General features: G+C 68.5%; 28 protein-coding genes, 1 pseudogene and 1 riboswitch (2 of these 30 only partly in view). Of the genes and pseudogenes, 4 read left to right on the forward strand and 25 right to left on the reverse strand.

Features of this window, described 5'->3' with window-relative positions:
• From ACFSXZ_RS28115 to ACFSXZ_RS28240, 25 genes and pseudogenes are all read right to left on the reverse strand, one after another.
• Positions 1-1,132 carry the 5' portion of an ArnT family glycosyltransferase gene (locus ACFSXZ_RS28115; protein ID WP_378268229.1) on the reverse strand. 533 nt of this gene lie to the left of the window's left edge, so 1,132 of the gene's 1,665 nt are visible here — the first part of the coding sequence; it begins with the start codon at positions 1,130-1,132; its stop codon lies beyond the left edge, outside the window.
• A 54-nt stretch (positions 1,133-1,186) separates the two neighbouring features.
• The gene (locus tag ACFSXZ_RS28120) at positions 1,187-2,332 is read right to left on the reverse strand and encodes a glycosyltransferase (protein ID WP_378268230.1); all 1,146 of its coding nucleotides are present in this window, start codon (positions 2,330-2,332) and stop codon (positions 1,187-1,189) included.
• A gap of 52 nt (positions 2,333-2,384) precedes the next feature.
• The gene (locus ACFSXZ_RS28125; RefSeq protein ID WP_378268231.1) at positions 2,385-3,245 is read right to left on the reverse strand and encodes a PIG-L deacetylase family protein; all 861 of its coding nucleotides are present in this window, start codon (positions 3,243-3,245) and stop codon (positions 2,385-2,387) included.
• Positions 3,246-3,287: 42 nt separating this feature from the next.
• Positions 3,288-4,259: an acyltransferase domain-containing protein gene (locus ACFSXZ_RS28130; RefSeq protein ID WP_378268232.1), complete on the reverse strand. Its 972-nt coding sequence runs from the start codon at positions 4,257-4,259 to the stop codon at positions 3,288-3,290.
• Between the two features lie 27 nt (positions 4,260-4,286).
• Positions 4,287-5,105: a PIG-L deacetylase family protein gene (locus tag ACFSXZ_RS28135; RefSeq protein WP_378268233.1), complete on the reverse strand. Its 819-nt coding sequence runs from the start codon at positions 5,103-5,105 to the stop codon at positions 4,287-4,289.
• A gap of 65 nt (positions 5,106-5,170) precedes the next feature.
• Positions 5,171-6,397 (reverse strand): glycosyltransferase, encoded by a 1,227-nt coding sequence (locus ACFSXZ_RS28140; protein ID WP_378268234.1) that lies wholly within the window; start codon positions 6,395-6,397, stop codon positions 5,171-5,173.
• Positions 6,398-6,477: 80 nt separating this feature from the next.
• On the reverse strand, positions 6,478-7,956 hold the full coding sequence (locus ACFSXZ_RS28145) for a tryptophan 7-halogenase (protein WP_378268235.1): 1,479 nt from the start codon (positions 7,954-7,956) through the stop codon (positions 6,478-6,480).
• A 68-nt stretch (positions 7,957-8,024) separates the two neighbouring features.
• The gene (locus ACFSXZ_RS28150) at positions 8,025-9,251 is read right to left on the reverse strand and encodes a cytochrome P450 (protein ID WP_378268236.1); all 1,227 of its coding nucleotides are present in this window, start codon (positions 9,249-9,251) and stop codon (positions 8,025-8,027) included.
• A gap of 124 nt (positions 9,252-9,375) precedes the next feature.
• Positions 9,376-10,572: a cytochrome P450 gene (locus ACFSXZ_RS28155; RefSeq protein ID WP_378268237.1), complete on the reverse strand. Its 1,197-nt coding sequence runs from the start codon at positions 10,570-10,572 to the stop codon at positions 9,376-9,378.
• The gene (locus ACFSXZ_RS28160) at positions 10,562-11,716 is read right to left on the reverse strand and encodes a cytochrome P450 (protein ID WP_378268238.1); all 1,155 of its coding nucleotides are present in this window, start codon (positions 11,714-11,716) and stop codon (positions 10,562-10,564) included. The genes ACFSXZ_RS28155 and ACFSXZ_RS28160 overlap by 11 nt, the downstream gene beginning before the upstream one ends.
• A gap of 101 nt (positions 11,717-11,817) precedes the next feature.
• Positions 11,818-13,011 (reverse strand): cytochrome P450, encoded by a 1,194-nt coding sequence (locus ACFSXZ_RS28165; protein ID WP_378268395.1) that lies wholly within the window; start codon positions 13,009-13,011, stop codon positions 11,818-11,820.
• An 83-nt stretch (positions 13,012-13,094) separates the two neighbouring features.
• Positions 13,095-13,304 (reverse strand): MbtH family protein, encoded by a 210-nt coding sequence (locus ACFSXZ_RS28170; RefSeq protein WP_378268239.1) that lies wholly within the window; start codon positions 13,302-13,304, stop codon positions 13,095-13,097.
• Between the two features lie 38 nt (positions 13,305-13,342).
• The gene (locus ACFSXZ_RS28175; RefSeq protein WP_378268240.1) at positions 13,343-18,733 is read right to left on the reverse strand and encodes an amino acid adenylation domain-containing protein; all 5,391 of its coding nucleotides are present in this window, start codon (positions 18,731-18,733) and stop codon (positions 13,343-13,345) included.
• Positions 18,734-18,749: 16 nt separating this feature from the next.
• A complete protein-coding gene (locus ACFSXZ_RS28180; RefSeq protein ID WP_378268241.1) occupies positions 18,750-31,154 on the reverse strand; it encodes a non-ribosomal peptide synthetase in 12,405 nt (4,134 codons plus the stop codon).
• Between the two features lie 43 nt (positions 31,155-31,197).
• Positions 31,198-40,687 (reverse strand): annotated as a pseudogene (locus tag ACFSXZ_RS28190) (amino acid adenylation domain-containing protein).
• 32 nt (positions 40,688-40,719) lie between these two features.
• Positions 40,720-42,681 carry an ABC transporter ATP-binding protein gene (locus ACFSXZ_RS28195; protein ID WP_378268244.1) on the reverse strand — a complete coding sequence of 654 codons (1,962 nt, stop codon included), beginning with the start codon at positions 42,679-42,681 and terminating at the stop codon, positions 40,720-40,722.
• A gap of 140 nt (positions 42,682-42,821) precedes the next feature.
• The gene (locus ACFSXZ_RS28200; protein WP_378268396.1) at positions 42,822-43,703 is read right to left on the reverse strand and encodes a prephenate dehydrogenase; all 882 of its coding nucleotides are present in this window, start codon (positions 43,701-43,703) and stop codon (positions 42,822-42,824) included.
• A 258-nt stretch (positions 43,704-43,961) separates the two neighbouring features.
• The gene (locus ACFSXZ_RS28205; protein WP_378268245.1) at positions 43,962-44,927 is read right to left on the reverse strand and encodes a winged helix-turn-helix transcriptional regulator; all 966 of its coding nucleotides are present in this window, start codon (positions 44,925-44,927) and stop codon (positions 43,962-43,964) included.
• A gap of 1,056 nt (positions 44,928-45,983) precedes the next feature.
• On the reverse strand, positions 45,984-46,541 hold the full coding sequence (locus ACFSXZ_RS28210; protein WP_378268246.1) for a M15 family metallopeptidase: 558 nt from the start codon (positions 46,539-46,541) through the stop codon (positions 45,984-45,986).
• A 41-nt stretch (positions 46,542-46,582) separates the two neighbouring features.
• On the reverse strand, positions 46,583-47,029 hold the full coding sequence (locus ACFSXZ_RS28215; protein ID WP_378268247.1) for a GNAT family N-acetyltransferase: 447 nt from the start codon (positions 47,027-47,029) through the stop codon (positions 46,583-46,585).
• A gap of 27 nt (positions 47,030-47,056) precedes the next feature.
• On the reverse strand, positions 47,057-47,665 hold the full coding sequence (gene vanX / locus ACFSXZ_RS28220) for a D-Ala-D-Ala dipeptidase VanX (protein WP_378268248.1): 609 nt from the start codon (positions 47,663-47,665) through the stop codon (positions 47,057-47,059).
• A complete protein-coding gene (gene vanA, locus ACFSXZ_RS28225) occupies positions 47,655-48,701 on the reverse strand; it encodes a D-alanine--(R)-lactate ligase (RefSeq protein ID WP_378268249.1) in 1,047 nt (348 codons plus the stop codon). The genes vanX and vanA overlap by 11 nt, the downstream gene beginning before the upstream one ends.
• Positions 48,694-49,599 carry a D-isomer specific 2-hydroxyacid dehydrogenase family protein gene (locus tag ACFSXZ_RS28230; RefSeq protein ID WP_378268397.1) on the reverse strand — a complete coding sequence of 302 codons (906 nt, stop codon included), beginning with the start codon at positions 49,597-49,599 and terminating at the stop codon, positions 48,694-48,696. The genes vanA and ACFSXZ_RS28230 overlap by 8 nt, the downstream gene beginning before the upstream one ends.
• Positions 49,600-50,494: 895 nt before the next feature.
• A complete protein-coding gene (locus ACFSXZ_RS28235) occupies positions 50,495-52,513 on the reverse strand; it encodes a hypothetical protein (protein ID WP_378268250.1) in 2,019 nt (672 codons plus the stop codon).
• Between the two features lie 15 nt (positions 52,514-52,528).
• Positions 52,529-53,770: an ATP-grasp domain-containing protein gene (locus ACFSXZ_RS28240; protein WP_378268251.1), complete on the reverse strand. Its 1,242-nt coding sequence runs from the start codon at positions 53,768-53,770 to the stop codon at positions 52,529-52,531.
• 551 nt (positions 53,771-54,321) lie between these two features.
• Here ACFSXZ_RS28240 and ACFSXZ_RS28245 point away from each other — a divergent pair.
• The 4 genes from ACFSXZ_RS28245 to ACFSXZ_RS28260 all read left to right on the forward strand — a co-directional run.
• Positions 54,322-55,827 (forward strand): hypothetical protein, encoded by a 1,506-nt coding sequence (locus ACFSXZ_RS28245; RefSeq protein WP_378268252.1) that lies wholly within the window; start codon positions 54,322-54,324, stop codon positions 55,825-55,827.
• 53 nt (positions 55,828-55,880) lie between these two features.
• Positions 55,881-55,969: riboswitch (adenosylcobalamin (AdoCbl) riboswitch) on the forward strand.
• Between the two features lie 48 nt (positions 55,970-56,017).
• Positions 56,018-56,227, forward strand: coding sequence for a CbtB domain-containing protein (locus ACFSXZ_RS28250; protein ID WP_378268253.1), 210 nt, complete (start codon positions 56,018-56,020; stop codon positions 56,225-56,227).
• Between the two features lie 11 nt (positions 56,228-56,238).
• Positions 56,239-57,078 (forward strand): CbtA family protein, encoded by an 840-nt coding sequence (locus ACFSXZ_RS28255; protein WP_378268254.1) that lies wholly within the window; start codon positions 56,239-56,241, stop codon positions 57,076-57,078.
• Positions 57,075-57,671 carry the 5' portion of a (2Fe-2S)-binding protein gene (locus ACFSXZ_RS28260; RefSeq protein ID WP_378268255.1) on the forward strand. Its footprint extends 135 nt past the window's final position, so the window shows 597 of its 732 coding nt (coding positions 1-597); it begins with the start codon at positions 57,075-57,077; its stop codon lies off the right edge, out of view. The genes ACFSXZ_RS28255 and ACFSXZ_RS28260 overlap by 4 nt, the downstream gene beginning before the upstream one ends.

A 57,671-nucleotide genomic window follows, 5' to 3' on the forward strand; every position in this document is an offset into this window, starting at 1 on the left:
CGCACAGCAGGGCAAGCAAGGTCAACGGATAGAGCCAGCCGATCGCGATGCCGAGGCGCCCGGCGAGCAGCTGGTTCCACGCTCCGCCCTCTTTCGGGCCGGTCGCGGGGTCTCCGCCCGCTTTCGGCCCGGCGTCGGGCGCTTCGCCGGGCGGCCCGTCCGGGCCGTTGCCGCGTGCCCCACCCAGTTCGCCGGGCGTCAGATGCTGCCCTGGTCCGACCACCGCCCTGACCCGGCCGTTGTTGGGCACGGTGCCGGGCAGATTGATGCCCAGGCGTCCGAGACCGTTGTGTCCGAACACCATCGTGATGGCGCTGTTGTTCGTGGTGCCGTTGATGGCGGGCCGGGCACTGGCCGGGGTGAAGGTGTAGAGCGCGATCCACGACAGCGACACCACCACCATCACCACCCCGGCGACCCCGAGATGCTTCAGGCGGCGGCGAAGTCCCGTCGGCGCGGTGAGCAGGTAGCCGATCGCCAGGGCGGGCAGGATCATCCACGCCTGCAGCATCTTGGCCTGAAAGCCCAGGCCGACCCAGACACCCGCCCAAACCAGCGATCGCAGCCGCGCTTCCCTGGCGGCACGCTGATACGCGTCGGCCGCGAGCACCAGGCACATGACCAGCGCGCCGTCCTCCATGCTGTGCCCGAACATCGACGCGGCCACGGGGGTGAAGGCGAAGATGCCCGCGGCGAGAAGGCCGGGAACCACGCCCGCCCATCGCCGCACGACCCGGTACATGACCAGCACCGAGATCACGCCCTCGATCACTTGCGGCAGCGCCAGCGACCACGCGTGATAACCGAAGATACGGGCCGAGATGGCCTGCGGCACGAACGACCCGGCGAGCTTGTCGAGCGTGACCGTCGCGTTCGCGTCGACGGCCCCGTACAGCAGCGCTTTCCAGCTCTCGGACATGCCCTTGACGGCTTGCGAGTACAGCGGCGCGTAGTCCGCCCGCGGCAGATTCCAGGCATACAGCACCGTCGCCGCGGCCGCGATGCCCAGCAGCGCCGGCCTGGCCCACCTCGGCTGGCCGGCCGGCGAGCGCCAGACCGCCCAGCGGTCGGTCCTGCCTTCCGGCGCGGAACCCTCGGAGGGCAACGGCGGATGAGTGAGTGTTTCGGACACTCCGGTACCTCCGGGCGTAATAGGAAAACCACCGGTAATGCCGGTCAGGTCGCCTTATGCCGACCGCTTCTCCCGGCTGATCGAGCCCAGCAGCAGTTCGGCGGCGACGCTTGTCCCGTCGGTACGGATCGTTTCCGCCACGGTCATCGCCTTGGCGCGGGTTTCCGGGGCCAGGGCCGCGGTGAGCGCGGCCGACAGGGAGTCGAAGGTCGGGGTCCGGTCCTCGTGCACACCGATGCCCAACTCGGCCACCCGGCGGGCGAAATACGGCTGGTCCGCCTTCTGGGGTACCACCACCTGGGGAACACCGGCCCGCGTGGCCACCGTCGTCGTGCCCGCCCCGCCGTGGTGCACGACCGCGGCCACCCGGCCGAACAGCACCTGTTGGTTCACTTCGCCGACGGCCAGGCAGTCGTCGCCGTCATCGATCAACGCCAGGTCCGCCCAGCCGTGGGCGAGGATCACCCGGTGGCCCTCGGCGCGGATCGCTTCGATGGCCACCTTGGCGGCGTCGGCGGGCGCGGGCCCACTGCCGTAACTCACGTACACCGGTGGTGGACCGGCCTCGAGAAACGCCTCCAGCTCCGCGGACAGCGGTCGTTCGTCGGGCAGGATCCACGCACCGGTCTGCACGACGTCGAAATCCGTCCGCCCCAGCGGGGCCAGGGTCTCGTCCGCCGCGAGGAAGGGCCGATCACCGAAGCCGTAGTCGAAGACCTTCTCCACCGGCGGCAGGCCGAGTGCGGCCCGCCGGCTGTTCAGCGCGCCACCGAACAGCCTGAAGGCGCCCTCGTTGTGCTGGTCCCGCTCCGACGGCAGGTAGGTGGGGCAGTAGAAGGTGTAGTGGTAGGGGATGTCCCGCTTTTCGGCCACCGACCGCGCGGCGACCGCGCTGGTCTGCAGACCGGTCGCCACCACCGCGTCGCACCCCTCGGCAGCGACCTGGATCTTGTCGAACTGCTCGGCGATCATCGCGTCCGCGAGTTCGGGTGCCCCCGGCGCCAGTCCCTTTCCGCGTGCCCCTTTCCGCACCGCCGGACCGATCCGTACCAGCGGCACCTCGACCTCGGCCAGTCGTTCCACGTAGTCCGGCGGTGCGATCATCCGCACCTCGGCACCGAGTTCCCGCAACTTCAGCGCCAATGCCACCAGCGGCTCGACATCCCCGCGTGTTCCGTTCCCGGAAAACAACACCCGCATTTCGCACCCCCTCCTCCAGCGAACCTTTGGCCTCTCGGACTGTTCCGTAGCCTCACGGATTGATCGGGTCTCCGGCACGGACGACCGACCAGGTTCTTTCCCCGTACTCGTGCCCGGGCGAAGTTTTTCGAGAATACTCTTCGAGACGGGCGCACAAGTTCCGCTCAGGGCCGTCGAGCATGGCCAGTTGAGACGGATACTCCGCCACCGCCTGGAATTTCCGCGTCCGCACCTCGGTCCCCACGGGGTGGAATTTGGGAGAGCCGAGCCCGAAACCCTCCGGGAGCTCGACCGCCGAACCCTTCCGGAACAGCGCGTAGGGGAGATCTTCCCACAGCCGGATCGGAACGTTCTTGTCGCGCGCGGCGAACAGCGCGGCATTTCGCGCGGTCACATGGTCGCGATTACCGCCGACGGCGGCACACGTGACGACGAGCGTGGGATCGCACTCTTCGATCGCCGACTTGATATCTTCCTTAATCTCGGCGACAAGGTCAGGATCGATGCCCGTGCGCTGGTCGTCCTGTTTCGGCCCTGTCACTCGGTCGGTCAGCCACCGGCCATCCGGCGACTTGCGATAGATGGAGTCGAGGAACCGGCCATGCCGATAGTCCGCCCCGAGATGGCCGAGCGCGGCAGCGTCTTCTTTCCGTCGATGGAGCGGCGCGTCGTCATCCGGCGCGAGACCCCAGACTTCGTGCATCTGCTCCGCCAACGGCGAATACGGAGGCGACGCGGTACCGGCGAAGACCGTATAGACCGTCACCTTCACGCCATCCCGCGCCGCCTTGGCAACGCCGGCCCCGACCGAGAGGACAGCGTCGTCCAAATGCGGAGATATCGCCAACAGCCGGGCCGGCTCTCGATCCTGAAGCATGAAAATCACCTTAGGGACCTCATTGTTCTGCTCCAACAGGCGACGACTGGACAAACGTCAAAATGGCGGTCGGAACCGTTAGGGCAACGGGAGGCGGCCGACCCGGTTGTACCAGTGACGGCCCGCCTTCAAATGGGCGACCACCGCCCTCTCCAGCCGGGTACGCTGCGGAAGCTCGTCCAGCGGCTGGCCGTTGTAACGGAACACGAACTCCAGGATGGATCTGTCTCCGACCATGAAAGGCTCGGAGTCGATCAGTGTCCAGCCCCGCCTGAGCCGGATGATATGGGAATCCTCCTCGGTGAGGTATTCCTCCAGCTGCGGATCGAACATCCACGACATGCCGGTCGTCACCCGCGCGCCATGCTCGGGGAAGTACCGAGCGAAAAACGGACGGGCGCGACGGAACGAGTCGTCGAAGATCTCGGGTACCAGCCGTCCGCCCCGTTCGGGGATGTGCATGCCCAGTTCGGGCGAGCCGTCGCGCCCGATCCCCAGGTCGAATTGAAGGCGACCGAGCTGATAGACGATGCCGCTCAGGATCTGGGCGGTCCAGTACTGTTTGTTCATACCGCCCTCGCCGAACTTGCGGCGATGGACGTCGATCAGCTCCCCCAGCTGCGCCAGGGTCTCCCAGCTGATCGTGTCGGGAATTCCCCGGCTCGCGTGGAAGCGGCGCACCGCCGGAACCGTCGCGAGGAAGACATACACGTGGAAATAGCGCGCGAGGGCACCGATTTCGGACGGCAGCGACGGCGCATCGCGCCGATCCGCCTTCCAGTCACCCATGCGCTCGATGATCGCGTGGTGGGTGCGCTCGAGCAGCCACCACACGGCAGGGTCACGATCCGGTTCGGGAGCGGCCGCGACGATCTCCTCGATGTCGAGCTCCGACACCTCCAACCGCCGCAAGAGCTCGCGTGCCTCATCGCCCTGGGGCAGCCGCACCGGCTCACCAGGCGGGCCGAGCTCATCGAGTTCGGACAGCCACGTCGTGATTTCCTCCCCCTCGCCCAGCTTCAGGTCCCTGCGTACTACCTCGGCATCCATCGGCCCTCGCCTTCGACGACTCGGCGGTCAATCTTCGTCACGGGTGACCGGCCAGGTTTTTTCGCCGTATCCGCCCGGTGGTGACACTTGGCGAGCATGCTCGTCCAGTCCACCGAACAAGTCCTTTCCCGGCCCGTCGAACATGGAAAGCAGGGACGGATAGCTCCGCACGGCCCGAAATTTCCGCGTCCGCATCTCCGGTTCGACGGGGCTGGATTCGGGAGAGCCGAGACGGAAACCCCGCGGCAGTTCGATCGTACCCGATCGAAACAGCACGTAAGGAAGGTCTTCCCACAGCCGGATCGGAATGTTCTTCTCGTCCGCGGCGAACAGTGCGGCATCCCGGGCGGCCTTGTCGTCAGGATGACCACCGATGGCCGCGCTCGTGACGACGAGTGCCGGATCGAACTCGTCGATGATCGACCCGAGATCACCCCTGATCTCGGCGACAAGATCAGGATCACTGCTCGGCGCGTCCGGGTTCGTCGCCAGCTTTTGCTTGCCCTCCTTGTGGTCTGTCAACCACTGGCCGTCCGGCAACTTGCGATAGATGGAGTCGAGGAACCGGCCGTGCCGATAGTCCACCCCCAGGGGGGCGAGAGCGGCAACGTCTTCTTTCCGGCGACAGAGCTGCGCGTCCTCCTCCGGCGAGATTCCCCAGATTGTGTGCATTCGCTGTGCTGCCGGGGAGTAAGGGGGTGACGCGGTACCGGCGAATACCGAATAGACGGTCACCTTCGCGCCGTCCCGCACGGCCTGGGAAAGACTGGCCCCGATGGACAGGACCGCATCACCGAAATGCGGAGATATCGCCAGAAGCCGGTTCGCACCAGGTACTTTGGACATAGGGATCAGTTTGGTGACCGCCTTGCCGTGCGGCAACACTCGCCGGCTGGACAGACTCCGAGCGTTCACACCGAAACCGGCGGCGTTTCCTGGGTGACCGCGTCGCGCAGCAGTTTCGCGGCGACCGTCGCCCCGTCGGTGCGAATAGTGCCGGCCACCGCGCTCGCTCGCGCGCGGATTTCCGGGGCCAGTGCCGTGGCGAGCGCGGCCGACAAGGACTCGACGGTCGGGGTGGGCCCGTCATGCGCCACACCGACGCCCAACGCGGCCACCCGCCCGGCGAAGTACGGCTGGTCCGCTATCTGGGGAACCACGACCTGGGGGGCACCGGCCCGAGTGGCCACGGTCGTCGTACCCACGCCGCCGTGGTGGACGACAGCGGCCACCCGGCCGAACAAGGCCTGCTGGTTCACCTCGCCGACGACGAAACAGTCATCCCGGTCGTCGATCAGGGCCAGATCCGCCCAACCGCGGGAAAGGATCACCCGGCGGTCCAGGGCGCGGATCGACTCGATCGCCACCCTGGCGGCGTCGGCGGGTGCGCGCAAACTGCCGAAACCCACGTACACTGGCGGCGGGCCCGCCGCCAGGAACGCCTCCAACTCCACGGGAAGAGGCCGTTCATCGGGCAGAATCCACGCACCGGTCTGCACGACGTCGAGGTCCGTCGGCCGCAGCGGGGCCAGGACCGGATCCGCCGCCAGCAAAGGACGATCCGTGTAGCCGTAGCCGAAGATGTCCTCCACCGGCGGCAGGCCGATCGCGGCCCGCCGGCTGTTGAGCGGGTCCCCGAACCGCTGGTAGGCACTCCGGTTGTTCCGCTCCCACAGCACCCGGTTGTCGGTCACGTCCCGTGCGGGCGGCTCGCCCAGGGGCGGCGGGGGCGGGTAGTGCGGCGACGGCAGATAGATCGGGCAGTGACAGGCGTAGACGTAGGGGATGCCCCGTTTCTCGGCCACCGACCGCACGGCGACCGCGGCGGCCAGCAAGCCGGTCGCCACCACCGCGTCACACCCCTCGACAGCCGCTGGGACCTGTTCGAACTGCGTGGCGATCGCCTCGGCCGAGAGCCGGGGCGCGTCCTTGGGCGACGGCGCCTTCTTCCCGTGCCCCATCGCACGGGTCGACGGGCCGACCGGCACCAGCGGCACTCCGGCCTCGGCCAGCCGCTCCCCGGTGTCCGGCGGTGCGCACACCCGCACCTGGACATCGAGTGCTCGCAACCGCACCGCCAGGGCCACCAGCGGTTCGAGGTCCCCGCGTGATCCCGTCGTCGACAACAACACCCGCATTGCGCAAGCACCTTCTCCCCTGGGTCAACGGCCATCGGCGAACTACTGTGCCGATCGTTACCAATCCGCGTGCGCCCGCGTCACACCGGACGGTGCGGCAGCCACTTCATCCCGTCGGGCGAAGTCACCAGTCCGCCGGGGAACAGCGGCAGCTCGGGCTCGGCGTCCTCGCCGAGCACCGCCCGCATCTGTTCCTGGCCGCCCTCCTGCATCACCTGCCGGACCACCTGCGACTTGAACAGCGGCACCATGCTCGCGTCGTCGCCACCGGCCATCTGGTCGATGGCCGCGGCGAACTCGGCACTGCGCTCGGCGATCCGGCTCGACGCCGCCAGCGCCGCCTCACCCGAGGACAACCCGCCGATGAGGTCCACAAAGGACTCCAGCTCGGTGTCCTTCGTGTTGTTCGTGACCTTCTTGGCCTGCCAGAAGTACGACTCCTCGTTCACGTTCATCTCGTAGAACGCGACGAGGAACTCGTAGTACACCCCGTACTCGCGACGGTAGCGCGCCTCGAACTCGGTGAGGGCGGTCTTCTCGTCCAGATCGCCGTCCAGGACGCTGTTGATCGACCGCGCCGCCAGCACGCCGCTGTAGGTCGCCAGGTGCACTCCGGAGGAAAACACCGGGTCGACGAAACACGCGGCGTCACCGACCAGGATCATCCCCGGCCGCCAGAAGGTCGTCTGGTGGTACGAGTAGTCCTTGCGAACCCGCAGCTCCCCGTACTTGCCGGAGGTCACCCGGCGCGCGTGGCCGAGGTATTCCGAAATCAGCGGGCACTCGGCGATCAAGGTGTCGAGCGCCTTCTCCCGGTCGCCCTGGACCTTGTCCGCGTCCTCCCGGCGCACCACGGCGCCGACGCTGGTCAGCGTGTCACTCAGCGGGATGTACCAGAACCAGCCGCTGTCGAAGGCGACGCTCAGGATGTTCCCGGAATAGGGCGCGGGCAGCCGTTTACCACCCTCGAAGTAGCCGAACAGTGCCAGGCTGCGGAAGAACTCCGAATAGTTCCGGGAACCTCCGACATGGGAGTAAAGGCGGCTCTTGTTGCCCGACGCGTCGATCACGAACGTCGCGGAGACCTCGTGCTGGTTGCCGTCGTCGTCGGTGTAGCGCAGACCGGTGACGCGCTCGCCGTCTTCGACCACGCTGTTGACCGTGCACCCCTCCCGCACCACGACGCCCTTGCGCTTGGCGTTGTTCAGCAGGATCTCGTCGAACTTGGCCCGCTCGACCTGGTAGGCGAACGCCTTCGGCCCCGTGATCCGCGGGGAGACGGAAAAGGAGAACGTCCACGGTTCCGGGCGGGCACCCCACCGGAACGTGCCGCCACGCTTCACCGGGAAGTTCGCCGCCGCCAACTCCTCCGAGACCCCGAGAATCTTGCACACGCCGTGCACGGTGGACGGAAGCAGGGACTCACCGATCTGGTACCGGGGGAAGAACTCCTTCTCCAGCAACAGCACCCGATGCCCCTGCATGGCCACGAGAGTGGCCACGGTCGAACCGCCAGGCCCGCCACCAGCCACCACGACATCGAACTCTTCGACCGACATTCGCCACCATTCCTCTATCGAGTGCCAATTTGTTGCGACTGGTTCTCCGGCCGTAGCGCGCTCACGTACTACCAGGCGACCGGCAATTGATCAGGACAATCGATGAACGCGTTCCTGAGCTTTATTTCCTCGACGGGCACGGCCAGGCGCAGCCCGGGAAGCCTGCGCCACAGGGTCTGATACGCCATGCGCAGCAGCGTTCTCGCCACCGCCGCGCCTATGCAGTAATGGATACCGTGCCCGAACCCGACATGGGGGCCCGAATCCCGGTTCACGTCGAGGACGTTGGCATCCGGCGTCAGTGCTTCATCCCGGTTGGCCATGAGAATCGAGCACAGGACGTACTCCCCCGCCTTGATCAGATGACCATCGACGACCACGTCCCGGATGGCCATTCGGGGATTCGGCTGCTGCACGGGCGACAGATAGCGCAGCAGTTCGGCGACCACCCGGTCCGCCTCCTCCCGGCCGGCGAACAGCGACTCCCGCTGGCCGGGGTGATCGAGCAGCGCGAGCACCCCGAAACCGATCATCCCCGCGACGGTCTCGACACCGCCGAGGATCAGCGCCGTGAACACGCCCCTCAGCTCGGCGTCGGTGACCTCGTCTCCGTGTTCTCGCACGAGCATGCCGATGAACCCCTCGTCGGGGTCGTTCCGTTGCCGCGTGATGAGGCCGTCCAGGTACCGGTTGAAGGCCGCGCTGTCGGCCGCCCTGGCCTTGTAACCGCGGCTGAGGCTGACGTTCTGCCTGACCCGCCGGATGAATTCGCTCCGATCATCGCGCGGGATGCCGAGCAGTTCGCACAGGGCTCCCCCGCCGACCGGATCCGCGAACAGTGCCTGGACGTCCGCGGGCGGGCCCGCGGCCTCCAGCGCGTCGATGCGATCGTCGACGAGTTCCTGCATGGCGGGCTCCAGCCTGCGGATCCGCCGTGCGGTGAACTCGGGCGTCAGCATCCCGCGCAGGCGGGTGTGCTCGGGCGGATCGTAGACCGAAAGCTGCCCCACGAGATCCGGCGGAATGGGTTCGTCGCCGATCGATTCCGCCGAACTCCACCGAGGGCGCGTCGTGAAATTCTCGTGATCACCGAGGATCGTTCGCACGACGTCATAGCCCATGGCCTGCCAGACATAGTTCGTGCGGAGCTGGGTGGAGGCGTTCCCGACTATCCGGACCAGCGGGCCGTGTGCCCTGAGCGCGAACATGTCCGCATGCGGATCACAAAGCGTTCTCAGCATGTAGTTCGCCGTCGGCCGCACGAGCGGCGCACCCTCGTGGATATCCTGATCCATTCCCCTTCACTCTTTCCATTCGCCGCCGTTCGCTGTCGAAGAAAACGCGCGGGCAACCCAATCTTCGCCCGCGATCCGGAAATATGTCCAGCGTGCACAATGGACGAGGGAAATCGGCGGACGATCACCAGTCGACCATCAGGCGGGCCAAGCCGTACGCGGGGGTGGTCACCCGGAACAGGGTTTCCTGGCCGGGGTTCGCCAGCCTCAGCGCGGGAAAGCGCCGCCACAGTGCGGTGTAGACCACTCGAAGCGTGAGGCGGGCCAGAGCGGCGCCCAGGCAATGATGAATACCGTGCCCGAAAGCGACGTGCGGGACGGGCTCGCGCGTGACATCGAGGCGGTCCGCATCCGGCAGCAGGGCCGGGTCACGGTTGGCCATCGGCAGCGAACAGGTGACCGTCTCCCCCTCCTTGATCACCTGGTCCGCGATGGTGACGTCCTGCCTGGCGATCCGGGGTGTCGGGGCGTAGGTGACCGTCAGGTAGCGGATCAGCTCGTCGACCGCCCGGTCCGCCGACTGGTCGTCGCCCCGCACCGCGGCGATCTGGTCCGGGTGCCGCAGCAGCGCCAGCACGCCCAGCCCGATCATGCCGGAGATGTTGTCGTCGCCCGCCAGGATCACCTGCACGCAGGCGCCTCTCAGTTCCTCGTCGGTGACCGTGTCGCCGTGTTCGGCGACGACCGTCCCGATGAACCCTTCGCCAGGGTCCTTCCGTTCCCTGGCGATCATGGCCAACAGGTAGCGGGAAAACGCCTCACCGGCGGACGCTCGTCTCCTCGCGCTCAACGAGGCGTCGAGATGCCGGTGATACAGCCGCATGAATTTGACGCGGTCGTCGCGGGGCACGCCGATCAGTTGACACAGCACGGCCCCCGGCACCTCGTCGGCAACCAGGCCGACCAGATCCGCGGGGGATCCCGCCTGCTCCAGGGCATCGAGACGTTCGGACACGATCTGTTCGATGGAGTCCCGCAACCGCCGCATCTTGCGCAGGGTGAAGGCCGGGGTCAGCAACTGCCGGAGCCGGGTGTGTTCGGGAGGGTCGTAATCCATCAGGTTGCCGACCAGCTCACTCGGCCGGTAGATGCCCTGACCGCCGATCTCGTCCCGCCGGTCCCAGCGGCGCCGGGTGCTGAACCGCTGGTGGTCGCCGAGCACCTGCCGTACGACCCCGTACCCCGCGGCCAGCCAGGTGGTTTCCGCGTCCGCTCCGGATCCGATGGTGATCCTCGACAGGGTGCCGGCCGCGCGCAGTTCGTCCGCCGGATCGAAGCCCTGCCGCCGCACGTGGACCGGCGGCGAGTCGTCACCACTCAAGGGGAAGCTCCTCTACCGCGAAGGGTGCCGGCCTGCCGGGTTTGAAGCGCAGGTCCTCCTCGGGAACCGCCGGCCGGAGCGACGGAAACCGGCGGACCACGGCCGGCAGCGCCACTCGGAGCTGGAGCCTGGCCAGCGGTGCCCCGATGCAGTGGTGGATGCCGTGCCCGAACGCGATGTGGTCGGGATTGGACCGGGTGATGTCGAACCGGTCCCCCCGCGCTCGATTGACCGCGAGGATCGAACAGGTCAGGACATCACCGGCATGGATTTCGCGTCCGGCTATCCGCATATCGACAAGGGCGGTCCGGGGAGAGGGAGTCTCGACGATCGACGCGTAGCGGAGCACTTCCTCGGTCGCGCCGTTCGCGAGTTCCGGGCGCTCGCGGAGCACCGCCATCTGGGCGGGGTGGGTCACCAAGAGCAGCACCGCGATCGCCAACTGGGAGGCCATCTGCTCGACCGCCCCGATCATGATCCCCTCGGCGAGGCCTGCCAGTTCCTCGTCGGTGACCTCGTCACCGTGCTCGCGCACGATGCCACCGATCATTCCTTCGCCGGGATCGCGGCGGGCGCGCGTCGCCAGATTACGGGCGTAGTTGACGATGCCCAGCCCCGACAGGTTCCGCTGCCGGGGAATCCGGCTTTCCCGGCTGTCCCGGAACATTCGCGACAACTCGGCCTGATCGTCCCGAGGGACGCCGAGGAAGTCGCAGGCGATCAGCGCCGGGATGGGCCAGGCGGCGTTGCGGACGAAGTCGGCGGGCGACCCCATGCTCTCGAAGTCGTCCAGGCACTCCTCGACGATCTCTTCGACGCGAGGCCGCAGATTCTCGATCCGCCGGACGGTGTTCGCCCGGGTCACGGTCCCGCGCAACCGGGTGTGCTCGGGCGGATCGTAGGCCTGCAGAATTCCGGGCAGCCAGGCCCGTTCCGCCTCGTCGTCGACCGGGCGCATCGAACTGAACCGGCCGGCGTCGGCGAGGATTTCCCGGACCTCGTCGTATCCGGTGACCAGCCATTGCCTGCGGCCGTCCAGCCCGGGTTCGGTGTCGTATTCGTGCAACGGCCCAGTCTTTTGCAGTTCGGACAGCTCCGGCACCGGATCGAGCCCAAGCCGCTGGTGCGGCAACGCAACAACCATGATTCTCCTCGAGTTTCCGCCGAATCCGACCAAAAGTAGGCGGAGACGGTCCGCAACCGAACCGCTTGCAGAGCCCCGTTTCCGCCGTGGCCGTGGTCGGATCAGTAACGAACGGCAGGGCACCAGTCGAGCGGCAGGGCCTTCACGTCGAACGGCGGCGGCCCCAGTTTGATCTCGCGTTCCGGTTCGGCGAGCCGGAGCGTGGGAAAACGGTGCGCCAGGGCCGGAATCGCCGATCGGAACACCAGCTCGGCCAGGGGTCTGCCGAGGCAGTGATGAATGCCGTGGCCGAACGCGACATGCGGTGTCTTCTCCCGGGTGATGTCGAACCGGTCCTCCGGGCCCGGGAATTTCCGGCGGTTCACGCCCAGCAAAGAACACGTGACGGTGTCGCCCGCCTTGACCAGGAAATCACCGATGCGCACGTCCTCCAGCGCGATGCGTGGGGTGAGTTTCTCGTCGGTGGTGAGATACCGGACGACTTCCTCCAGCCAGTCCGGGACGGCGTCCGGCTTTTCCCGGAGCACAGCGAACTGCTCGGGCGCTTCGACCATCAGCCACGCGCCCGCCACGAGGAAACGGGCCACCTGATCACCGCCCGCGCCCATGACGAACGCGGCCAACCCGGTCAGCTCCGCGTCGGTGATCTCGTGCCCGTGTTCGCGCACCACCACACCGAGCATGTCGTCACCGGGATCGCGACGCGTGCGAGCCGCGATCTGGCCCATGTAGGTCATGAACTTGTTTCCGGCCGCCACGCGCCTGCTGCCCGTCCGCCGGGACCGGCTGGCCAGGAGATTGCGTGCCAGATCCGTCTGGTCATCGCGGGGAATGCCCAGGAAGTCGCAGGTCGCCGTGGTGGCGATGGACCAGCCGAAATGCGGTACGAAGTCCACCGGGCCACCGATGGACTCGATGGCGTCCAGGCTGTCCTCGACGACCTGCTCGACCTGCGGCCGGAACCTTTCCATCCGCCGGACGGTGAAGGCGGGCGACACCACCCGCCGGAGTCGCGTGTGCTCCGGCGGGTCGTACTGGGTGATGAAGCCGGGAAACGTTATGCCCGCCGCGGTGCCGCCGTAGAGCAACCGGGAACTGAACTTGTCCGAGCCGAGAACCTGCCGGACCTCGTCGAACCCGGTGGCGAGCCACGCGGTCCGTCCCCCGGGACCGTCCTCGGTGCCCAGTTCGGTCATCGGACCGGCGTCCATAAAGGACCGGAGCTTGGGCACCGGATCGAATCGGTCCCTCCAGTGAAGCTCCGTGGGCAGGGCGACATTGAGCTCCTCGAACACTTCCACCGCACAGTTCCTTTCAGACCATCACCCGAGCGCCGAGCCTGTCCAACCGTCCACATCGAGCGGCTGGACACCGTCGCTCACGCGCCGACTTCCTCGATGAGGCTTTTCGGCCGGAGATCCGTCCAGTTCTTCTCGACGTAGGCGAGACATTCCTGCCGGGTGGCCTCGCCGTGGACGCGAGTCCAGCCGGCGGGCACCTCCGCGAAGGAGGGCCAGAGCGAGTGCTGTCCCTCGTCGTTGACCAGCACGAAGAAGGAACCGTCTTCGTTGTCGAACGGATTGGTCATTGTTGTCTCCTTACGTGTTGCTGTGGCTGTCGCGAGTTTCACGGCCGGGGCCGGAGCTTTTCGGCGACGATGGCCCCGATCCGGGTCAGCGCCGCGGGTTGCAGCATTTCCATGTGGCCGGTGGGGATCTCGTGGGGCTCGACGGTCCCGGTGGTCAGGGGTTGCCAGCCGGCGATCGCGTCCGCCGTCGGCAGATGCGCGGGGCGGTCGACCGTGGCGACGAAAAGCAGAATGTCGCTGCCGAAGCGCTGGGAGGTGTGCATCGGCCCGATCCGGGCGAGGTTCCGCATGACCTCCTCCAAGCGCGGCCGGGCGCCTGCCTCCGCGGCTATTCCGGCGGCGAGCTCCAACTGTTGTTCCTGCTGCTTGTCGAAGTCCTGGGCTTCCTGACCGCTCCCGTTGCCGCGAGGGCGCGAGAACCGCCCTTTGTCGGTGGGATAGGCGTCGAGCAGGGCGAGCAGGCCGACCTCCTCTCCCTCGGCCTCGAGCAGCACGGCCATCGCCTGCGCGATCCTGCCGCCGAGCGACCAACCGAGGAGGTGGTACGGACCGGTCGGCCGCACGGTCCGGATTTGCTCGACGTAGTCGGCCGCCATCTCCTCGACGCTGGCCGCGAGCGGTTCCGCGCGGGCCAAGCCTCGTGCCTGCACCCCGTAGACCGGCTGGTTCGGTGGAAGGCTGCGCAGCAACGGCGCGTAGTTCCAGCTCAGGCCCCCGCTCGCGTGCACGCAGAACAGCGGTGGTCGGTTGCCGCCCGCTCGCAGCGGCAGGAGTACCTCGAAGTCGCCCGTGCCGGTCCTCACCGGAGTGCGTGATCGTCCCCGCTCGCCCCCCACGGTCAGTGCGCCGGAGGAGGACCAGCGGGCGCGCTCGGCGTCGTCCAGAACGACGTCCAGGCCGCTGACGCGCCGCTCGGGATCTTCCGCCACCTGCTCCAGCACCTGGACCAGCCGCTGGGCCAGTGTCTCGGCCGTGGCCCGGTCGAAGAGGTCGGCGGCATAGTGCAGAGTGCCCTCGATGCCGTCCTCGTGGTCATCCTCGTCGCGGCGCTCCGTCAGCTTGAACGAGAGATCCAGCTCGATGGCCTCGGATTCGACGCGGTCGACGCTGGTGCGCAGGGCGGGCAGTTCCATCGCGTCCCACGCGCCGATGTCCTCCTCGCGCACTTCCAGTCCCACTTGGAACACGGGGTGGCGGGAGAGCGAGCCCGGCAGGTCCAGCAGCTCGACGATCTTTTCGAAGGGCACGTCCAGGTGTTGGCGCGCAGTCCGTGCCGCTTCCTGTACCCGGGTGACGACCTCCAGGAAGGACGGGTCGCCGGAGAGGTCGGTACGCAGGGCAAGCGGCCGGGCGAACGGTCCGATCACGGGCTCCAGGTCGATCAGGTCGTCGTCCCGCGGCAGCGTCGTGCCGATCACCAGGTCCTCGCCGGCGCCGGATTTGGTCAGCAGCATGGCAAGCGCGGCATGCACCGCCTGCTGCGTGTGCGCGCCGACCGAATCCACTGCCTCGGTCAACCGGGCGTGCGGGCCGGCGTCCAGCCGCAACGCCACCGTGCCGGCCCGCCGTGACGGGACGGCCGGTCGCGGGCGGTCGAACGGGAGCACCGTCTCCCCGTCGATTCCGTCCAGGTTGTCCCGCCAGAACACGATCTGCTCGTTGATCAGGCCGTCCGGTTCGTGCTCGTCCTCGAGCAGCCGCCGTTCCCAGATCGCGTAGTCGGCGAACTGCAGGGCCAGGGGCGCCCGCTCCGGCGCCCGGCCCGCGCGCCGCGCGCCGTACGCGGCCGCCAGGTCACGGAAGAGCACATCGAGCGAGTCGTCATCGGCAAGGATCCGGTGCACCTTCAGGTGCAAGACGTGTTCCTTTTCCGAAAGTACGAACAGATCGCTCCGCCACGGCACCTCCCGGGTGAGGTCGAGGACCGACTCGCGCGCCTCGGCCAGCAGGCCGGGAAGGTCCTCCTCGGTGGCAGGCTTCGGCGTCAACTCGACCGCCAAGGTGTCGTGGATGTGCTGGCGCACGCTCTGCGCGTCTCCGGGGAAGGTGGTCCGGAGGATTTCGTGCCGGGTCGCGATGTCGCCGAGCGCCGCCTCCAGCGCCGGCACGTCCAACCGGCCGCGCAAACGCAACGCGACCGAGGCGTGGAGGCCGGCCGTCTCCTCTCCGGGCCGGGCCAACAGCCAGGCGCGGAGCTGCCGCGCGGTGAGCGGAACCCGGTCCGGCCGCGTGACGGGTTCCAGCGCGGGGCGTGACTTGGCGGCCAGCGCCCTGGCCACACCCGCGGGGGTGGCCGAGGAAAACAGTTGCCGGATGGGCAGATCGGCCCCGAGTTCCTCCCGGATCCGCGCGATGAGCCGCATGGCCAGCGCCGAACTCCCGCCCAGATCGTGAAAGGCGTCGTCGACACCCACCTGGTCGACACCGAGGATTTCGGCGAAAAGCGCGCACAACACCTTTTCGGTCTCGCTCTCCGGCGCCTTGTCCGACGCGCTTCCCGCGAGATCCGGGGCGGGCAGGGCCCGGCGATCCACCTTTCCGTTGGGCGTGACGGGTAGGCCGGGCAGAACGACAACCGCCACGGGAACCATGTATGCGGGCAGCACCAAGGCCATTTGCCGCCGGATTTCCTCCGGCCCCGCGTCACTGCCGTCGGAGACGACGTAGCCCACCAGACGCTTTTCGCCGGGCTGGTCCTCCCGCGCCATGACGACTGCTTCGACCACCCCGGGCTGCGCCGCCAGCACTGCCTCGACCTCACCGAGCTCCACCCGGTAGCCGCGGATCTTCACCTGGTCGTCGGCGCGCCCGAGGAAGACCACCTCGCCGTCGCGGGTCCAACGCGCCAGGTCTCCGGTGCGGTACATCCGCCCACCCGTCGCCCGACCACCACCCCTCACGGAGAGGCTTCGCGCCGCGGCGTCATTGCCCAGTCCGAACGGGCACGCCACGAACCGTTCGGCCGTCAGGCCCGGCTTGCCGAGGTAACCGCGAGCCAGCCCCGTGCCCGCGATGTACAACTCGCCGGCCACTCCCGGCGGGACCGGTCGCAGGAACGGGTCGAGAATGTAGATCGCACGGTTCGTCATGGGATGGCCGATCGGCAGCTCCCGGTCGATCACGTCACCGGGCTCGATCGGGAACCACGTCGCGCAGAGGGTGGTCTCGGTCGGCCCGTAGGTGTTCCGCACTCGCAGCCCGGGCTGGGCCCGCCGCAGATGCTCCACGGTGTGCGCGGGAACCACGTCACCGCCGGTCCCGATCTCGGCCAAGCCGGTGAAGCATTCCGGCGACGTTTCCGCCAGGGCACGGAAGGTACCGGCGGTGAGGTGGACGGCGGTCGCGCCGCGCTTCACCGCCTGCCGAACTCCGGCCGCGTCAAGGACTCCCGGTTCGGTGAGCAGGACGCGGCCACCCGTGACGAGCGGGACCCACATCGCATAGAGGGAAGGATCGAAGACGTGTGTCGCGTGCATCAACACGCCGTCGCCGGGACCGATCCGCCAGCCCGTGTCACCGGCCAGGCCCGCCACCGCCCCATGCGGGATGGCCACCCCCTTCGGGACACCGGTGGATCCCGACGTGTACATCACGTACGCCAGATCATCGGCGCTCAGCCGGTTCTCCGGTGCCGTGGCGGCGCAGGCGTCGACGGCCGCACGCGTCTCCGGCAGGTCGAGCACGATCGCGTTCTCCGGCACGACTCCGCTGGTGGCCCGGGTGCACAAAACGGTCGTGATCCCGGAGTCGGCGAGGATGAACGCGATCCGCTCGGCCGGGTACTCGACGTCCACCGGGACGTACGCCGCGCCGGCCTTCCAGATCGCCAGGAAGGCGATCAGCAGGTCCGGCGAGCGGTCCATGGCCACCCCGACGCGGTCGCCGCGGCCGACACCACGACCGGCGAGGTAGCCGGCCAGCCGGTTCGACGCCTGGTCGAGGGCGGCGTAGGTCAGGTCCGTGCCGCCGGCATCGGTGACCGCCACCGCGTCCGGCGCCGCGAGCACCCGCCGCTCGAACATGTCGACCACGGACTGCCCTGGCACCGGTCCCGCGGTCGCGTTCCAGCCCTCCACCACCCGGGCACGTTCGGCCTCGCTCACCAACGTCAGACGGCCGACGAGCACATCGGGCTCGGTGACCAGCCGCTCCAGCACGCGAGCCAGCGCGCCGGCCACCGATTCGGCGGCCGCGTGGTCGAACAGGCCCCGGTCGTAGTCGAGGATGAGCGGCATCCGCTCTCCGGGGCCGGTGATCAGGGTGAACGGGTAGTGCGAGGAGTTGCGCCCTCGTTTCACCGGGCGCAGTGCCAAGCCGCCGTCCCGCGCCTGGTCTAGTCCCGTGCGCGGGAAGTTCTCGTAGATGACGAGCGTGTCGAAGAACGCTCCCGGTCCGGCGACGGCCTGCACGTCCTGCAGACCGAGGTGCTGGTGAGCCATGAGCGCCGACTGGCCGCGCTGCACTTCGGCGAGCATCTCGACCACCCGCTGCCCGCCGTCGAGCCGGACCCGCACCGGAAGGGTGTTCATCAGCTGGCCGACCATCGACTCCACACCGGCCAACTCGGCGGGCCGTCCCGAGGCGGTCGCGCCGAACACCACGTCGGTCCGGCCGGCGAGTTGCGACAGCACGACGGCCCACGCACCCTGCACGACGGTGTTCAGGGTGAGGTCGTGGCCGCGCGCCCAACGGGCCAGACCGTCCGTCAGCTCCGGGGACAGTTCGACCACCACGGTGTCGATGTCGGGCACTCGGGCCGGGTCGGCGGGGGCGACCGTGGTGGGTGTGTCCAGCCCGGCGAGCTCCAGCCGCCATGCCGCCCGGGCCGCCTCCTTGTCCTGCCTGCCCAGCCAAGCGAGATAGTCCCGATAGGACACAGTGGCAGGCAGTCCGGACGCGTCTCCGCCCGCCGCGTAGATCGCGGAGAGCTCCCGGTGAATGATCGGCGCCGACCAGCCGTCCAACAGGACATGGTGCAGGGTGTGCACGAGCCGGTGGCGCTCCGGGCCGAGCCGGATCAGGTGCAGTTTCATCAGCGGCGCCACCTCGATCCGGAGGCGCTCGGCCAGTTCTTCCGCCGCCAGCCGGTCCACCTCGGTGTCGGCGATGTCCTCCGGCAGCCCGGAAAGGTCCGTCTCCCGCCACGGGAGTTCGGCGTCCCGCGCGATGACCTGCACCATCTGCGCTCCGCTGACATAACGGAAACAGGCCCGCAGCGCGGCATGCCGGTCCACGACCGCCTGCCACGATGCCTTCAACCGCACCGAATCCAGCGGTCCGTCGATGGCATAGACGGACTGCACGGTGTAGGTGTCCTGCCCGTCGTGGTCGAGGGCGGTGTGATAGAGCATTCCCTCCTGCAGCGGCGAAAGAGGCCAGACGTCTTCCACGCCGGAGCGCGGCTTTGCCCGGGTGTCGTCAACGGTCACGATCGCTCCTTAGAGGTCATTCGCCGGCCAGTCCGGCCTCGAGTTGGTCAAGCTGGTCAGGGGAAAGATCGACGAGCATGCCGCCCGCGGACTCCGGTGCCGCGGCGGTGTCCCCGCCCTCGGCCGCGAATTCCTTGACCAGCACCGCCAGCCGTTCCGGCGTCTTTTCGTCGAACACCTGCCACGGCGTCAGTTCCAGGCCTCTCCGGCGGGCCCGGGCCGACAGTTGCATCGAGAGGATCGAATCTCCGCCCAGCTCGAAGAAACTGTCGTCGGCGCCCACGCGATCCAGGCCGAGCACCTCCGCGAACAGTGCGCACAACCGCGCCTCCATGGCCGTGCGCGGATCCCGTTTCGAAGCCATCCCGGCGAAGTCGGGGGCCTGCAGCGCCCGCTGATCGAGCTTGCCGTTCGGGGTCAGGGGCATCCGGTCCAACGCCACGAAGGCCGCGGGCATCATGTATTCCGGCAGGCGTTCGGCCGCCAGTTCGCGCAGCGCGGACATCAGGGCGCCGCCCGGACCGGCCTCCGCGGCCGAGGGGACGACATAGGCCACCAGCCGCTTCTCGCCCGGCCCGTCCCTGCGGACGGCGACGGCTACCTGGGAAACCCCCGGATGCTCCGCCAGCACGGCCTCGATCTCGGCGGGCTCGACCCGGTAGCCGCGGACCTTGACCTGCGCGTCGACCCGGCCGACGAAGATCAACTGACCTTCCCGGGTCCAGCGGAACCGGTCGCCGGAGCGGTACATCCGGGCGCCCGGCGAGAACGGGTCGGCGACGAACCGTTCCGCCGTCAGGCCCGGGCGTCCGAGGTAGCCGCGGGCGAGTCCGGCCCCCGAGATGTAGAGCTCTCCCGCCACACCTGGCGGCACCGGTTGCAGGAAGGCGTCGAGCACGTAATGCCGCACGTTGCGGATCGGGCCGCCGAGCGGGACCACTTCGTGCCCCGGGGACAACGGGGAACTCATCGTCGAGCAGATGGTCGTCTCGGTCGGCCCGTAGGCGTTGATCATCCGACGGCCCGGCGACCAGCGGTCCACCAGTGCGGGTGGCAACACCTCGCCACCCGTCAGCACGGTGGCCAGGGTGTCCGGCAGGTCGTCTTCGACCGCCAGCACACTCGGCGACACGGTGAGATGCGTGATATCCCACCGGCGTATGGCGTCGCCCAGGGTCACCCGGGGCGGCATGCTCTCCACCGGAGGCAGCACCAGGGTTCCGCCCGCCAGCAGTGCCATGTAGAGCTCGGAGACGATGGCGTCGAATCCGATGGCGGACAACTGGAGGACCCGCGAGGAGGACGTCACGCCCATCCGTTCGATATGCGCCCGCGCCAGATTGCCCAGCCCGGAATGGGTGACCAGGACGCCCTTGGGCACCCCCGTCGACCCCGAGGTGTAGATCACGTACGCCGCATCGCCCAGCCCCACCGGCGGCAGCACCACACCCGGATCGGCGGTGGGCAGTTCGTCCAGCACCAGCACCGTGCCCGCGAACTCCTCCGGCACCACCGCCCGGGTCGCCGCCGTGCACACCAGCACCTCCGGCGCGGAACTCGTCAGCATCAACTCGATCCGCTCGGCCGGATACTCCGGATCGACCGGAACGAACGCCCCGCCGGCGAACAACACGCCGAGCAGGGTCACCGCCAGCTCCGCCGACCGCTCTACCAGCACTCCCACCCGGGTCTCCCGCCGCACACCCGAACCGGCGAGCAGCCGCGCCAGCGTCTCCACCTCGTCCAGCAGTTCACTGAACGACAGGCTCCGCGCCGCGTCCACCACCGCGACCGCATCCGGCGACCGCCGCACCTGCGCGCGGAGCAACACCGGCAACGACTCCGCTTCCAGCGGCGCGTCGGTGCGATTCCATTCCTCCACCACCAGGCGGCGCTCCGCCGCGCCGATCAGGCCGATCCGCCCCACCGGTATCCGCGGATCGGCGGTCACCTGAGCCAGTGCCCGGACGATCGCCGCGCGCATCTCCTCGACCTGGGCGCGATCGAACGCGTCCGGCCGGAAGACGATGTCGCCGCGAACGCCATCGCTTTCCGACGCGCGCAAGGAAAGCGGGTAGTGCCCGTAATGCCCGCTGTCGCTCAGGACTCCCGCCGGACGGACGGAGACCTTTTCGGGGTCGTCGGCCGAACGCGGCGGACGCGGGTAGTTCTCGAACAACACGAGCGTGTCGAACGCCGCGCCCTGACCGGCGAACTGGTTGATCTCGGCCAGCCCGATGTGCTGGTGCGCCATCGTCGCGACCTGACGTTCCTGGAGATCGGTCAGCATGTCGACGAACGGTTCGGCGCCGGCCAGCCGGGCACGGACCGGCAGCGTGTTGATGAACAGGCCGACCGCGGACTCGACGCCGGGGATCTCGGCCGGACGCCCGGCCACCGTGGTCCCGAAGACCACGTCGTTTCGTCCCGTCAGCCGGGCCAGGAGGAGCGCCCAGATCCCCTCGAAGAGGGTGTTCATCGTCACGCCGTGGTGGCGGGTGAACTCCACGACCTGCCGGCTCAGCTCGTCGTCGAGCTCGAACTTGACACGCTCGCGTTCGACGGGCGCGGTGATCGTCTCCGGCGGCACCACATGGGTTCCCTCGTCGAGCCCCGCCAGCTCGGTCCGCCACGCCTCCCGCGCGGCCTCCTTGTCCTGGCGAGCGAGCCAGGCGAGATAGTCCCGGTACGACGTCGGGGCCGGAAGGGCATGGCTGTCGCCGCCGGCTTCGTAGACCGCCATCGCGTCGGCGGAGAAGATCGGCAGGGACCATCCGTCGGCCGAAATGTGATGCGACATGATGATCAGCCGATGCCGGCGTTCGCCGAGACGCACCAGGTGCAGGCGCAGCAGTGGCGCCCGGGTCAGGTCGAACCGCTCGGCCTGTGACTCCGCCGCGAGGCGCTCGAATTCCGCCGGTACCTCGTCCTCGGGCAGCGCGGACAGATCGGTTTCCCGCCAGGGCAGCGTGGCCTCGCGGGCGATCGCCTGCACGGTCTCACCGGACTCGAGCTGATGAAAACTCGCCCGCAGGGCGGCATGCCGGTCGAGAAGGGCCTGCCAGGAGGCGCGGAAGCGGGCGACGTCGAGGGGTCCGTCGACGGCGAGGGCGAGCATCGCCGCATAGACTTCCGGGCCCCGTTGGTCGGCGGCATGGAAAAGCAGGCCCTCCTGGAGCGGAGACAGCGGCCAGATGTCGAGCAGGTTTCCTACGGCGGCCTCGACCTCTTCCACATCCCGCTGCGTCAGCGCGGTGAGGGGGAAGTCGGAGGGAGTGTGGCCTCCGGCGCCGTTACCGATCCGACCGAAAGTAGGCGGACACGGCCCGCAACCGACTTGCTCGTAGAGACCCGTTTCCGCCGTGGCTGCCGTCGGATTGGTAACGAACGGCACAGTGCCGACGTGGGCGGCGAGCCCGGTCAGCATGTCCAGCCATGCCCTCCCCAGCGACTCCGCTTCGGTGTCACCGAGAATCCGCCCTGCCCAGGTCACGGTCAGCGTGAACGCCGGTCCGTCCGCGGTGTCCAGCACGACCGCGTCGATCTCGACGACGTGCCGCAACGGCATGTCCCGCTCGGCCGCACCGCCGACGGTTCCCACCATCTGCCAGGGCTCCGCGTCGCGCTCGGGGCGGGACGAAAAGCGGCCGAGGTAGTTGAACCCGATCTCCGGCGCGGGAAGGGCCGCGAGGGCTTGCCCCGTCTCGGCGTTGAGATAACGCAGCATCCCGTAGCCGAGCCCGCCGACGGGCACGGCTCGCACGTTTTCCTTGACCTGCTTCAGCAGGCGACCGGCCGCGCCGCCACCGGCGATCGCTTCGGCGAGGTCGACCCCGGTCACCTCCAGCCGGAGCGGATGGAGGTCGGTGAACCAGCCGAGCGTCCGCGAGAGGTCCATGTCGTCGATGGGCTGACGGCCATGACCTTCGACATCCACCACGACGGCGGTGCCGCCGCGCCAGGCGGCGACCGCACCCGCCAGGGTGGCCAGCAACACTTCGTGGACACCGCAGTGGAAGGCCGAGGTCGCCTTCTCCACGAGCGCACCCGCTTGCTCCGGCGGCAAGGTCCAGGACCTGCGTCCCGCGGTGGACACGGTGTCACGCCGGGGATCCAGCTCGCCCAGCCGCGATCGCGCTCCGCCGAGGATCTCCGTCCATCTCGTCAGCTCAGTGGTCCGGACCATTGCCTGATCGGCCAGCGTCCGCGCCCATCGCCGGAAGGAGACGTCCACCGGATCGAGCGCCGGTTCCCGGCCCGCCACCGCCGCTTCACAAGCCGTCCGCAGATCCGGCAGCAGGATCTGCCACGACACCGCGTCGACCACGAGGTGATGCGCGGCCACGACGACCCGCCCCACCCGGCCGGGCCCCGCGTCGACCCACACCGCCTGGACCATCACGCCCGCGGCGGGATCCAGCCGCCGGGCGGCCTCTTCGGCGCGACGACCCGCGATCCGGTCCGGATCACCCGCGCCGGCCTCGACCCGCTCGACCATCGTCGCCGCGTCCACGGCCCCCCGTTCGGCGACGACCAGCCGGGGCTCTTCTCCCTCGGTCTCGACGATCCGGCTCCGCAACATGTCGTGTGTGCCGATCACCGCGTCCAATCCGGCCACCAGCGCGTCCACCGACAGGTCACCGGGCGCACCGATGATGACCCACTGCGCCAGGGCGCCCCGGGTCATCGCGCGAGGATCGCGTTCGATCAGTGCCCGGAGCACCGGCGTCAACGCGACCTCACCGACACCGTCGGCGAGGTCGGCCGGCGTCCGGGCGCCGCGCTCGGCGACCGCCGCGATGCCCGCCGGCGTCCGGTGTTCGAAGACCTGTTCCGCATCGAAAACGACGTCCTCGCGCCGCGCGCGGGCGGCCAGCCGCATGGAGAGGATCGAATCCCCGCCCAGTTCGAAGAAACTGTCGTCGGCGCCGACCCGGTCCAGCCCGAGGACCTCGGCGAACAGTTCGCACAGCACTCGCTCGGCCTCGGTGCGCGGCTCACGGCCCGCCGGCTTCCCGGTGAGCTCGGGAGCGGGCAGGGCCGGACGGTCGATCTTTCCGTTGACCGTCAACGGGAAACCGTCCAGCACGACCACCACTGCCGGCACCAGGTACTCCGGCAGCCGCGCCGCGAGGTGCTCGCGGACCGCGCCGGAATCCAGTCCCTGCCCCGATTCCGCGGTCACGTACGCGATCAGCCGCTTCTCGCCAGGGCCGTCCTCCCTCGCCACGACGACCGCCTGCGCGACCTGGGGAACTTCGGTCAGTGCCCCCTCGATCTCCGCGGGCTCGACCCGGTAGCCGCGGATCTTCACCTGGTCGTCGGCCCGTCCCGCGAACACCAGCTCGCCTTGGTCGCTCCAGCGCGCCAGGTCGCCGGTCCGGTACATCCTCGCCGCGGTGTCATCCGCCTTGTCCGGGGCGAAGGGGTTGGCGACGAATCGTTCCGAGGTCGGTCCGCCGGCGCCGAGGTAACCGTGCGCCAGACCGGCGCCCGCGAGGTAGAGCTCGCCGGTCACGTTCGGCGCCACCGGCTGGAGGAACGCGTCGAGCACATACGCCTGCCGTCCGGCCAGCGGCCTGCCGATCGGCAAGGTGTCGCCGGTTTGGGCCCACGGCTCGACGACGTGCCACGTGGCGCAGAGGGTGGTCTCGGTGGGACCGTAGAGCTGCCGGACGCGAACCTCCGGGCAGGCCCGGCGCAGCCGGGCGACGGAGGCGAGTGGTACCGCGTCCCCGCCGGTCAGGACTTCCCGCAGGCCGCGGAAGGAGTCCGGCGATTCCTCGGCCACGGCCCGGAAAGCACCGGCGGTCAGGTGGACGGTGGTCACCCCCCGGTCGATCACTTCCCGGAGCCGCCGCGCGTCGACCGTGCCCGGTTCCGCCACCATCACGCGGGCTCCGCTGACCAGCGGCACCCAGATCTCGACCAGGGACGCGTCGAACGCGTGCGAAGCGTGCAGCAGCACACAATCGCCGGCGCCCTGCCCCCAGCCCGGGTCGCTCGTCAGCGCCGCGACACTTCCGTGCGGCACCGCGACGCCCTTCGGCGTCCCGGTCGATCCCGACGTGTACATCACGTAGGCCACGTCGTGCGCTCCGACCACGAGCGGCGGCGCCTCGTGCCGTGATCCCTCGATCGCCGGCGCGTCCACGAGAACCGGCTCGATCCCGTCCGGCACCGTGTCACGGGTCGCTTCCACGCAGACCGCCACCGCTACACCGGCATCGGCCAGCATCCGTCCGATCCGTTCCTCGGGATGGTCCACGTTGACCGGGACCTGCGCGGCCCCCGCCTTCCAGGCCCCGAGAAGGGCGACGAACAGATCCGCGCCGCGTTCCATGACCACTCCGACGCGGTCACCGCGCCGCACGCCCGCCCCGGCCAGGCGCCCGGCCAGCCGGTCCGATTCCCGGTCGAGGTCGGCGTAGGACAAGGTGCGTGGCCCGTCCATGACCGCCACCGCGTCCGGGGTGGCGCAGGCCTGGCGCCGGAACAACTCCGGCACCGTCGACCCGTCGGCCGCTTCGCCGGTCGAGTTCCAGTCCTCCACCACCGACGCGCGCGTCGATTCGTTCGTCACGGCCAGACGGCCGACGAGAATCGAGGGATCCGCCACCATCCGTTCCACCACGCGGACGACCTGCCGGGCGACCTCGGTGGCCGTTCGCCGGTCGAACCGGTGGGAGCGGAAGGACACGTTGATCCGTAAGCGCTTTCCGGGAGAAACGCTCATGGCCAGCGGATAACCGGTACCCGTCCGCGTGAGGACCGAACTGATCGCGAGACCACCGTCGTCACCGAGACCGGTGGCGTCGTGCGGGTAGTTCACGACCATCACGATGGTGTCGAAGATCGCGCCCGTTCCCGCCACCTTCTGGATCGCCGGCAGTCCCAGGTACTGGTGTTCCGTCAACGCCGACTGGCACCTTTGCAGGTCCTGAAGCATCTCGAGCACCGGCAGGCCACCTTCGAGGCGAACGCGGGCGGGGACGGTGTTGATGAACATCCCCACCATCCGCTCCACCTCCGGCACCTCGGCCGGACGCCCCGACACCACCGACCCGAACACCACATCCGTCCGGCCCGCCAACCGCGCGAGCACCAACGCCCACGCGCCATGCACGATCGTGCTCAACGTCAAGCCGTGGCCACGCGCGAATCCGTCGAGGGTCCGGGTCGCCTCTTCGGACAACCATTCGGAATGCACCTCCGGCATGGCCATCGTCTTGCCCGCGTCGGCGTCCACGAGGGTCGGTTCGTCCGAGCCGGCGAGTTCGGACCGCCACGCCGAGCGGGTCGCTTCCTCGTCCTGACGGCCCAGCCAGGCCAGGTAATCCCGATAGGAGGGCGATGTCGACGAGATCTGCCCACCCGCGTAGCCGGCCGACATCTCACTCAGGACGATCGGCGTCGACCAGCCGTCCAGGAGAACATGGTGCGACGTCACCACCAACCGGTGCCTGTCCTCGCCGAGACGGATGAGCAACAGCCGGAGCAACGGCGGCTTGGCCACGTCGAAGCGTTCTGCCTGATCCTCCGCGAGAAGACGTTCGACCTCCGAGGCCGCGTCCACCTCGTCGAGCCGCGAAAGATTGGCCTCACGCCAAGGGATTTCGACCTCGCCGGCGACAACCTGCACTGTTTCGCCGGACCCCAGCTGGTGGAAGCTCGCCCGGAGCGATTCGTGCCGGGCGACCACCTGGTTCCATGACGCGCGCAACCGTTGCGCGTCGAGCGGGCCGTCGAGGTCCAGCACCCGCTGGCTCTGGTAGACATCGACCCCGGCTTCGTCCAGGGCCCGTTCGAACAGCATGCCTTCCTGGAGCGGCGACAGGGCCCAGATGTCGGTCAACCCCGGCACCGCGGCCTCCAGCTCCGCCACGTCCCGCCGCGTCAGCTCGACAAGAGCGAAGTCGGACGGGGTATGGCCACCCGCGCCAGGATCCCCGGCCAGTGCCGCGAGGCCGGTCAGCATGTCCAGCCAGGCCTCACCGAGCCGTTCCACCGTCTCGGGCGCGAGATCCCGGCCGTCGACGACGAGCCGCAGCCGAGGTCCGGCCGGAGTGTCCTGAACGTCGGCACCGACCTCCAGCACGTGGGATCCGATCAGGTCCAGACCACCGCCCAGTGACCCTTCGATCACCTCCCACGCGCTGTCTTCCGAGGCGGCACCGGACCGGCCGAGGTAGTTGAAGCCGATCCGCGCGGACGGCAACTCGGCCAGCCTGGCTCCGGTCTCGGGGTTGAGATAGCGCAACAGCCCATAACCGAGCCCATCGCCGGGAACGGCACGGACCTGGTCCTTCACGACCTTGAGCAGGTCCCCGGACGGCAGATCGGCATCGGAGACATCGAGGCGGACCGGGTGAACGCTGGTGAACCAGCCCACCGTGCGCACCAGATCCTCGCCGTCGGCGGCATGGCGGCCGTGGCCTTCCACATCCACGAGAACCGCGCCATCGCGCGCCACCGCGCCCGCGAGGCCCGCCAACAGGACTTCTTGGACCCCGCAGTGGAACGCGCCCGGCACCTGAGTCACCAGGCTGTGTGCTTCGGCTCCGGAAACTGTCCGGGACCACGAGTGAGACTGACCGCTTTGCTGTTCCGGGAACGGTTTCACGCCGTCCAGGACGGCGACCCAGTGATCGAGTTCGGCGACGGTCCGTTCGCTGGAAGCCTGCTCGGTCAGCCGCCGCGCCCACTGCCGGTACGACGTCGCCGCCGGTTCGAGGGCAGGGGTCCCGCCGGATTTCACCTCGTCGTAGGCCGATCGCAGGTCCGGCAACAGGATTCCCCACGAGACCGCGTCGACGACCAGGTGATGCGCCACGACCACCAAACGGCCCGGCCCGGCGTTTCCGGCGTCGACGCAGACGGCCCGCACCATGATGCCCGCCGCCGGGTCCAGCGCGTCCGCCGCCGTTCCGGCTTCGCGCTCGGCGACCTCATCGAGGTTCCCGGGCCCAGCCGCTACCCGCGTCACCAGGCCGGCCGCGTCCACCGCACCCTGTTCGGCCACCATCAGCCGTCCGTCGGAAGTCACCCGGGCCCGCAGAAGATCATGCACATCCAGCACCGCCCGCAGGGCCTTCACCAGCGCGTCCGGATCGAAGCCGGCCGGGGTCACGACGACTCGTGCCTGTGCGAAGCCTGGGCGCGTCACGGCATCCCCGAGGGCACGCATCACGGGCGTCCACGGGATTTCCCCCACGCCTGTGTCCATTGTGGAGCTTCGCGAGGTCGCGGTTCCGTGGGCCAGCGCCGCCAGGCGCTCCGGGGTCCGATGCTCGAACACCTGCCGAGGGGTCAGGGAGATGCCCTCGCGGCGCGCACGGGCGGCCACCCGCATCGACGAGATCGAATCCCCGCCCAGCTCGAAAAAGCTGTCCCCGACCCCGACCCCTGCCACACCGAGAACCTCGGTGAACACTCCACAAAGGATCCGCTCGGCCTCCGTGGCCGGCTCGCGGCCCACCGCGTCCGCGGCGAAATCCGGTTCGGGCAGGGCCTGCCGGTCCACCTTTCCGTTGACCGTCAACGGCAACTCGTCGAGCACCAGCACGGCGGCCGGAACCATGAATTCGGGCAGCGTCGCGGCGAGCCGTTCGCGCAGCCGCGCCGGGTCGGCTTCCCCGCCCGCTTCGGCGACCACATAACCGATCAGGCGCTCGTCCCGGGCGACCACCACGGCCTGGCCGACGCCGGGCAGCCCGGCGAGAACCACCTCGATCTCCCCGGGCTCCACTCGGTACCCGCGGATCTTCACCTGGTCGTCGGCCCGTCCGGCGAACACCAGCTCGCCCTTGCCGGTCCAGTACGCCAGATCCCCCGTCCGATACATCCTCCCACCCGTCACCCGACCACCACCCCCCACGGAGACGCTCCGCGCCGCGGCATCGCCCGTCGCCCGACCGTCACCCCCCACGGAGGCGCTCCGCGCCGCGGCGTCATCCGTCAACGGATCGGCGACGAAACGCTCGGCCGTCAACGCCGGACGACCCAGATAGCCCTGCGCCACACCGGCTCCGGCGACATACAACTCGCCCACGACTCCCGGCGGCACGGGCCGCAAGAACGCATCGAGGACGTACACCCGCCGTCCGGAAAGCGGTCGTCCGATCGGGAGCACCGCACCCGTCTCGTCGCCGGGTTCGAGCATCCACCACGTCGCACACAGCGTGGCCTCCGTCGGGCCGTAGAGATGCCGCACCCGCACGTCCGGGCACGCCCGCCGCACCCGCTTCACCGCGGCCAACGGCACCGCGTCCCCGCCGGTCAGCACCTCGCGCAGACCGGCGACCGACTCCGGGGACTCCTCGGCCAGCACCCGGAAGGTCCCGGCGGTCAGGTGGGCGGCCGTGACCCCGGAGCCCACATATCCGGCCAGCGCCTCGCTGTCCACCGAGCCGGGTCCCGCCAGCACCACCCGGGCACCCGAAACCAGCGGCACCCACATTTCGAACAGAGAGATGTCGAACGCGTGCGAGGCATGCATCAACACGGCGTCGTCGGGCCCCACTCCCCATCCCGGCTCCCCGACCAACGCCGCGACATTGCCGTGCGATACCGCGACCCCCTTCGGCGTGCCCGTCGACCCCGACGTGTACATCACGTAGGCGAGGTCATGGGTGGTCGCACCGACCGACAGACGAGCGCACTCCGCCACCGCTTGCCGCGTCGGCGGATCGTCGAGGACGACCGGATCGAGCCCGCCGTCCAGCACGGCATCCCGGTGCGCTTCCGCGCACACCACGGCCACCGGCTCCGCGTCCGCCAGCATGAACTTCACGCGTTCCGCCGGGTAGGCGGGATCCACCGGAACATAGGCCGCGCCCGTCTTCCACACCGCGAGCAACGTCGCGATCAGGTCGGGCGACCGTTCCATCACCACGGCCACCCGATCCCCGCGCCGAACCCCACGGCCGCTCAGGTAGCCGGCGAGCCTCTCCGAGTACTCCGCCAGTTCCCCGTAGGACATCACCCGATCGCCATCGAGGACCGCCACCCCGTCGCGGCGGCGCTCCACCTGACGGTCGAACAGATCAGGAGCCAGACAACTCGGCACCACGGGGGAGCCTGCGCTCCATTCGTTCACGACCAAAGCACGCTCGGCCGTAGTCGTCACATCGACGTCGGCCACCGTGAGGTCGCGTGCACCCGTCAACTGACGAAGAATCCCCGTGAATCGCTCGATGATGGCGAGCGCGGTGTTCCGGTCGAAAAGATCCGCCCGATAGTCGAGATTGAGCAGCATCGACTCGCCCGGGACGGCGACCAGCGTCAGCGGATAATGAGCGGCTTCCCTGCCCTGGTTGATGCGAATGCCGAAAGTCTCCGCGGAGTCCGGTTCGCCGAGCTCACGGGGAAAGTTCTGGAAGACCAGCAAAGTGTCGAAGATCGCGCCGGGGCCTGCCGCCTTCTTGATGTCCGCCAGCCCCGCGTACTGGTGAGGAATGAGCGCCGACTGCCGCTTCTGCGACTCCGCCAGCAGTTCGACGACCGGCATCGAGCCGCGCAGCCGCACGCGCACCGGAACGGTGTTGAGGAACAGCCCCACCATTCCTTCCACGCCGGGCAAATCCGGCGGGCGCGCCGACGCGACGGCCCCGAACACCACATCCGTCCGGCCTGACAGCTGCGCCAGCACCAGCGCCCACGCGCCCTGCACCACCGTGTTCAGCGTCAGCCCATGGCCACGAGCCAGTTCGCCCAGCGATCGCGTGAGGTTCTCCGGCAGCTCGACCGTGACGTTCTCCGGCATTTCGGGCGCTCGCCCCTGATCGGCGGGCGCCACCAGCGTCGGCTCCCCGGCACCACGCAGTTCGGCCGCCCATGCCGACAGCGTCCGCTCCTTGTCCTGCCGGTCCAGCCACGCGAGATATTCGCGGTACGACCGCGCCGGAGGCAGGTCCAGCGGGTCACCATCGGCCGCGTACAGCGCCAACAACTCGTCGAAGATGATGGGCATCGACCAGCCGTCCATGATCGCGTGATGGCAGGTGACCACCAGGCGATGGTTGCCGTCGGTGACCCGGATCAGGGTCAGCCGCAGCAACGGCGGGTTCGCGAGGTCGAATCCCGCCGTCCGATCCTCCTCGGCCAGCTCTCGCACGGCCTTTTCGGGATCATCGAGACGGGAAACGTCGGCCACCCGCCAGGGCAGTTCCACCTGCCTGGGGATCAGCTGCACCGTCTCACCCGATTTGCGCTGCCGGAAACAAGCCCGGAGTGCGGCGTGCCGGGCCAGCAGCGCCTCCCAAGCCGCGCGCAGCCGGGCCGCGTGCACCGGCCCGTCCAGGTCCAGGATCCAGTGGCCCACGTAGAGGCCGGGTCCGTCGGCGTCGTAGACCGTGTGGAAGAGCAGCCCTTCCTGGAGTGGCGACAGCGGCCAGAATTCCTCGATCCGCGACTGAGCCATCAATATCTCCCTCGATCATCTACGGACCCCGCGAAAAGAATCATCAGTCGGCGGCCTGACGGACGTCGTCGAATTCCGCCTCGAATTCGTCGATCTCGTCCTGGCCCAGGTCGAGAAGGCCGGATCCGGGCTCGGGATCGGCCGCGGGGGCGCCTTCCGGATCGACGACCGCGGCGAGCCCCGCGGGCGTCCGGTGCTCGAACACCTCCGCCACGCCGAAGGGCATTCCGGCGCGCAGCGCCCGCGCCGCCAGTTTCACCGAATAGATGGAATCGCCGCCTATTTCGAAGAAACTGTCGTCCACCCCGACCCGGTCCAGACCGAGCACTTCGGCGAAGAGCGCACACAAGGCCCGCTCGACCTCGGTGCGCGGCTCCCGGCCGGAAACGCGCCCGCTGAAGTCGGGATCCGGCAACGCTTCCCGGTCCACCTTCCCGTTCGCCGTCACCGGCAGCGCGGGCAGCACGATCACTTCCGCCGGCACCAGGTAGTCCGGCAACACCTTGGCGACCTGATCGCGCAACCACACCGTGTCCACGCCGTCGCCGGACACGACGTAACCGATCAAACGTCCCTCACGCGCCACCACCACGGACCCCTCGACGCCCGGCAGCCCGGTCAGCACCGCCTCGACCTCACCCGGCTCCACACGGTGGCCACGGATCTTCACCTGGTCATCGGCCCGGCCGGCGAACACCAGCTCGCCTTCGTCGGTCCAGTACGCCAGATCCCCGGTCCGATACATCCTGGAGGCGCCATCCCGGGAAAAGGGATCCGCGACGAACCGCTCCGCGGTCAACGCCGTACTACCCAGGTAGCCCTGTGCCACGCCGACGCCGGCGATGTACAGATCACCCGCGACGCCCGGCGGCAACGGACGCAGGAAGACATCCAGCACATACAGCCGCCGGCCCGGCAACGCCCTGCCGATCGGCAGCACCGGCCCCACCGGGTCGCCGGGCTCGATCGCTTTCCACGTCGCACAGAGCGTGGTTTCCGTCGGGCCGTAGGTATGCCAGACGCGCAACCGCGGGCAAGCCTGCCGCACGCGCTCCACCACATCGAGCGGCACCACGTCTCCGCCCGCCGCCACCTGGCGGAGTCCGGAGAAGGATTCCGGTGACTCCTGCACGAGCGCCCGGAAGTGGCCCGCGGTGAAGTTCACCGCGGTGAGGCCGTTCCTGACATGGGCGGCGAGTCGTTCCGCGTCGACCACGCCCGGCTCGGCGATCATCACTCGCGCCCCGGACACGAGCGGCACCCACACGTCGTACAGCGACGCGTCGAAGGTGTGCGGAGCGTGCATCAGCACCGCGTCGCCGGCGCGCACGTCCCACCCCGGATCTCCGGCCAGTGCCGCCACGCCCCCGTGCGGGATCGCCACGCCCTTCGGAGTCCCGGTCGAGCCGGACGTGTACATCACGTACGCCAGGTCGTCCGCTCCGACCGGCACAAGGGAAATCTCGCCGTCGTCGGCGTCATCCACCAGAACCCGCTGACAGCCCGGCGGCACCACGCCCGAGGTCTCGTCCCGGCACACCACCGCGGCGACCGCGGAGTCGGACAGCAGGAAGGCCACCCGGTCCGCCGGATAGTCCGGATCAACGGGCACGAACGCCGCTCCGGCCTTCCACACCCCGAGCCACGCCGCCAGCACCTCCGCCGACCGTTCCAGCACCACCCCGACACGGTCGCCGCGTCGCACGCCGCGATCCGTGAGCGCGTGCGCCAGCCGGCCGGACCACTGGTCCAGCTCCGCATACGACCAGGCCCGGTCCCCGGCCGTCACCGCCGTCGCGTCAGGTGCGCTTTCCACCCGCCGTCGGAACAGATCCACCGCCGATGCCGCGCCGATCGCCCCGCCCGTCTCGTTCCACCGATCGACCACCAGCTCACGTTCGGTGTCCCCCACCACGTCCAGCCGCCCGACCACCGCATCGGGCTCCGCGATGATTCGCCCGAGAACACGGGCGAGACCGTGGAGAGCCTCCTTGGCGGCTTGGGCGCTGAGCGATTCCGGCTGGTACTCCACGTCGGTCTGGAGGCTCTCGCCCGGCATGATGCCCAGCAGGATCGCGTACGGCGCCGACTGATGGAACTCCTTCAGGGTCAGCCTGAGACCGCTGTCGGAGTCCGATTTCGCCGCCGGATCGACGTAGTTCTCGAACGACACGATCGTGTCGAAACTCGCCCCGGGAAGCTTCTGGATTTCCTGCAACCCGAGATGCTGATGCGAAATGAGCGCGGACTGCCGCTCCTGCAACTCGGTCAGCATCCGAAGGACCGGCTGCCCGCCGTCCAACCGGACCCGCACCGGCACGGTGTTGATGAACAGCCCCACGGTCTGCTCCACGCCGGGGACCTCCGCCGGACGCCCCGAAACCACCGCGCCGAAGACCACGTCACGACGGCGCGCCAGCCGGGCCAGCACCACCGCCCACGCCCCTTGCACCAACGTGTTCAGCGTCAACCCGTGGCCACGGGCGAACTCGGCCAGAGCGGAGGTGAACTCCGGCGAATAGCGGATCACCTCCCGTGCCCGCGATCCCGGAGTTTTCCTTGTCCTTTCGGGGATCCCGAGCGTCGACGGGTCGGCACCGGCCAGCTCCGCGCGCCACGCCGCGCGGGCGGCCTCCTTGTCCTGCCGGCGCAGCCAGGCCAGATAGTCCCGGTAGGAACCCGCCGCCCGGAGTCCCGAGACAACACCGCCCGCCGCATAGATTTCGAGGAGTTCGGACTCGAGGATCGCCCGCGACCACCCGTCCATGACCAGGTGATGGCTCGTCGTGACCAGACAGTGTTTCTCCGGACCGAGCCGGATCAGCGTCAGCCGCAGAAGCGGAGGCTTCGCCAGGTCGAATCTCTTGGCGCGCTCCTTGTCCGCGATCACGCTCACTTCGGCCAGCGCGTCACCTTCGGCCAAATGGGACAGATCGTGTTCGGCCCAGGGAAGCTTCACCTCCCGGGGAATGAGCTGGACCATCTCGCCGGACTTCCGCCGGTGAAAGCACGCCCGAAGCGCCGCGTGCCGGCCGAGAAGGCTCTCCCAGGACTTTCGGAACCGCCCCGTGTCCAGAGGTCCGTCGACGAACAGCGATTGCTGGATCAGGTAGATATCGGGACCCTCGTCGTCGAGCGCGGCGTGATAGAGGATTCCCTCCTGCATCGGCGACGGCGGCCAGACTTCCGCGAGCGCCATTCCGTGGGACGTCGTCGGACTGTTCACGAAATCTAGCCTCCGTTGCTTTTCAGCGCTGTTACTGGAGTTCCGCCGCGATTGTTTCGAATTCCTCGATCTCGTCCTGGTCCAGGTCGATGAGGTCGAAGTCGGAAGCCGTATGTCCCCCTGCCGAAGGATCATCCGCCTGACCGGCCAGCCCTGACAACATGTCCAGCCATTTCCGGCCCAGCCGTGCCATTTCGGCTTCGCCGAACAGTTCGTCCCGCCATTCCACCATGAGCGTCAACTTCGGACCCTCCGGCGCGTCCTCGACGATCGCACTGGCCTCGAGTGCGTGCGGCAGGCCCATTCCCGGTTCCAGCGAACTCCCCATCGCGCCGACCGGCTGCCAGGCCCGCACGCCATTCCGGTCACCGGTGGCGAACCGGCCCATGTAGTTGAACCCGATCCACGGCGAGGGCAACGCCGCCAGAACCGGCCCGGTTTCGCGATTCAGATAACGCAGCAATCCATATCCGAGCCCGTCGCCGGGCACCGCCCGCGACTGCTCCTTGACCACCTTCAGCAAACGCCCGGCCGCCGGTCCCCCGGCAACCGCCTCCGCCAGGTCGATCCCCGCCATCTCCAGCCGCACCGGATGCACGCTGGTGAACCAGCCCACCGTCCTGGACAGATCCATCCCGTCGACGGGATGGCGGCCATGGTTTTCCACGTCCACCAGCACGTCCCCACCACGCCACCGCGCCACGGCTCCGGCCAGCCCGGCCAGCAGGACCTCGTGCACCCCGCAGTGGAACACCACCGGAGCCCGCCCGGTCAGCACCGCCGTCTCGACGCTGGGCACCACCCACGACCGCGAACGCACCTCCCCGGCCGCGGCACGGTCCCCGTTCAGCCCGCGCCCTCCGGCCGGCTGATCCTCCTGCCCGAGAATCGCCTTCCACGCCGCCAACTCCGCGACCCGCTCCGCGGAAACCGCCCACTCCGTCAGCAAACCGGCCCACCGGCGGAACGAAACCTCCACCGGCTCCAGCACCGGGTCTCGCCCGGCCGCCACCGCCTCACAGGCCGCCTCCAGATCCGGCAGCAAAACCCGCCACGACACGCCGTCGATCGCCAGGTGGTGCACCGCGACCACCAATCGCCCCAGCCGGCCCGGCCCCGCGTCCACCCACACCACCCGGACCATCACACCGGCAGCCGGATCCAACCGCCCCACGGCCTCCCGGGCCGCGGTCTCCACCACCTCGTCCAGTGAGCCGCCGTCGAAACCCACGCGCGTGACCGAACCGCGCACATCGACCGATCCACGCTCACCCACCACCAACCGCCGGCCCGCCTCGCCGTCGACCACCCGCGCTCGCACCATGTCGTGCGTATCCACCACGGCCGCCAAACCCGCCGCCAACGCCTCCTCCGTCAAATCCGAAGGCGCCCCCATCACGACCCACTGCGCGAACCCCGGCCCCGCGACACCTTCCCCCAACACCCACGTCACCGGCGTCCACTCGACCTCCCCAACGCCATCGGCCATTGTGGAGCGATCACTTTCCGGCGCGGACGATGCGGCCGCCAGCAGCGCGATGCGCGCCGGTGTCCGCCCGTCGAAGACATCCGCCGCGGCGAACGACAGACCCGCGCGCCGCGCCCGTGCCGCCAACTGCATCGCGAGAATCGAATCCCCGCCCAGTTCGAAGAAACTGTCGTCCACACCGGCCAGTTCCAGACCGAGCAATTCGGCGAACAACTCGCACAGCACCCGCTCGGCCTCGGTGGCCGGCTCCCGGGCCGTCGCCCCGGCGGTGAAATCGGGGTCAGGCAGCGCGCGCCGATCGATCTTCCCGTGCGCGGTCAGCGGCAGGGCATCAAGCGCTGTCACCGCCGCGGGCACCATGTACTGAGGGAGCCGGGACGCCAGTTCGTCCCGCACCGCCCCGGTATCGATGTCGCCCGGCGACACATAGGCCAGCAGGCGGCCCTCGCGGACGGTCACCGTGGCCTGAGTGATCCGGGGATGGGTGGACAATGCGAACTCGACCTCGCGGGGTTCGACCCGGAACCCACGGATCTTGACCTGGTCGTCGGCCCGCCCGGCGGACACCAGTTCGCCCTGGTCCGTCCAGTACGCCAGGTCTCCCGTGCGGTACATCCGCCCACCGCTGTCGGGAGCGAAGGGATCCGCGACGAACCGCTCGGCGGTCAGCGCCGGGCGCCCCAGATAGCCGCGAGCCACCCCGATCCCGGCCAGATACAGCTCACCGATGACCCCCGGCGGCACCGGGCGCAGGAACGAGTCCAGCAGGTAGCCACGAACCCCCGCGATCGGCTTCCCGAACGGGACCGGATCCTGCCCCGCCGACAACGGCATGCTCACCGTCGCGCAGATCGTGGTCTCGGTCGGCCCGTAGGCGTTGATCATCCGACGGCCCGCCGCCAGGCGATCCACCAGCCCCGGCGGGCAGAGTTCTCCCGCCGCGACCACCGTCTCCACCTGCTCCGGCAAGGTGTCGACGGTGGCGAGCACCGATGGTGGAGCCTTCACCTGCGTGATGTCCCACCGTTCCAGCGCCTCGGTCAACGACACCCGCGGTGGCAGATCCTGCTCCGGCGGCATCACCAGCGTCGCCCCCGACAACAACGCCATCATCACCTCGGACACGATGGTGTCGAAGCCGAGCGCCGCGAGCTGGAGGACCCGCGACGACGGCGTCACGCGGAACCGGTCGATATGCGCCATCGCCAGATTTCCCAGCCCCGCGTGGGTCACGACGACGCCCTTCGGAGTGCCCGTGGACCCCGAGGTGTAGATCACGTACGCCGCGTCACGAGGACCCACTTGCGGCAGTGCCCCGTGCGGGGTCTCCGCCAGGTCCAGTTCGTCGACCACCATCAGCCGGTCCGCGAATTCCGCCGGGACCGCTTCTCGCGTCTTTCCTTGACACAACACCAACATCGGTTCCGCGCTGCGGAAGATCCACTGCTTGCGCTCGTCGGGATACGCCGGATCCACCGGCACGAACGTGCCTCCGGCCATCATCACGCCCAACATCCCCACGACCCACCAGGACGACCGCCCCACCACCAGGCCGACCCGGCGCTCGGACCCCACGCCGTGCGCGCGCAGCACGGCCGCGATCTTCAGCGACCGCTCCCACAGCTCCCCGTACGACAACTCACCATCGCCATCCACGAGCGCCACTTCGCCCGGCCGCTCCGCCGCCATCCGCCCGACCAGTACCGGCAGCGGCTCCCCCGCCAGCAACGGCGGGTCCCAGTGGCCCGCCGGGGCCGCGTCCAGACCGATCCGCCCCACCCGGCCGGACGGATCGGCGGTCAGCTTGCCGAGCACATCGGCGAACCATCCCAGAACCGCGTCGGCGACGTTCTGATCGACCTGCCCGCGCCGGTAGCCGAGCTGGATCCTGAACCGGTCTCCCGGGATGACGCCGACGGTCACCGGGTAGTGCGTCCCCTCGATCGTGCCGAGATAGGTGAACCGGTCGGCGAAGTCCCGCGGATAGTTTTCGAACACCAGCAACGTGTCGAACACCGCGCCCGGCCCGGCCGCCTTCTGGATCTCCGGCAGCCCCAGATGCTGGTGCGGCATCAGGGCCACCTGACGGCGCTGCAGGTCGGTGAGCATGTCCACGACGGGCTGTCCACCGTCCAGTGGCACCCGGACCGGCACCGTGTTCATCAACAGCCCCGGCATCGACTCCACCCCCGGGAGCTCGGCGGGACGGCAGGCGACCGTGGTGCCGAACACCACGTCGGTCCGCCGCGCCAACCGCGCCAGCACCAACGCCCACGCGCCCTGCACCACCGTGTTCACCGTCAGCCCGTGGTCGCGGGAGAACTCGATCAGCCTGGTGCGGACCTCCGGCGACAGGAACGTGACGCGGTAGTCGTAGTCCGTTCCCGCGGCCGCCTTCGCGATCAACGCGGGCTCGTCGACACCGGACAGCTCCGCTCGCCAGGCCGCGCAGGCCGCCTCCTTGTCCTGCCGGTCCAGCCAGGCCAGATAGTCCCGGTAGGTGGCGGCGCCCGTCCGGTCCGGGAACCGCCCGCCGGCCGCGTACGCCTCGGCCACCTCGTTGAGGATGACCGACACCGACCAGCCATCGGTCAGGATGTGGTGGTTGACGACCAGCAGGCGGTGCCGGTCTTCGCCGATCCGGGCCAGTACCAGCCGGAACAGCGGCGCCTTGGCGAGATCGAACCGTTGCCGCTTTTCCTGTTCTGCCAGCGCGTCGACGGCCGCGTCGACATCGCTCGCCCCGCTCAGGTCCACCTCACGCCACGGCAGGGTGACGTGTCCGGCAACGGCCTGCACCGCTTCGCCCGACGTGAGCCGGTGGAAGCTCAGCCGAAGCTCGGCGTGCCGGGTGAAGACCCCTTCCCACACGGCCCGCAGCAGGGCCACGTCCAGCGGCCCGGTCAGCTCCACGATCCACTGTGTCTGGTAGATGTCGGGACCCTGGGGATCGAGGGTCGCCTGGAAGAACAGTCCTGTTTGGAGCGGTGCCAGCGGCCAGATTTCCTCGGCGCCGGGAGCGGCGATTTCCAGTTCCGCTTTGTCTTCCGCGCTCAGTGTGATCAGGGGGTCGTCAACGGGCCGGTCGGCCGGGATGGCACGCGCCACGGCAGCCAGCCGTGCGGGGGTCTTCTCGGTGAAGATCTGAGAGGGCGTCACCAGGAGGCCGGCTGTGGCCGCGCGTGCCGCCAGGCGCACGGCGACGATCGAATCGCCGCCCAGCTCGAAGAAACCGTCGTCCGCACCGGCTCGTTCCAGACCGAGCAGTTCGGCGAAAAGTCCACAGAGGACACTCTCCGTCTCGGTGGCGGGCGCACGGCCCGTGGCGTCCGGCGCGAATTCGGGCGCGGGCAGCGCCGCACGGTCCACTTTGCCATTTCCGGTCAACGGCAAAGCGTCCATTGTGATCACGACGGCCGGGACCAGGTACTCCGGCAACATCGCGCCAAGACGCTCGCGGATGAGCAGAGGATCCGCGTCCGCCACCACATAACCGATCAGGCGCCCGTCGCGCGCGACCACCACGGCCTCGTGGACCTCCGGCTGAGTGGTCAGCGCGGCTTCGACCTCGCCAGGCTCGATCCGGAAACCACGGATCTTCACCTGGTCGTCGGCCCGGCCCCCGAACACCAGCTCGCCGTCGGCGGTCCACTGGGCGAGGTCCCCGGTCCGGTACATTTTCCCACCCGTCGCCCGGCCACCACTCCTCAAGGAGGCGCTCCGCGACGCGTTGTCTTCGGGTGCGAACGGATTCGCCACGAACCGTTCCGCCGTCAGCCCCGCGCGGCCGAGGTAGCCGTCCGCCAGACCGGCGCCGGCCAGGTACAGGTCACCGACCACGCCCGGCGCCACGGGCCGCAGCGACGCGTCGAGCACGTAAGCGTGGCGGCCCGGCAGCGGACGGCCGATCGGCAAGACCGGCGCCGGCACGTCACCTGGCTCGAGCACGTGCCACGTCGCGCACAGCGTGGTCTCCGTCGGACCGTACAAATGCCGGATCCGTACTTCGGGACAGGCCGTCCGCACCCGCTCCACCGCGTGCGCGGGCACCACATCACCACCGGTCAGCACCTCGCGGAGCCCGGCGAACGATTCCGGTGATTCCTCTGCCACCGCACGGAAAGTGCCCGCCGTGAGATGCGCCCTCGTCACCCCGGCGGTGACCGCTTCCCGGAGGCGCCGGGCATCCACCGGCCCCGGCTCGGCGATCACCACCCGGGCACCCGACACCAGCGTTACCCAGATCTCGAACAGGGACGCGTCGAAGGAATGCGGCGCATGCATGAGGACCGCGTCGCCAGGTTCGACCGCCCAGCCGGAATCGCCCGCCAGTTCGGCGACACTCCGATGGGAAACCGCCACGCCCTTCGGCGTGCCCGTCGAGCCGGAGGTGTACATCACGTACGCCAGGTCCCCCGGGCGGACCATGGCCACCGGCGATTCGCTCGAATCCTCATCGGTGACGACGATCGACTCGATCCCTTCCGGTACGCCCTCGCGCGTCGCGAGCGAGCACACCACCAGGGAGGCGCCCGAGTCCTCCGCCATGAACGCCACCCGCCGCGCGGGATAACCGGCGTCCACGGGCACATACGCCGCGCCCGCCTTCCACACGGCGAGCAGCGCCACCACCAGGTCGGCCGAACGCTCCAGCATGACCGCGACGCGGTCGCCACGGCGGACGCCCCGGCCGAGCAAACGCCCGGACAACCGGCCCGCGAGCTCGTCGAGTCGCCGGTAGGTCAGAACCCGCTCGCCGTCGGCCACGGCCACCGCGTCGGGTGTTCGCTCCGCTTGCCTGGTGAACAGGTCCGGCACCGACGGTGCGGCCCCCGCTGTGGAATTCATCGTCATCCTCCACGTACCGCCTGGTGCACCACCGGCGCGGGCCCGTTGCCACGGGCCTCGGCACCATTGCCTGCCTGCCTGGTGTCCTTGCTTCCCGGCCTGGCGAACTGCGTGTGATAGAGCTCCGCGTAGAGACCGCCCTCGGTCAGCAACTCCTCGTGCGTCCCGCGCTCGCGGACTCCGCCGTCGTCGATCACGAGGATCTGGTCGGCCTCGCGGATCGTGGACAACCGGTGGGCGATCACCAGTGAGGTACGGCTGCGCAGGGCCGTCTTGAGCGCCCGCTGGACGGCGGCCTCCGACTCGGAATCCAGGTGCGCGGTGGCTTCGTCGAGCACGACGACCGTGGGCTCCTTCAGCAGCAGCCGGGCGATGGCCAGTCGCTGCTTTTCCCCGCCCGACAAGCGATAGCCGTGATCACCCGTCACGGTGTCGAGCCCGCTGGGAAGGGATTCGATCAGGTCCCAGATCTGAGCCCCTTGGCACGCCTCGATCAGCTCGTCCTCGGTCGCGGTCGGGCGAGCGTAGAGAAGGTTTTCCCGGATCGTGTCGTGGAAGAGATAGGCGTCCTGGCTGACCACCCCCACCGTTTGACGCAGCGAGTCGAAGGTGAGTTCGCGCAGATCATGTCCACCGACGCGAACGATCCCGGAGGTCGGGTCGTAGAGCCGGGACACCAGGTGGGTCAGGGTGCTCTTTCCCGCGCCGGACGGGCCGACGAGCGCGGTCATGGTTCCGGCGGGCACCTGGAAGCTCACGCCGCGCAGGACATTCGGCGTCGCTTTCCCGCGCTCCCGTTCGGCTCGCACGTTCTGCTCCAACGACGGCAGCGAGACCTCGTCCGCGCCGGGATAGCGGAACGACACGTTTTCGAACTCGATTTCCGGCACTACGTTCTTCGCGAGCCCGACCGCGTCGGGGCGTTCCTCGATGAGGGGCTTGAGATCAAGCACCTCGAAGATCCGGTCGAAACACACCACGATGGTCAGCGCGGTCTCCTGTAACCCGGACAGCTGGGTGATCGGTCCGAACAGCCGTCCGAGCAGAGTGGCGACGGCGACCAGCGTGCCGAGCTGGAATGCCCCGGCGAGCACGAGCCCGCCCCCGATTCCGTAGACGAGCGCCGTGGCGAGCGAGGCCATCAGTGTGATGACGACGAAGCCCATCCGGGCGTACACGGAAAGGCGTACCCCGATCCCGCGGATCCGCCCGGCACGATCGGCGTACTCGGCCATCTCCTCGTCCGGGCGGCCGAAGAGCTTGGAGAGCATCGCGCCCTGGACGTTGAACCGCTCCTGGAGAACTCCGCCCAGTCCGGCGTTCTCCTCCATCAGCCGTCTGGCATACCGATGGATCAGCCGCCCCCCGAAGACCCAGGGTACGAGGAACAGCGGGATCAGCAGCAGCGAGACGACGGCGACAAGCCACGACAGGTAGAAGAGCTCGGCTATCACCAGCACGACCGTGACCAGACTGGTGGCCGCCACGAGCATGGAGAAGAAGGCCTGCTGGGCCATCACCAGATCCGTGTGCAGCCGGCCGACCAGCACCCCGGTCTGGGTGCGGGTGAAGAACGCGATCGGCAACCGCCGGACGTGGTCGAGTGCCTGAACCCGGAGGTCGTAGGTGACGCCCTGCCCGATCTTCCCGGAAATGTAGGCCGACAACAGCTGCAACAGCGTGCCGCCCACGGCAAGCCCGGCGGCCAGGCACGCCATCAGGATCACGACCCCGAGATCGTTCTTGAGAATGCCGCTGTCGACGAGCGTCATCAGCAGCAAGGGCGTTGCCACGACGACGAGCGACTCCAGTGCGGCGACGAGAAAGAAGAGCGCCACCTTGCCGAAGTGCGGGCGAAAGTAGGCGAGCACTCTGGGCAGCGTTCCCGGGCGGATCTTGGTCCGCCAGGGATCGGGGTCGTCATCGCTCTTTTTCACCCCCCCGAAGCGCATCACTACGTCCATGCGGGCACCCCTCTCACGCAAGCGAAACCGGCGAGCTCAATCGTGCTTAATCGAATCCATGTCCACGAGTACGTCCGACCGAACAATTCGCGCACTTGGACAGGCCGCGTTGGTCCACAATGGACTTAACGGGGACGGATTCAGCGTCCCGCGAGACCCGCCGGAGTTCCGCCCACGGTGTCATCACGCACCGGACCACCGTGCCTGCCGGGGATCCGGCCGTGACCGTTGACGCCACGCCACAGCAGATCCGTCACCGCGTCGAGTTCGCCGGACCGGAGCGCGGCGGCCGCCGCGGCGAGATCGGCCGCGATCCGCTCGAGCACCCCGGCCACCGGCAGGGCGTTCCCGGAAAGGATCATCCGCCACAGCAAGGGATTTCCGGCGGCGATGCGCGTCACATCGCGCAGACCCTGTCCCGCCAGGCCCAGCGCGATCTCGTCGCCGCCCTCCAGACTCGCCGCCACCGCCGACGCCACCACATGCGGGGCGTGTGACACCAGGGCCATCGCCGAGTCGTGCTCTCGCGCGCCCACGGTGACCGCGTTCGCCCCGCACATCGACACCAGCTCCCGCACCAGCCGTACGGCATCCGCATCCGTCTCGGGGCCGGGACACAGCGCCCAGGGCCTGCCCAGGAACAGATCGGCGCGGGCGGCGGCCGGGCCGGACCGCTCCCGGCCGGCGAGCGGATGCCCCGGTACATAGGACGCCCGGTCGCACCCGAGCCGCGCCACGTCGGCGATCGGATCGACCTTGACGCTGGCCACGTCGGTGTACACCCGTGCGGCCCCTCGCTTCTGCAGATCAGCCAGCCGCTCCCCCACCAGGTGCGGCGGCACGGCGAGCACCGCCAGATCCACCTCCTGGCCGGTCCACTCCTCGCCCGCGCCGAACTCCTCCGCCAGCCCCACCGCGCGCGCATCGACGTCGGAGAGGTAGACCGTCACCCGCTTCTCCCGAAGGGCCAGCGCCACCGAGGTACCGATCAGCCCCGTGCCGACGACAAGCGCCTTCTTCATGCTCACCGCTACTTTCTACCAATCCGACCAGAAGTAGGCGGAGACGGACCGCAGTCATCCGGCTGTATAGACCCGTTTCCGCCGTGGCTGTGGCCGGATTGGTAGCGATCGGCACAGTAGGTTGCGGAGCCGCCGATGTACAGCACGGGACCACGTGGCGAAAGTGGCGGATCCGAGCGCGGGCGATCGGATCCACCTGGCGCACCGACCCGCGGTGGATCGACCGGCCGCGCCGGTCGCCGTCCCTTGTCTACCCGATCACCCCGCGGCCAGATCGGTCGTCCGGTTTTCCAGGCAATCCGCGAACTCCGCCCAGACCCGGGCGTGATCCCTGGCGAATCCGGCGACCACGCTGCCCCAATGCGGCGGGACGCCGTGCAGGATCCTTCCCCACTCCCGCCCGTCGAGGGAGTGCATGGCGAGCAGCCGCAACAGGATCCGGCCTGCCTCGGTCAGGCGTAGCGCGGGATCGGCTTTGAGGCGCTCCAGCACGGCGAGCCGATCTCGATCCACCGCGCGGCAGAAGTCCGGCTCGGTCCACCGCAGGGGTTCTGGCTTGGCCCGTAGCCGCCTGCTCCCGTCCCGGGTCGGGCTCTCACCGCGCTCCAGCCGGCCTCGCACATCGCGGACCGTCTCCGGTGAAATGCCGACCTGTTTGGCGACCTGCCGGAGCGAAAGCCCCGGATCACTACGGATGAGCTCTGCGGCGAGTCTCCTGCCCTCCGAACCGTCGACCGGACGGATGCGCCCGTCCCGCCCGATCCTGGCTTCGTTCCCACTCTCTCCGCCATGCCTGCGCAGGTCGGCCACCGTGCCGGCGGAGATGCCGGTCGCCGAGGCCACCCGGCGGTCGGACCACTGCGGATGCGTCCCGATGATCTGGGCGGCCGCACGCTTGCGATCGGCCAGTGAAAGCGGCAGACCGTGCCGGATGTTCGCCTCGACGGCCAGGACGAAGGCGTCCGCGTCGGTGCCGTCGACAAGTCTCGCCACAATTTTCGTATCGCCTCTGACCTGCGCCACCTTCAACCGGTGCAGACCGTCGATCACCTGCATCGTCGGCCGGTGAACGAGAATGGGCGGTAGTTCCGTGCCCGCCGACAACAGCGTCTCGACGTGCTCCGGATCCTCGCCCGACGTTCGTGGCGAGCATACCGAAGACAGCCGGGACAGCTCGATTTCGACGACCGGCAGAGCGGTTATGTCAATTCCCGTCGAATCCATCTGGCCCCCATTGAATTTGACACCACGTGGACAGCCGGGCCCCCAGATATCGACCCGGTCGTTTTCGATCGCGAACTTGACCGGCGCGGCAGAAACCGGCCGGTGCCATGTTTACTCGCTCCGCACCGATGACACGGACCAAGTTTTTTGGTTCTTCTCTCCGTGCGGGCGAATCCCGCGCGCCCGCACGTCCTCCGCTATCTTCCGGCATCCCCCGAGGGTCGACCCGAACCCTCGGGGACCGGTCCAGCGGAATTTCGCTTGAACACCAATGTGCGCAGGACTACGTATTTCGCGCCGTCATCCGGTGCGACGAACCCGTAGCCGTGCGACCCATCGGATCGCAGAACGCTTCCCGCCAGCATTCAACCACTCCGATTGTTGGCCTTTCACAGACATGGTAAAGGGGGGGCACATACCTGAACCACCCCCTACTACGGACATTCGCCGCTGCTCGTCGGTCGCCGCCGGCGGACGGCGACTCGTGAGCCGTGTCCTTCGATCCGCGTCCGGCCGAAGCGGCGGCGCCCCGGAGCGCGACGGCGGACCGTTCGACCGTCCACCGGACACCACACCGTCCAACTGCCCAGCCTTGGTGGTTGGACATCAGGATCCGGTCCGCACGGGCCCCCACGGCGAACCGGGTGTCCTCGACGGCGAGGTTTCCCTTGAGCGGCAAGGCGTGCCGGCCGCGATCCGCTCTCCGACAAACTACCCGAGCACAAGGGCCTACGCCCATCGCCCAGGACGGTGACCGCCGGAAAACCGTCGCTCGACGGCTTCGGTCCCGCCACGGCCAATTTCAGCCGCAGCGTGCGGCCCCGAGAAATATTCGATCTTGTGGTTCCGGCGCCTGCCGGGTTCGGCCCCGTGGTTTCGCCGGTCGGAGTTTTCCTTGCCTCGTGGTCGCGAGTCACCGTCGCACCCCTTGTCCCCAGTGAACGCACCCCATGTTTCACCCTGAACCTTGGGAAGGATAGCCGCCGTATGGCCGAGCGAGGGCATTCATCGACGGTGAGTTCGAAGCGCGACGCGGTGTCACCGAGCGTACTCGGCCTATCGCCGCAACCTGGGATCATGCGAAGGGTCGGGGTACATGGGCGGGCAGCCGTGTTCGATGGCTTCGGGGCGCAGTTCGTAATGCCAGGGTTCGTTGCGGTAGATCTGGCACAGTCCGTACCCGGCCCCATGCTCGGACAGCCACGGCCAGGCGACTCGCCCGATGTCGGCCGCTTCCCCCGCCACATGAGCGGACTTCTCCGCGGTGGCCACCCACTTGGCGGCTTCCTCTTCGGAGCCGTACTTCACGATCGCCTTGCGACGAAGCTGATCCTGGTACTCCGGGGAACGCCAGCCACTGTTGACGAAGAACTCGATCCCCTCGTCCGCGGCATCCGTCGCCGCCTTGCGCAGGGCGCTCAGGAGACCCGGATCAAGATTGGCCACGGCCGGAATCTCGTCGAAGACCGTCGTGCCGTCGGGGACGGCGCCATGGGCTTCCCCGAGCGAACCGGCAGGCTGAATGCGGACCAACCGGTAGCCGAGGGCCTTGGCCATCGCCGCGACAATGGCTCGCAAACCACCGGCGAGAATTCTCCGAATGCGACGGATCATTTCGCGAAGATACCACCGAACCCGGGTGCGGACCGTGGTCCTCACCCGGGTCGGAGCTCCTTGCGATAGATGTGCGAGGTCTTCTTTCGCTCGTACCCGATTCCCTCGTAGAACGGGTGGGATTCGGGGCGCACGACGTTCGAACGAACCACGACCGTGCGCAGACCCTGCCGCAACGCCCATTGTTCGGCGGCATTCACCAGCGTGCGGCCGACCCCGGACCGGCGGACCGCCGAATCGACCACCAGGCCGGTGATTTCGACGAGTTCATCCTGTTCCAGCGGCAGCCTTCGCTCGACACTGATGTAGCCGTCGATGCGGGAGTCGTCGTCCGGCACCGCGACCAGGATCTGCTTCGCGGGCGCTTCCAGAATGCTCGCCAGCCGCCTGGCCACCGCGTCGGGTTCGTTCGGGTACCCGAGCTGGTCGAGCAGTGCGGTCAGGCACGGGACGTCGGCCGCGCGTACCGGACGTACCGGTGCTCCCAACGCTTTTCCCCCTTGCGCGACCTTCCGTCAGGAGATCGGAAAGTCGAAATAGGTGTCCGGATAGGGTTCGTTCTTCAGCGTGTAGTGCCACCACTCGCGATCGTAGGAAAGGAAGCCGCAGGTCTCCATGACAGAACAAAGATGCCGGCGGTTTTCCGCCTCGGCCGGCGTGATGCCTTCCGCGCCATGATGGGAGATCGAATCCATCAGGTCGTGGTCGCCGCCCATGGGAGCGAGTTCGCTGGTCTCGAGATGGAAGAACGTCAGGTCGACCGTGCTGCCCCGGCTGTGGCCCGACTTTTCGGCCACATACCCCAGTTCGAACATCGCGGGCCGGTCGATGTTCGGATAGTGCCGCGGCTTCGTCCGGCCGTCCTCCGGCTCCCGTGACCAGCGCAGAAAACGGTCCACCGCACGTTGCGGGCGGTAGCCGTCCCAAAGAAGCAGGCCGAAGCCCAGGGCCGCGGCCTCCTCCCGGGCTTTCGCCAGCGCCTCGCACAACGCCTTCGTACCGACGATCCGATTCACCAGATATCCGTCGACCGGTTTGCCGGTGAAGTTGTCCCAGGTGGCGTACTTGGCATCCCACCGTATTCCGGGCACCACTTCGTCGACGAAGACGAAGTCAGCGTGCATCGGCTTTTCCTGCCAGAGCCAGCGACACCAGGCGGTCGATCACCTCGCCGAGCGGCATACCGGCGGCGGCCATCATCCTCGGGTAGCGGCTGTAGGAGGTCAGACCGGGCAGGGTGTTGACCTCGTTGAGCGTCACCGTTCCGTCTTCCTTCAGGAACAGGTCCACCCGCGCGAGGCCCTGGCAGCCCAAGGCGTGGTAGATGGCCTTCGCCGTCTCCTGGACCAGCGAGCGCGACTCCGCCGGGATGTCGGCGGGACAGATGAAGGCCGAGTTCTCGGAACCGGTTTCCGGACTCTGTTCCTGGTGGATCCGGAAAAAGCCGTGCGTGAGGGCGACGCGGTCCACCTCACCCACGGTCAGGTCCAGACCGTTCCCGAGGACGCTGCAGCCGATCTCGCTGCCGACGACGGCCTCTTCGATCAACACCTTCGTGTCGTACTGCCGTGCGGTCTCCACCGCACTCGCCAGTTCGTCCGCTCCGGAAACCTTGGTGACACCGAAGGACGACCCCGAACGGGCCGGCTTCACGAAGACCGGATAGGTGAGCTGGTCGGCGTCGATCTTGTCGTTCGGCGTGACGATCCAGAACTTCGGCGTGGCGATTCCCGCGCTGCTGACGACGGTGTAGGTGAGGGACTTGTCCATGCACACGGCGGAACTCTGGACATCACAGCCCACGTAGGGGATGCCGGCGAGCTCGAACAGGCCCTGCATCGTGCCGTCCTCGCCGAAATTGCCGTGCAGCACGGGCAACACGACGTCCAGGGCGATCGTCTCGTACTTCCCGTCCTCCAGGACGAGCAAGCCGTGCACGCTCCGGTCCGGGGACACCACGGCCGGGCGGGAACCGGTGTTCTCCCAGTCCGTGTCGGGGCCCTCGCAAAGCTTCCAGGCCCCGTCCTGGGTGATCCCGATCCAGAAGGGTTCGTACTTCTCGGTGTCGAGGCTCTTGGCGACCTCTCGCGCGGACTTGACGGAGACGGGATGTTCTTCGCCGACGCCGCCGAAGAGGATTCCGACCTTCAACCTAGCCATGCCGCCTCCCGCTTTCGAATTTCAGGCAGTTGATGATGCTGTTTTCCACCATGTCGCTCAGGGCGCGATCGGTGTAGTACGCGATGTGCGGACTGATGAGCACGTTCGGCATCTGCTGCAGCCGCAACAGCAGTTTGCTCTCGATGGGCTTGTTCCGGCGGTCGGCGTAGAATATTCCTTCCTCGCCTTCGACGACATCCAGTGCCGCACCGCCCAGGCCGCCGTTCTCCAGCGCCGAAACGAGGGCCTCGGTGTCGAGAAGCGGGCCACGTCCGGTGTTGATGACGTACGCGCCCTGCTTCATCTGCTCGATGCGCTGACGGTCGAGCAGGTGATGCGTTTCCGCGGTGAGCGGCGTATGGAGCGTCACCATGTCGCTCAACTTCAGCAGTTCGTCGAGAGGAACGTAGTCGGCGGCGGTCCCGGGACGGGTGTCATAGGCCAGTATGCGGCTGCCGAAACCCCGCAGCCGGTCCATCACCGCGGCGCCGATGCGCCCGGTTCCCACCACCCCGACGGTCATGTCACGCAGTTCTTTACCGTGCACGTCGTGCAGCCGGTAATCATGAACGTCCGCACGGGTGATGATGGATTTGGCGTTCCGTACCGCCATCAGCATCAGCATCAGCGTGTAGTCCGCCACGCTGTCGGGCGAGTACGAGACGTTTCCGACGGTGATCCCGACGCTCGCCGCGTAGTCCACGTCGATGTGGTTGAACCCGATACTTCTGGTGGAGACGTACTCCACGCCGGCGCGACCGAGCGCGAGAAGCGTGGGATTGCTGATCCGAGCCTTGTGACCAACGCTGATGCACCGGTTCCCGAATGCCAGTTCGATATTGTCCTCGGACACCGGATCGGCGGTGATGGTGGGCACTATCTCAAAGCGAGGAGCCATCTCCCGGAACAGGACGGCCTCATGCTTACCGCATCCATAAATGGTGATTCCCGGCGTTGGGACGACCGAGGACGACGCCAGCGATCGGGTGCGGCGTGCCGCTTTTCGGGCTGGTTCACTGTCGGTCATGTCGTCCAGTCAAGGCAGCGTGTGTTGTCAGTACGTATGCGGTTTTCGATATGCCGACCATAAGGTATCGGCCGGTAGCATAGCATGCGCGTTGATCGTCGAAGACGAAGCCTCTCCGCCCCGATCCACGCCGCTCCGGCCCGGTCGCGCCGCGATCGACTGACCGCGGGTCGTACCCGCCCGGCTCGGCCACATCCAGATCCTCGCATGGTGGAGACCCTCGCACGGCGGATGCCGTAGCCCCGCGTCCACCCCGCCCTGTTCGTCACCGCGGTAACGACGTTCAACGCTCTGAACTCGGGTAAGACCGGCATCGACGGACACTGGGATGGCCCGCGGACGGCCCTGGCCTGGAACGGCCGGCGTTCGCGAGAACGATCGAATCGTCGGAGTTCCGGACCCACGGGGACACGGAGGGTCACCACGTGGAACTCGACGAGGGACGAAGCGAGGGCCGCCGCCCGGGACCGCCGACCACTATGTGACGAACCGAACACGAACGGTGGCAACGATACCGTGACCAAACAACACAGATCGTATTCACCGTGCCTTACGGGGTAAAAACACACGGTAGCCGCCATGAGCGACGGCCTCCGGATCGGGCGGCTCCCGGCCCGGAGCGCAATTCCGCCGACAATTTCCCGGACGTCCACGGTGAATTGTCGCCGCCCCGGTCCGTCCCTCCACACCATTCGACGGTTATCGAAACACCGAGTCGCTCGGGTAAGGACCATACCGGGGACGCGGCCACGGAAGATATTCGTTCCTACGGGCCCGGCGAGGCCTGGAGCTTTCCCGCCGGCAGGCGGTCGGCGCCCCAGCTGCGTTCCAGGTAACCGATGATCCGCGCGATGTCCTCGGCGGGCACCTTGTCCGGCTCTCCGTGTTCGAGCGGGTCGAGGTGGAAAATGTAGAGCCGTGAGGCGAACTGGTCGAACGGAAGCGATGCTTCGCCGAACCGTTCGCCGTTGCCCGCGGTGGACACCACGACGCCGTCGCCCCAGTCCTGGCCACTGTCGTTGTTCGGGTTGAAGAAGTACACCCGCATGACGTCCTGCGGATCCGGCGCCACGCGCAGGATGGTGATCGCGTGCCAGCCGACGTACCGGGCCGCGCTGTCGGTGACGGCGACACCCGCGGGCTGAGGGTGGATCAGCGGCTGTCCGCCGTTGTAGGACGGGTGGTAGCTCGCGTGGAACTGCCGCAGGAAGTCGTCCAGGTCCACCAGGTTCCCGGTCTCGACATCGACGTTGATCCGGAAGCCGCGCGCCGCCCACCAACCGTGGAACTCGGGGTTGACCCAGCGGTGCGGGTCGCCGGGCCGGTCGGCACAGCGCCGCCCCATCTCCGCGTAGATCCGGTCCAGATGCGGCACCACGAGCAACGACACGGGGTCCAGATCCATCGGCAGCGTGCTCGCGACTCCGCCCTCGCTCTCCTTCGAGGAGATCGGCTGCCCTTCGAAGTGCATGGTGACCTCGTCGTCCCGGGCCGCCCAGACCACCACCTGCAACAGGTAGTCCGGGTCGTTGTAGGCCCACATCGACAGGGCCCGCGCAGACTGGCAGGTCGGGTTGTCACCCTGCCCGATGCCGAGCGGCTGGCCCAGCACGGACAACACGCCCGCCGTCAGCCGTGCCTTCGGCTCCACCTGATCGCCGAAGACCGTCGTCAAGCGCTCGCGCGAGGCCGGTGAGAGCTTCAGCGCCAACTGGCGCCACAGCGCGGGAACCAACGGCGGTTCGTGGAGGATGCCACGGTCCAGCAGCAACGCCAGGCCGTAGACGCACTGCGCGGTCTGCGGGTGCACGGCCTCCTCGATCAGCTGGTGCACCAGATCACTGAAGCGCAGCAGGCAGTTCCGGCCGGTGTCGGACAGCCCGAGTGCCTCGCCGACGAGGTAGTCGCTCTGATCCAGCAGGAACCGCAGCAGTTCCGCGTGGTAGGGCGACACCAGGCCGGTGTCGTGCATCGCGCGGGCGAACCCGGTGGCTTCGTACTGCAGGGCGCCGGTGTCCATCGCCTCCAGCCGGGAGCGGAAGACGTCGATGCCCGGGTCTTCCCGGCAGGCCTCGGTGGTCCCGAACAGGCTGCTGATGAGCCTGTCGATGCCCTGCCCGGACGCTTGGCCAAGGTCGACGTTCGGATCGCCCCGATAGATCGCGATCCGGGTGATCAGCGACTGCACCTGGTCGACCTGGATCGGGCGCTGGCGCAGGATCCGCCAGATCTCTTCGACCAGCTTGTCCAGGACACTGTCGTAGCCGATCTGGTCGGCGAGGTGCCGGAACAGGTCGCGGATCAGTTGCGCCGTCCGGCCCTGCTGGACCCGTTCCGCCTCGGTGGGCGGGGTGAACAGCAGCTCCAGGTTCATGGCCAGTACCTGGGCGAGGAACTTGCTCGCGTCCTCGGCGGAGATGGCCGGGTGCGCGAAGTCACCACGGGCGACCGCGAGCATCCGCAGTTCGCTGGTCGCCTCCATCACGACGGTGTCCGCGTCGCCGCTGCGCAGCCCGGGACCGACCAGCGCCGGGACGAGAATCTGCGGCGAGGCCCAGTCCGTTCCCTGGAACAGACCGGCCTCCTCCACCGCCTGCGCTCGTTCCTGGACGGCCGCGGCACCGCCGGGCTCCCGCAGCGTCCGTCGCAGCGCCTCCAGCACCCGCCGCAACTTCGTCGTCTTCCCGAAGTCGCGGGTCTGGGCCATCGCGCGGATGGCGTCATCGAGCGAGGCCACACGCTTTTCCAGCGTGGTGGCCCCACCCGTGGGATCGGTCGGTTTCAAGGGGCTTCCTCAGCGTCAAACGTAGAAGTCGAGCTCTTCTTGTTGCTTCAACAGATCACGCATCCGGTAGGGATTGTCGCCGAAGAAGTACAGCAGGCCCCAGTGGGTGCCGAACGCGGTCCTCTTGGTCACCGTCTCCTCAAGCGGCGCCGAGAGGTCGTGCGACTCATAGTAGTCGTCGTTCTCGGTCTCGTCCGGTATGCGTAGTTCACTGACGACCCGCCGGCGCGGGTACACGCCGAAGCAGCCCGCGACCCCGGACGCGTCGACGACCTCACGCGGGAAGAACGCGTCGATCTCTTCCTCGGTGGTCTTCGGATCGAAAGCCAGGGCGAGTCCCTGGTAGGCGTTGAACCCGTAGGCGCGTTCGAGTAGCTCGAACACCTTGAAGCCCGGCGGCCGGTAGGCGACCTCGCCGAAGTACATCTCGCCGTCGCTGGTGACGAAGTACTCGGGATGCACGAAGCCGAACTCGATGTCGAAGACCTTGATGAGCTTCTCGATCTGCTCCGTGATCTGCGGCCGGTACCGCTCCAGTTCGGGAGTCGCCGGCACGAACACCGAGTACCCGAGCGTCACGTACTCGGAGATGTTGAGGAACTTGATCTTCCCCCGGTGGATCCAGGCCTCGACGGCGAACTCCCAGCCGTCGAGGTGGGATTCCATGAGGACGGGGAACTCCTCGTCGGGGATCATGTCGATCTCGTCGGGCGTGCGGATGACGCGGTGCCCGAGACAACCCGCCTTGTCGAAGGCCTTGAGGTGGATCGGGTCGTTGGGGTCACCGTCGAGCTTCAGCAGAGTCTGGTTGACACGCTTGAGAAAACGGACCACGTCCTCCCGGTCGTGGGCCTCCTCGAAGATCCCGACCCGGATGCCACCGAGCTGCGCGCGCCGCTTCATGAGCGACTTGTCGCGCAACAGCATGGCCTGACCGAACAGACGGGGATTGTGCTGCAGGACGGAGTTGATCGCCCCCGCCCACTCGACCGTCTCCTCGAACAGCGGGATCGCGACGTCGACGCCTTCCTTGTGCAGGATCTCGGCGATCTCCATCGAACGGTCGTTGAGCCGCTCGAAATCCCAACGCACGTAAGGGATCCCGTGTTCGGCGCAGTACTCCTCCGCCCAGTCCGGCGCCACGACGACATACCGCCGGTCGAAGCGGTCCAGCGCCTCCACCGCGTTGAGACTCCAGCCGAGCAGCGCTAGGTACCCTTTGTCCGGATTCTTGCCGACCGCTTCCGACTGTGGCATTGACCGTCCTCCGTTCCGGCGCAGTCACTTTTCGCTGCACGGTGATCTCACCGTAGGCCATGCGGACGCCGTCGGCCTGGTTCGGACAAGTCCCGGCTCCGGCAGCCGGACCAAGCGGCAAGACGTTGACCTGCCCCGGGACTGGCCGCCCTGGGCGGCGATGGCCCTGTTCCAACGATTGGGCAACGCGTCTCCGCGAGAAGTTCTTCGCGGGTAAGGACGGCCGGTACCCGGAAGGGGTAAGGGGGCGAACTCCAACAGCCGATTCGTTGGCACGTCGACACGGCTACCGTCGACGTTCGTAACCCGATGAAGGTGTGCTCCTCGGACCGGAGCACGACCACGTCCCGCGTTGCCTTGCGGCAGCGCGGATATCCGCCACCGGACCGGTGGCGGATATCCGGTCCGAGGAGAAATACGGTCATGGTGATACCCCCGATCATCACAACCCCGCGGAAAACCCTGGCAATCGCCCGGAGAAACCCCGTTCTCCGGACTCCTCCGCACCGACGCGGTGCCCCGCCACCGTTTCCGCTCGGCACCTCGCGCGTGTGATCGCGTCGGCCCGCACCCTCGTGCGGCGCAACGATGTTTGGCGCAACGGCACGTCGACGGGCCATCGGGTGATGTACCTGACCACGGCGTCACTGGCCGCCGGCGTCGGATTGTCCGCGCTCTACACGTCGCGAGTGCTGACCCGCGCGGCGGCAGGCGTCCCGGAGGGACGGCTGTTCACCCTGGCCCTGTACGGCGCGCTGTTCGGCAGTTTCACCATCGTTCCGCAGTGGGACCGGATGCCCGGCCGGGCCCGGCCGGTGACCGCGCTCCTGACCGTCGGCGCCGGGTACGGTCTGTTCGCCGGACTTTCGGTGGCCGAAAGCCCGGCGCTCTACCAGATCGGCGCGTGGTTGCTCGGCGTGACCGGCTCGCCGTGGATCAAGGTCGTTCTGCAGGCGAACCGGTGGATCGAGGCCGGCCACCGGATCCGCACCGATGTGCGCTGGCCGTCGACGACCTGGGCGGCGGTGATGGTCGGTCTGACCCTCGGGCTCGCCGCGGTCCTCACGGCGCAGGGCGGCCTGGTGCCGGCCGCCTGCGCGGCCGAACCGGCCGGGCGCGCCGCGTCCACCACCGGCCTGCGGGCCGCGGCACTGGCCACGGCCGGCGTGGCCTGCCTGGCCGCGCTCGCGTTGGCGGTGCTCACCCCGTCCGAGGACGGCCACCACGAGGCGACCAGCGTGAAACGGATTGTCCTGGGCTCCTTCCGGGCGCTACGACATCCGTATGTGGCCACGGTCGCCATCGCCTACGGAATGTCGTCGGGCATGCTCGGGGCCTTCGACGAACTGTGGCTGCGCGCCTTGCCGCGCACCGCACCGAACTGGCTGCCCGGACTGCTCAACTTCGGGGTCCTCTCCGGCAGCACGGCCTTGCTGGCCATCGCCTTCTTCGGCGACCGCGCGACCCATCGCCACCACCGGGCCGAGGTTTTCCTGGACCGCCACGCCCGGCCGCTGACCCTGCTGACCGGCGCGATCATGGCCCTCGGTGGAGGGTCCGTGGCGGTGTCCCAGCATGTGCTGGGCGACCCCACCGCCGGCATCGTCATCAACGCGGGCCTCGGCGAGATCGGTTCGACCATTCTGCTCCCGCTGGTGGACAGCCTGTTCAAAGCACGCTTCCCCCGCCACGCCAGAAGCCGGGACGAGGCCAACGAGGCCGCCAACACCGTCAAGGTCCTCGGTCAACTCGGCCTCGGCGCTCAACTCGGCGCGACAACCTGGGCCACCAGCGCCTGGAACGGCGTCTCGATCCTCATCGCCGCCCTGGGCGCGGGCACCTTCGCCACCACTGCCGCGCTCCACCTGTGGCGGCCACGAGTCGCCACCCGGCGCGAGCGAGTTCGCCGACAGTACAAGACGATGGTCTCGGGAGAATCATCCTTGCGCGTCACGTCACGAACATCACATCCTGGCACCGTCGCCGCGAGGAGAAGCTCCACAATGGACAGAACGAGTGCCGCGCGACGCGTTCCGGGGCTGAATCGCGGGCACTGACGTCGACCTGGTGATTGACGAGGCCGAGTGCCTGGGCTTACTGTGCTTTTCACTGACGGTTTTCGGGAAGCCGGTGAAAATCCGGCACGGTCGCGCCACTGTGAGCCCGCCATGGCGGGTGAGTCAGGTCCAGAGACCGTCACGCCGCTCCACACGATCAGGGACGCGTGATCCCTCAAGGAGGCTGACGATGACCGCCATCCCCGCCGAATCGTCCACACCGGTGGTACTGCCCGTTTCCAAGGCGGTCCTCTGGCTCGCCGGCAGCGTGTTCCTGGCGCTGGCGTTGTACTACTTCATCGGCATCGACCAGGGTGCCGTCTCCGTGTTCGGCAACGACACGCATGTTCACGAGTTCGTGCACGACGCGCGGCACTTCCTCGGCTTCCCCTGTCACTGACGCCATCGAAGATGGAGAAGAAACTCGTTCTGTCGGGCGTGCTCTCGGGTGCGCTGGCGGGACTGCTGGCGTTCGTGTTCGCGCGGATCTTCGCCGAGCCGCCGATCCAAGCGGCGATCGACTACGAGAGCGGCCGTGATGCCGCCCAGCAGGCTCTCGACCAGGCCGCGGGCATCGCGCCCGAGCCCGCCGGTGCCGAACTGTTCAGCCGCGCCATCCAGGCCAACCTCGGTATCGGGCTGGGCATGGTCGCCTTCGGCATCGCCATGGGCGGCCTGTTCGCCGTGGTGTACACCGTGTGCCTGGGCCGGGTCGGCAAGGTGCGCCCGCGCACCCTGGCGGTGCTGGTCGCGGGCGCCGGTTTCCTCGCGATCTACCTGACGCCCTTCGTGAAGTACCCGGCCAACCCGCCCGCGATCGGCCACCCGGACACCATCGGCGATCGCGGTGGTCTCTACCTGATCATGGTCGTCGGCTCGGTGATCTTCCTCGCCGCCGCGGTGGTGCTCGGGCGCCGCCTCGCGCCGAAACTGGGCAACTGGAACGCGAGCCTTCTCGCCGGGGGGGCGTTTGTGACCGTCAGCGGGATCCTGATGGCGATCCTGCCCGCGCTGGGGCACTTGTCCGCGAACGCCGCCGAGTACGGGCAGCAGGCCACCGAGACCCCGCAGCCGCTGACCGACCCGGCCGGGCACATCGTGTATCCGGGATTTCCCGCCGACACGCTTTTCGAGTTCCGCCTCTGTTCGGTCGGTGCGCAGGTGATTCTGTGGGGCGCGCTCGGACTGGTGTTCGGCCCGCTCGCCGAACGAGTGCTCCAGCGCGGCAGGACGTTGGCGGAAACCGGGTGAACACGGTGCCGGGTCTGGCGGCGCTCGGGCCGTATTTCGCGGTGGAGCACCATCCGGCCGGTGCCGTGATTCCGCCTTCGTGGCGGACCTTCGAAGACCTCGCCACGGATCCGGACGTGTTACGGGAACGGGTCGGCACGGTTCGGCACGGGCTCGCCGCTATCGGCGGACTGCCCGAGGAAACCATCGAAACGCGCGTCGCCGCGTCGGTGGCACATCTCGGCGTGACCGCACGGTTGATCTCGCCCGCGCTGGCCGTCGCCGCGGAGAGCGGGCTCGTGCTCGATCTGGCGCCAGGGGAAACGTGGTGGCAGCCGGTGTCCGGCGGGCCGATACCGGTGTCGATCCACTCGCCTCAATTCGCCCGAAGCGTGTCCGACATCGAAAAACTGGCGGCGCGGCTGGCCGAAAACGTCTTCGACGGCCCCATTCGGGCACTGGGTGAAGCCTTCGCGCGACTGTCGGTTTCGCGACAAATCCTGTGGGGCAACGTCGCTTCCGCACTCCACGGTGCCGCGACCGTGCTCGACCGCGAGCGTCCAGAGTGGACAGATCGCACGCGAGCGCTGACCGCGTCGCTGCGACACCGAGCG

Source organism: Amycolatopsis pigmentata (genome assembly GCF_042684065.1).
GTDB lineage: Bacteria > Actinomycetota > Actinomycetes > Mycobacteriales > Pseudonocardiaceae > Amycolatopsis_E > Amycolatopsis_E pigmentata.

What these genes read in the sequence shown, in the direction of transcription:
- ACFSXZ_RS28120 (WP_378268230.1), bottom strand. Translation starts at nt 2,332, where the DNA reads ATGCGGGTGTTGTTTTCCGGGAACGGAACACGCGGGGATGTCGAGCCG.
- ACFSXZ_RS28130 (WP_378268232.1), bottom strand. Translation starts at nt 4,259, where the DNA reads ATGGATGCCGAGGTAGTACGCAGGGACCTGAAGCTGGGCGAGGGGGAG.
- ACFSXZ_RS28135 (WP_378268233.1), bottom strand. Translation starts at nt 5,105, where the DNA reads ATGTCCAAAGTACCTGGTGCGAACCGGCTTCTGGCGATATCTCCGCAT.
- ACFSXZ_RS28140 (WP_378268234.1), bottom strand. Translation starts at nt 6,397, where the DNA reads ATGCGGGTGTTGTTGTCGACGACGGGATCACGCGGGGACCTCGAACCG.
- ACFSXZ_RS28145 (WP_378268235.1), bottom strand. Translation starts at nt 7,956, where the DNA reads ATGTCGGTCGAAGAGTTCGATGTCGTGGTGGCTGGTGGCGGGCCTGGC.
- ACFSXZ_RS28150 (WP_378268236.1), bottom strand. Translation starts at nt 9,251, where the DNA reads ATGGATCAGGATATCCACGAGGGTGCGCCGCTCGTGCGGCCGACGGCG.
- ACFSXZ_RS28160 (WP_378268238.1), bottom strand. Translation starts at nt 11,716, where the DNA reads ATGGTTGTTGCGTTGCCGCACCAGCGGCTTGGGCTCGATCCGGTGCCG.
- ACFSXZ_RS28170 (WP_378268239.1), bottom strand. Translation starts at nt 13,304, where the DNA reads ATGACCAATCCGTTCGACAACGAAGACGGTTCCTTCTTCGTGCTGGTC.
- ACFSXZ_RS28180 (WP_378268241.1), bottom strand. Translation starts at nt 31,154, where the DNA reads ATGGCTCAGTCGCGGATCGAGGAATTCTGGCCGCTGTCGCCACTCCAG.
- ACFSXZ_RS28195 (WP_378268244.1), bottom strand. Translation starts at nt 42,681, where the DNA reads ATGGACGTAGTGATGCGCTTCGGGGGGGTGAAAAAGAGCGATGACGAC.
- ACFSXZ_RS28200 (WP_378268396.1), bottom strand. Translation starts at nt 43,703, where the DNA reads ATGAAGAAGGCGCTTGTCGTCGGCACGGGGCTGATCGGTACCTCGGTG.
- ACFSXZ_RS28205 (WP_378268245.1), bottom strand. Translation starts at nt 44,927, where the DNA reads ATGGATTCGACGGGAATTGACATAACCGCTCTGCCGGTCGTCGAAATC.
- ACFSXZ_RS28210 (WP_378268246.1), bottom strand. Translation starts at nt 46,541, where the DNA reads ATGATCCGTCGCATTCGGAGAATTCTCGCCGGTGGTTTGCGAGCCATT.
- vanX (WP_378268248.1), bottom strand. Translation starts at nt 47,665, where the DNA reads ATGCACGCTGACTTCGTCTTCGTCGACGAAGTGGTGCCCGGAATACGG.
- vanA (WP_378268249.1), bottom strand. Translation starts at nt 48,701, where the DNA reads ATGGCTAGGTTGAAGGTCGGAATCCTCTTCGGCGGCGTCGGCGAAGAA.
- ACFSXZ_RS28230 (WP_378268397.1), bottom strand. Translation starts at nt 49,599, where the DNA reads ATGGCTCCTCGCTTTGAGATAGTGCCCACCATCACCGCCGATCCGGTG.
- ACFSXZ_RS28240 (WP_378268251.1), bottom strand. Translation starts at nt 53,770, where the DNA reads ATGCCACAGTCGGAAGCGGTCGGCAAGAATCCGGACAAAGGGTACCTA.
- ACFSXZ_RS28250 (WP_378268253.1), top strand. Translation starts at nt 56,018, where the DNA reads ATGACCGCCATCCCCGCCGAATCGTCCACACCGGTGGTACTGCCCGTT.
- ACFSXZ_RS28255 (WP_378268254.1), top strand. Translation starts at nt 56,239, where the DNA reads ATGGAGAAGAAACTCGTTCTGTCGGGCGTGCTCTCGGGTGCGCTGGCG.